Below are 57671 nucleotides of genomic sequence, written 5' to 3'. Positions count from 1 at the left end.
AGCGGTCGCACCGAGACCATCGGTCAGGCCGCCGTTGCCCTGCGCCTGCCACGCACGGCGCTGGCGGGACTGGCGGGCGCGGCGCTGGGCGTGGCGGGTGCGGTGATGCAGGGTGTGACGCGCAATCCGCTGGCGGACCCTGGCCTGTTGGGCGTGAACGGTGGCGCGGCCCTCGCCGTGGTGATCGGCATCGCCTGGTTCGGGATCGATACGGTGGACGCCTATATCTGGACCGGCATTCTGGGGGCCGGGGCCGCGTCCTGCTTTGTCTTCGTCGTGGGGTCGCTGGGCCGGGGCGGGCCTACGCCGGTGAAGCTGACACTGGCCGGGGCTGCGACCTCTATCACATCAGGATCGCTCGTACTGGCGCTGGTGCTGGGGCGCAACGATATCGCGGGATCGGTGCAGGCGTGGCAGGTCGGCGGCGTCGGAGGGGCGACCGTGGCGGGGATTGCGCCGATGTTGCCCTTTGTGGTGGTAGGTCTGGGCGTCGGCCTGCTGTCCGCGCGGGCGTTGAACATGCTGGCGCTGGGGGATGACACCGCCGCCGCCTTTGGCGTCCGCGTGCCTGTCGCGCGCGCTGCGGCGCTGGTCTGCGCTGTCATGCTGTGCGGTGTGACGACGGCGATCTGCGGCCCCATCGGATTTGTCGGGCTGGTCGTGCCGCACCTGTGCCGTCTGCTGGTCGGTGTCGATCACCGCTGGCTGTTGCCGTTCTGCGCCCTGACCGGCGCAACCTTGTTGATCGGGGCGGACGTCGTGGGCCGTGTCATCGCCCGCCCGGCCGAGGTCGATGTCAGCATCATCACCGCCTTCATCGGCGCGCCGGTCTTCATCGGGATCGTCCGGCGGCGCAAGGTGCGTGACCTGTGACGGTGGTGTCCGCAACTTTGCCCCTTCTGGCGCAATTGCGACGCGCGCACCGTCAGCGAGGGCGGCGGGTCGTGGCGATTCTGCCGCTGTTGCTGATCGCAGGCGCGCTGCTGAGCCTGATGGTCGGCCAGTCGGTCACGCCTTTGCCCGATGTCCTGCGCGTTCTGGCCGGGCAGGATGTGCCGGGGGCAAGCTTTACCGTCGGCACCCTGCGCCTGCCGCGCATGGTCATGGCCGTGCTGGCGGGGCTGAGCTTTGGTCTGGGCGGCGCTGCCTGCCAGTCGCTGTTGCGCAACCCGCTGGCCAGTCCCGACATCATCGGCATCACCGCCGGCAGCGGTGCCGCCGCAGTCTTTGCCATCGTCGTCTTGCAGTGGACGGGCGTGGCGGTGTCGGTCCTGTCCATCGCGGGCGGCCTTGGCACGGCGCTGTTGATCTACACCCTGGCCTGGCGCGACGGGCTGGCCGGTGCCCGGCTGATCCTGATCGGCATTGGCATTTCGGCCATGCTGAGCAGCGTGACCGCCTGTGTCCTGTTGCAGGCCCCGGCGTTTCGCCTGCAAGAGGCGCTGCGCTGGCTGACCGGCAGTGTGAACGGCGTGCAGCTGGGACAGGCCGTGCCGCTGATCCTGTCGCTGCTGGTGTTTGGCGGGCTGCTGCTGGGCCAGTCGCGCGATCTTGGGGCGATTGCGCTGGGCGACGACAAGGCCGCAGCCCTTGGCGTGCGGCTGGGCAGGGTGCGGCTTTGCGTGATCCTTGGGATCGTCGGGCTGATTTCGGTCGCCACGGCGGCGGTCGGTCCTGTCGCCTTCGTGTCCTTTCTGGCCGGTCCGATCGCCGCGCGTCTGGTGGGGCCGGGACGCCCGGTGCTGATCCTTGCCGCACTGGTCGGCGCCGTGCTGGTGCTGGGCGGGGATTACGTCGGGCAGTTCCTGCTGCCCTACCGCTATCCCGCAGGCGTCGTGACCGGCGCGCTTGGCGGGCCATATCTGCTTTACATGATCGTCCGGATGAACCGGACAGGACGCGTCTCATGACCCAACCTTCACTCGTGGCCAGAAACCTCGACGCAGGTTACGGCGACCGCACCGTGTTGCGGGGCCTTGAGCTGAGCGTGCCGAAGGGTCGGATCACGGCCATCGTCGGGGCCAACGCCTGCGGCAAGTCGACCCTGCTGCGTGCGATGTCGCGGCTGCTGATGCCGTCCGGCGGAGAGGTGCTGCTGGACGGCAGGTCGATTCACCGCATGGCGCCGCGCGCGCTGGCGCAGCGTTTGGGTCTGCTGCCGCAACAGCCCACGGCCCCCGACGGGATCACCGTGGCCGACCTTGTCAGCCGGGGTCGCCATCCGCATCACGGGATGCTGTCGCGCTGGACGGCGGCCGATGACGCCGCCGTCGCCCGCGCGTTGGAGGCGACGGGTACCGCCGATCTGGCCGCGCGCGAGATTGACGCGCTGTCCGGCGGGCAGCGGCAGCGGGTCTGGATCGCGATGGCACTGGCCCAGCAGACAGAGGTGCTGCTGCTGGACGAGCCGACGACGTTCCTTGATATCGCGCACCAGATCGAGGTGCTGGACCTGCTGGTCGACCTTAACCGCGCCGACGGCACGACGATCGTCATGGTGCTGCACGACCTGAATCTGGCGGCGCGCTATGCCGATTGGATCGTGGCACTGGCGCAGGGACAGCTGCACGCGGCAGGGCCGCCAGCAGATGTCCTGACCGCCGGGATGGTGCAAAGCGTCTTCGGCCTCGACTGCCGGATTATGATCGATCCAGCCTCTGGCCGGCCGATGATGCTGCCCCACAGTCGCCACGACCCGGCGCAAAAGCGGCACGCCTCATGAGGTGCCGAAGCGCCTTGCCCCCTTGCGGCGCAATAAACTGCGATACACACCGAACCGACAGGCCGGGCCACGGCCCGTCCGACAACACAAAGGCAAGACTGACATGACCACGTTCGACCTGATGCTGGGCAAGCTGCAAGACCTGATGGCGCTTGGCGGGATCGCCATCGTCGTGATTGCGGCGCTGTCCGTCGTGACCCTCGCCATCATTCTGTGGAAGGTCTACCGCCTTGTGCGGCTGGGGGCCTGGTCGGGCACCGGGACGCGTCGCGCCGTGGATCTGTGGCAGGCGGGGCAAGGCGACCGAGAGGCCATCGCGCTGCTGCAGGCGTCGGACACCCTGCGGGCCAGAGTGGCCCTGGCCGCCATGCGGGGGCGGGCAGACCCGGACATCGACGATCCGGCCGCGCGGGAGGAAACTGCCCGCGTGGCCTGCGGCGCATTGGAAGAGGCCCGCAGCGGATTGCGCGGGCTGGAACTGATCGCGACCATCGCGCCGCTGCTGGGTCTGCTGGGCACGGTGCTGGGCATGATCGGTGCGTTTCAGGCGCTGCAGCAGACCGGGGTGCGCGCCGATCCCGCAGCGCTGGCGGGCGGCATCTGGGAGGCGCTTTTGACCACCGCAGCGGGCATGGCCGTCGCCATTCCGGCGTCCGTCGCGTTGACCTGGTTTGAAAGCGTCGTCGACCGCCTGCGGTTCGACATGGAGGATACGGCGACACGGATATTCCTGCGCAAGCGCGTCACGACCGCAGGTCCGGGGGCGTGAATGTTCACCTTTGATGTCCCCCGCACGCGGCGCAAGCCGAGCCTGACGCCGATGATCGACGTCGTCTTTTTGCTGCTGGTGTTCTTCATGCTGGCCGCCCGGTTCGGGCTGGAGACGTCCCTGCCGCTGATCGCCGCCGGGTCCGGTGCGGCCTACGCCGGTCCACCGCGGCTGGTGGACGTGGCACCGGACGGGCTGTCGCTGAACGGGGTCGCAGTCACGCCCGCGGCAATGGTCGCGCGCCTGCAGCGCATGACGGACGCCCCGACCGACATGATCATCCTGCGTCCTACTGCGGCGACAGACCTACAGCGGGTGGTCGACGTGATGCTGGCGCTGAACGCCGCAGGGTTCCGCCGCGTGGTGATGGTGGAAGCGCCATGAATTTCGACGCGCCCGCCCGGCGCAAACCGCCCGAAAGCATCGTGCCGATGATCAACGTCGTGTTCCTGCTGCTGATCTTCTTTTTGATGACCGCGCAGATCTCGCCCTCCGACCCGCTGGAGGTCACGCCGCCGACAGCCGCACTTGAGGATCCCAGCGACGGCGAAGTGACGCTCTATATCGGGGCCAATGGCACCCTTGCCCATGACGCGGCGCGGGGCGATGTGGCCCTGCGGGCGCTGTTCGCGGCAGCCGCGACGGCGCCTGCGTTGGTCATCAAGGCCGATGCGGCGGTGCCTGCGACGACGGTTGCGGCACTTTTGCCGCGGCTGGCCGGTGCGGGCTTCACGGACATCACGCTTGTGACGGGGGCGCCATGAAAGGCTGGGCCGAACCGATCGGTTTCGGTGCTTTGGCGCTGGGCCTGCATGTCGTGGCGCTGGTGGCGTTCCAGTCGGATCCGCAGGCGGGTGCTGTCGCCAGCGGTGACGGTGGCACGGCGATGGTGTCGCTGGAGGCCGCCGATGGCACCGTCACCGACATGGTTGCCGACTGGGATCGCCCGCCGGAGGTGACTGCGGTGGTGCCACCGCAGATGCCGGACGCGACGCCGCCCGTGTCCGCCCCGTTGCCCGTGACAGAGCAGGCCCCGCCGAAGGTCCGTCTGCCGGCGCTGACGGCGCCCAGTCCCGACAGCCCGGCGCTGCCGATGGCCCCAGAAGCCCCGGAGCCTGTGCCGGAGGTTGTCGCGGCTGTGCCGACCTACGCACCGCAGACGACGTCTCGCCCGGTCGAACGGCCCGCGCGTCGGTCGCCGCCGCCTGAACCAAAGCCGCGGCGCGAGACGGCCCCTGACCCGGTTCAGCAGGCCGCGCCTTCTACCTCCGCGCCGACGCAACGGGCGGCGGGGCAAGGGGGCGGTGCCAATGGGGGCGCGTCCGGCAACAGCCGGGCGGCGACCGCCAGTGCGGCACAGCGGCAGAGCCTGATGGCCGACTGGGGCGGGCTGATCCGGTCGCGGATCGAACGGCGCAAGGCCTATCCCCGGGCCGCAGGCGGAGCGGTGGGCACCGTGCAGGTCGCGATCCGCGTCGGGTCCGACGGGCGGTTGCAGGCCCTGGGAGTCGCCGCGTCATCGGGCAACGCCGCGCTGGATCAGGCCGCCCTGTCGGCCGTGCAGCGGGCGGGACGCTTTCCGGCAGCCCCCGCAACCCTTGGTGCGGGACCGCACAGCTTTACCCTGCCGATGGCCTTCAGCCGCTGAGGACGCGGATCACCGCGTCCAGTAGTAGGACAGATAGCTTTGGTCGCGGGCCAGTCCCAGCGTCCTGAAATGCGCCTTGACCTGCCGGATCGTCGCCTGTTCGGCGGCAACCCAGACGAAGGTGTCTGGCGGCAGGTGGTGGACGGTCAGCAGATGTGTGCAGAGGTCCTGATCCCTGCCGCGCAGAATCCAGTCCAGCGTCATCAGCGGCGGGACGGTGATGGGGACGATATCGGCGGGATTGCCGACCTCGATCAGCGCACGTCCGGCCCTTGTGGGCGGTGCGTGTTCCAGAATGCGGCGGATCGCGGGCAGGGCGGTTTCGTCACCGGCGATCAGCAGATTATCAGTGACGGGGAAATCGCCGCTGCCGGGGCCCATGATGCCGACGATGTCGCCGCCGGTGATGTGCCGCACCCAGTCGGTCGTCCGGCCGCCGGTGTGGGCGAAGATGTCGAAGGCGAAGCGGCCTTGCGCGGGGTCGAGGCTGGTGAAGGTATAGGCCGCGCGGTGCAGCCTATCCGCATCCGCGGGCCAGACCGTGCGCATCCGGTCGTTCAGGACCGGCCAGACCGGGGCGCGCCCTGCCGGTGGCAGCAGCAGGGAAAAGTGCATGCCACCTACGCAGAGGGCCGCGACGTCGTCGCAGGCCATGTGGACCCGCAGAAAGTTGGCGCTGACCTGTTCCACGCCGCAGACCGTTCCCACATGAAAGTTCGGTGGCCGGTTGCGCGCGGTGGCGGTGCCTGTCCATGCCAGGCGCGCCCCGATCTGTGGCATGACTTGGTCCAGCAGATAGATGACGCTGTCCCGCGCCTGATGCAGCTGGACCTCTGTCGGGGCCTCGATCCTGACGCTGAAGGTGTCGCCCGCGACCCTGATCGCCACGCTGGCTGCGCCGTGCACCACGTCGATGCCGTTTGAGACGCGCGTGACCGACAGGCCGTTTTCAACGGTATGCGTGTGGATGTGATCCAGCACCCGGGCCGGCAGCGGGCCGTTGTGACGAGTCTCGCTGAGGCAAGGCTGTGGTGCGAACGTCTTATGGCGCAGGGTGTTCATGGCATGTCACCGGGTCTGGGGGGAAATGGGGGCGATCAGGCCGCACTCAGCCGCGCGTAATGGCCGCGGGCCTGCATCAGTGCGTCGTGGGTCCCGATCTCGACGATGCGGCCTTCGGCCATGACCGCGATCCGGGAGGCCTTGCGGATCGTGCCCAGACGGTGCGCGATCACCAGCGTCGTGCGGCCCCGCGACAGCGCCTCCAGCGCCTGCTGGATCTGGCGCTCTGTCTCGGTGTCGAGGGCAGAGGTCGCCTCGTCCAGAATCAGGATCGGCGGGTTTTTCAGAAAGGCGCGGGCGATCGCCACGCGCTGCTTCTGGCCGCCGGACAGGGTGACACCGCGTTCACCGACGATCGTGTCCAACCCGTCTGGCAGCGCCGCGATCATGCTGGTCAGCTGCGCCTGCGCGGCCGCTGCGACGATCTCTGCCTCGGTCGCGTCCAGTTTGCCGTAGGCGATGTTTTCGCGCAGGGTGCCGCCGAACAGGAACACATCCTGACTGACGATCCCGACCTGACGGCGCAGGCTTTGCAGGGTCATGTCGCGGATGTCGATGCCGTCGATGCGGATCTGCCCGGCTTGCGGATCGTAGAACCGCGGCACCAAGGCCAGCAGGGACGTCTTGCCGGCGCCCGATGGGCCGACCAGCGCCAGAGTCTCTCCGGGCCGGACGGTCAGGGTGATGTCTTGCAGGATCGGCCGGTCGGCCTCGTAGCCGAAGCTGATGCCGTCAAAGGCGATGTCCCCCGTCAGGGGCGGGGCGGAACGGGCGCCGGGGCGGTTCGCGATATCGGGTGCGGTGGCCAGCAGGTCCAGATAGCGGCGGAACCCGGCGATCCCGCGGGGGTAGAGTTCGATCACGGCGGCGATCTTGTCGATGGGGCGAAAAAACACGCCGACCAGCAGCAGGAACGCAACGAAGCCGCCGGTGGTCAGGTCGCCGCGCAGCACGAAGAGCGCCCCCGCAACCATGACGACGATCTGGATCATCCGCATGCCCATGTAGTTCAGCGAGGCAGAGGCGGCCATCGTGCGGTAGGCCAGCAGCTTGGTGTCGCGGTAGCGCGCGTTGTCCTGTGCAAAGAGCCGCGTTTCATGGTCCTCGTTGGCGAAGGCCTGCACGACGCGCATGCCGCCGACGTTCTCCTCCAGCCGGACGTTGAAATCGGCGACGCGGGCGTAGATCGCCTGCCACGCGCTGGTCATCCGGCCCCCGAAAACGGTGACGATGGCCACGCTGGCGGGCACGATGGCGGCCGTGATCAGCGCCAGATCGGTGTTGATCGTCATCATCAGCAGAAAGGCCCCGATGAAGGTCATGACGGCGATGAACAGGTCTTCGGGGCCGTGGTGCGCGACCTCTCCGATCTCTTCCAGATCGCGGGTCACGCGGGCCACCAGCTTGCCGGTGCGGACCTTGTCGAAATAGGAGAATGACAGCCGCTGCAGGTGTGCGAAGGCACGGCGACGCATCTCTGTTTCGATGTTGATACCCAGCTTGTGACCCCAGTAGATGACGATCGCCATCAGGCCGGTATTCAGCAGGTAGATGCCCAGCAGCGCGATCGAGACCAGAACCGTCAACCACAGGTCACCGCGCGGCAGCAGCACGTCGATGAAACCCTTGATCGCGAGCGGAAAGGCAAGCTCCAGCAGTCCGGACAGGACGGCACAGCCGAAATCCAGCCAGAAGAGACCGGCCCAAGGGCGATAATAGGCGTAAAACTGGCGCAACATCGGTGGTCTCTCGGTTACTTATCGACCTGATTGACGTGGCGGCGGAGATTGGGATGGCCCCATGTCATCCGCCGTCGAGCCGGGGTCAATTCAATGTCGGTAATGGCATGGTATTTTAGTCAGGAATAGGGGGGTGGGCAGCATTTTAGGCAAGGCCGGCGAAGTCTGTGCGGATATGAATTGGAAAATTTTAACTGCGATTTGTAAAGATGATCCGTTCCTTGGGAGCACAGGCCGCCGCGACAGCCGCGCGGCCCCCTGACCCGGGTTGGCGGTTGCGCGTCCTGACGGTGGTCAACGAGGGGACCCTGAACCCTGAGATGACGTCCTGCGGGGGCATGTCGCAGGTCTCTGCAACGTCGCGGAAGATGACGGCGACTTTCGGCTGGGAGGTATGTGGTCGCGCGCGACGAGCGCAGTGATGAAGCGCTCTCTCCGTTTGCAGATCTTTCTTGCACCCTCTCCTCGTGGACCCTGCACAGGGTTCGGCAAGAAGACGATGATTTTGGCACGCGAGGGGATGTCGCGATCCGGGCAGCTTAGGTCAGATCACCGCAGCCCGCGCTGCGCGACACGTCTGCGCGATGTGCTGATTGCGAAAGAGGTGGGCGGCAAAGCTGATGTTCATCCCGCAGTGCGAAGGTCCGGTCTGCGGGAAAGTGTGATTTCTCTGCAGCTGCGCTAAAGGCCGCATTTCACCTTTCTATGTGTGCATTTAGCGATTCACTCGCATGAAAAAGTCGAGGATTTAATGGTTTTTTGGGGCCTTGCTGATGGCTTTTGCCACCGCATTCAGCAAGTCGGTTCGGCTCACGGGCTTCATGAGCCGAATATCAGACGGTCTTAGCCCATTGCCATGCACCGTCGCCTCGGATGCATAGCCTGACAAGAAGATGCACGGTAGATCTGGATCGATTTGACGCGCGGCCTTCGCAAGCGCGGGTCCCAAGAGTTCGCCAGGCATGACAACGTCTGTAAGCAGCAGATCGAATGATCCGGAGGTCTTGAACACGTTGAGCGCCTCGTCCCCTGACGTTGCAGTTGTCACGACATATCCGGCACCGCGCAATGTGCGCGATAGAATTCGCATGACTTCCTCTTCGTCTTCGGCAATCAGAATAGATGCTTTTCCGACGGGGGCATAAGATGGATCCACAACAACTGCTTCAGGTTTCGAAGAACCGTATAGGGCCGCTTTAAAGTAAAGCTTGAATGTGGTCCCGACACCAACTTCAGAGTAGACGCGGATCGCACCACCTGATTGTTTGACAAAGCCTTGAACCATTGAAAGTCCTAAACCTGACCCCAAACCAACAGGCTTGTCCGTGAAGAACGGCTCGAAGATTTTTTCAAGCTTGTCTTTCGGTATGCCGTGGCCAGTATCGCTGATTGCCAGCATGACATAGCGCCCCGGCTCTATATCTTCGTCACGCTCAGCAACATACTCGTCGCCAACTCTCACGTTCGACGTCTCAATTGTCAATTTTCCGCCATCTGGCATCGCATCCCGCCCATTGAGAAGGATATTGAGAATTGCGTTCTCAGCGGACGTCGGATCAATTTCAACATCCCAGAGGCCAGCCATCAATGAATTTTCGACATGAATTGTCGCAGGCAAGACACGCGTGCCCCAATTCATGGTTCTCTGCACAATTTTGTTGAGGTTCTGACGTGATGGTTCAAGATGGGCACGTCGCGAGAAGCTTAGAAGGTTCTTTGTCAAGTCAGCGCCGCGTCGTGTTGCGTTGATGGCAGATTGAATGAGTTCGGTGCGTTCGGCGTCTCTCGGAACTTCGAGGCTAAGCTCTAGGTTCCCAAGAATAATCGCAAGCAAGTTATTGAAATCATGGGCAACGCCACCAGTTAAGGTTCCTATGGCCTCGATGCGTTGCGACTGACGCACCCTCGCCTCGGCAGAGCGAAGCTCGGTGAGATCAATACTTGTTCCTATTGTCTCCAGCATTTTTCCACTTTTATCAAAGATCGGCTCTTCAATTTGATGGATAAACCTGACCTCGCGATCTTTCCGCAAGGCACGAAACTCGAAGTTCTGAGTTTTCCCCAGATCTAACTGATGAAGCGCTTCGAGGAAATGCGCATGATCATCCGGATGTATGAGTGAAAGTTGCTTCTCTTTATCAGATGAAATTTCCTGATATTCTTCTGGCGTCAACCCAAAATGCATTGCATGCTGAACAGAGCAATACTTGCAATATCCATTGCCGTCACCATAAGATTCAACGCCGGGTTCAAACGAAAAGTGACCAATTCCCGCGAGACGAACAGCCGTTTCCAGTCGCGCTTCACTTGCGGCGGATTTGTTCGTTTGGCTTTCCGATATTTCCGTTTCTTGTTTCAAAGCTATTCTTAGCTTTGTCTCCGTGGCGCGAAGGGATTGGATGCTTTTGTCTCTCTGGTCCTTCAAGCGGCCAAGCGAAATGCCGATGAACAGGAATAGTACCGATCCAAGTGTCGCTTGTGGCCATCCGCCGGTTAACGTTTGCGGACCAAATTGTGTAAAGTAGGATTGGACGACGAATAGAGAAGCAAGGCATCCCGAAATAAGGCCGGTGCGCTCACCTCCCAATGAGCCAGCCAGCATCACCGACACAATTATCATGAAAAAAGGGACCGGCAGAATGAACCCGGTAAAAGCAGTCGTGTAGACGAGCGTTATGGAAATCAGAGTTGGAAGGACCCACGCTAGTCTCGTCACGGTGTGTGCCCCAAAATCGAAATCCTGCCTTAAATCAATGTGAGTCTGTTGTAAAATTCAAAAACCACCAAGGCAAAACTTTTTCCGCTGCAAAAATATTTGGCAGTGTCACTTAAGTTGTCGACGTCAAAATTGTTTTTGCCCGAAGCGTGGCCGCGGCGTGTTAGGGTGATGCATGAGAAAATGTTGGTGGCGATCTGGTCTGTTGCGCGACCGGACGTGAAGGCATGCGGATAAAGAATCTGGCTGGACAGGGGCTGCGCACACTTTACCTGCGCCTTTCGCATGCAATTCCTGTTTCACACCATGTTTTATAAGGATGATTGGTGACCCCGACAGGATTTGAACCTGTAACCTATCCCTTAGGAGGGGATTGCTCTATCCAATTGAGCCACGGGGCCTGCCGCTTCTCATTGCAACGAAAATCCGTGCAGGTCAACGCAGCGACCTTGGACAAGCCTTGCGCGCTTGGGTAGAGTCAGAGAAATAGCCTGAACTGGACCGTTCCGTTGACAAAGCCCCCACGCCGCCCGATGACCCTGCGCGATGTCTCCGAGGCATCGGGCGTCAGCGAAATGACCGTCAGCCGCGTGCTGCGCGACAAGGGAGATGTCAGTGCCGCGACCCGCGCCAAGGTCAAGGATGCGGCCAAGCGGCTGGGTTATGTGCCCAACCGGATCGCAGGATCGCTGGCGTCTAGCCACGTGAACCTGATCGCCGTCATCATCCCGTCGCTGAAGAACATGGTCTTTCCCGAGGTTCTGTCTGGTATTTCCGAAGGGCTGGACGACACCGACCTGCAGCCGGTCTTCGGCGTGACGGAATACCGTCCGGAGCGCGAGGAGAAGGTGCTGTTCGAAATGCTGTCCTGGCGCCCCGCCGGGATCATCATCGCCGGTCTGGAACATTCCGATCCGTCGCGGGCGATGCTGGCGCAGGCCGGAATCCCCGTGGTCGAGATCATGGATACCGACGGCGATCCCATCGACGCCTGCGTCGGCATCTCGCACCGCCGCGCGGGGCGGGAAATGGGCGAGGCGATCGTCGCGGCGGGGTATCGCAAGATCGGCTTCATGGGGACGCAGATGCCGCTGGACCACCGCGCCCGCAAGCGGTTCGAAGGGTTCACGCGCACGCTGGCGAAATCGGGGATCGAGATTACCGACCGCGATTTCTATGCCGGTGGATCGGCCCTGACCAAGGGCAGAGAGATGACGCAGGCGATGCTGGAGCGTCATCCAGAGCTTGATTTTCTGTATTATTCCAATGATATGATCGGTGCGGGTGGTCTGATGTACCTGCTGGGTCAGGGCGTGGATATCCCGGGACAGATCGGTCTGGCTGGGTTCAACGGTGTCGAACTGCTGGACGGGCTGCCGCGCAAGCTGGCGACGATGGACGCCTGCCGCTACGAGATCGGCAACCGGGCGGCCAAGATCATCGCCGCGCGCGTGCTGGGTCAGGATCCGGGGGAAGAGCGTGTGCAGCTGACGCCGCGGATCGACCTTGGGGATACGCTGATCAGGGGCTGATGCGTGGCGGCGAAGGTCGCGATAAAGCTGTCGATGTCGCGCAGCGGGATCGCCTTGCCGTAAAGCCAGCCCTGCGCCAGATCGCACCCCATCTGTAGCAGCCAGTCCTGTTCGGCCTGGGTTTCCACACCTTCCGCCAGAACGCCGATGTCGAGGCTGTGGGCCAGTCCGATGATCGCGCCGGTCAACTTCTTCAGATCGTCGTCGCTGTCGATGTGCCGCACGAAGCTGCGGTCGATCTTGATCTGGGCCACCTGAAATTTTCGCAGGGCCGCGATCGCCGCGTGGCCGGTGCCGAAGTCGTCCAGTTCCACGACAAAGCCGGCCGCGACCATGGTCTGCACGTTTGTCAGGAAATGACTGGTGCGTTCGTCCAGCAGGGTCGATTCCAGCAATTCGATGCGCAGCAGGTGACGTGGCACGTCGTATTTGCGCAGGGCGCATTCCAGGCGCCCCAGAAGATGCGGATCGCTAAGTTGCGCCGTCGACATGTTGATGCTGACGCTCAGGTTGTCGTGGCCAAGGTCCGCCAGCCAGCGCAGAGCGTGACAGGCCGCGTCCATCATCAGCGTGTCCAGCGCATCGGTCAGACCGGCGCGCTGGGCGACGTCCAGAAACTGACCGGCGGCCAGCGTTCCGCGGCGCGGATGGTTCCAGCGCAGCAGCGCCTCGAACCCGATGCAGCGGGCCTGACGCACGTCGATCTGCGGCTGAAAGTAAGCTTCAAAGGCGTTCCGCTCCAGCCCGATCTGCAATTCGCGTGCCAGCGCATTGGCCGACAGCACCTGATCGCGCATCTGCGCCTCGAAGAACAGGGCAGTGCCGCCCAGCTTTTTCGCCTCGTACAGCGCGAGGTCGGCGGCGGTCAGAACGGTGCCGCGCACCCCCATGCCGCTGTTCTGTTCAAAGGGGGCCATGCCGATGGAGGCCCCGATGTGCATGTATTGCCCCGCATAGCCGATGGGTTCCATCATGCGCCGGATGATCTGGTCGGCAAAGGCGTGAATCTGCATCCTGTCGTCCGACATGCGCCGGATTACGATGAATTCGTCGCCGCCGACGCGGGCGGCAACGTCGGGGGCGGTGACGGCGCCTTCCAGAATGGCGGCGCAGTGTTTCAGGACGTGGTCCCCGGCCTCGTGGCCATAGACGTCGTTCACAGCCTTGAAGCGGTCGAGGTCGATGTGAAACACGACGACAGCCTGACCGGCGGTCAGGCCATCCGCCATCTGGCCGATGTCTTCCAGCAGGTTGCGCCGGTTGCGCAACCCGGTCAGCTCGTCCGTGCTGGCCTGTCGGCGCAGGGCCTGCTGCTGTTCCTTCAGCGTCGTCACGTCGACCCGCAGGCCGACGCGACCGCCATCCTGCGTCGGACGTTCGACGATGCGCAGCCAGCGTCCGTTCGCGAGCTTCTGTTCGATGGGGCCCGGCGTGCTGCGGTGCCGGTCCATCCGTTCGCGCAGCCAGGCGTCTTCGCGGCCGATCGCATCGGAATATTGTCCTCTGGCCAGACCGTAAAGGAGGATGTCCCTGAACTTGGCCCCCGGCTGCATGGCTGGCGCGCTTTCGGGATAGAACATGCGGTAGGTGTCGTTGCAGATCACCAGCCGGTCATCGGCATCGTAGAGCGCGAAGCCGTCTGACAGGGCGTTGATGGCGGTGATCAGCCGCGCCTCTGCCTCGTCTGCCAGGCGCAGGGCGGCGAGGGTCTGGGTGACGTCCTGGGCCTGCACGACCAGCGTGCCGGTTTCGTCCGGCATGCGCAGCAGGTCGATGTCGTAGACGGTGGGCTGCGTCGTTCCGACCGTGACCCGCAGGCGCAGACTGGGGCGTCGCAACGCCAGAAAACGTCGCAGGATCCGCGTCACGCGGTGGGCAGGCAGGTCCGGGATCGCGTCTGCCATCGTCATGCGTTGCAGGTCCCGCATGGTCCGGCCCAAGGCGGCGCAGGCCTTCTTGTTGGCAGAAATGACATGGAGGTCGACGGTTTCCAGCATGACGGTCGCCTGCGCCGCGTTTTCAAACAGGGGCAGCAGGATGTTGCGACCGATCACCTGCTGGACCGCCGTCAGTTCTGCGTTCTGGAACGGATCAACCTGCATCAAACTCTCACTTCACCGCACCCCCTGATAGCGATCAGACGTGAATCAAGGTTTAAGTCCGGCCGGTCTATCGGCCTTTGCCGCAGGGCGGGTGGTTCGGCAAAGCCTCACAGGCCACTGCCGCGGCGGCGGCACGGCTACAGAAGGGTGTCGGGCGGACTGTCCAGATGCTGCATCGGTGCGGCGGTGGGTTGCCTGACGCCGGCCATGGCGGCGCGGGCCAGAAAATCGCCCGCCGCGGCGACATCCTCTGACACGGCGAGGATCCGGGGATGGATCCGGCGCAGGAACGTGATCGCCTCTTTCGAGAAAATGTCGAGGTCCTGTCCCAGCACCCGGCCGCCGGCCTCGGCGGCGGCGATGACCGCCAGCGCCGCGTTGGTGGACCCCGCGATGACGCCATCGGTGGGCCCCGCGCCCGACAGCAGGGCGGTCAGACTCGCCTCGATCAGATCGAGGGGCGAATCGCTGTTCACGTCGTCCAGCACGACCAGATCGACATTCAGGCTCTGCGCTGTCGCCATGGCGCCGCCGATCATGGCGATGGCATAGGATTGGTCGCGCGGTGGCGCGATCAGCACCAGCCGCCGCCGCCCGCGCGCCGCCAGCGACCGGACCCCCAGCGCCCCGAATGCCCTGTTGTCGAAATCGAACCATGCGTGACGGTCCGACCAGTTGCTGCGACCGTGGGTGGCGAAGGGAAAGCCGCGGTCCATCAGGTAGCGGATGCGCGGATCGGCGGGCATGATCTGGTTGAAGATGACCGCATCCGCAGACCCTGTTTCGACCAGATACCGGATCGGCTTCATCGGATCCTCGTCCTTGAAATAGGGCGTGATGTTCAGATGAAAGGGCGTGTTGCGCAGCCCGCCCGCCACAGAAGAAATCAGCTTGGCCGTGTGGTTCATCACATCGTGTTCCGTCGACATGACGAGCGAGATCACATTCGTCCGGCCCGTCCGCAGACGCACCCCCGCGCGGTTCGGGACATAGCCGATCTGGTCCGCGACCGCCCGCACACGGGCGCGGGTCTGGAGGCTGATATCCTCTGCCCCCGACAGCGCGCGCGACACGGTCGGCACCGCAAGACCGGTCAGTCCTGCAATGGTCTTGAGCGTCGGTTTCCGCGGGGCGCTGCCGTCGACGTTATCCACCGTGATCCTTTCAGACATGCGTTTCCGTCACGCAAAAACGCTGCATTTGCAAGCGTCCGGATGCCACCAGCCTAATTTTCAACCCTAAAAAGAAACAGTCTTGTTTGCGCAAACAACTTCAGGTTAGCTTTCCTACAACGATTTAGATCAGGGAGGTTAGAATCGTGAAACTCAGCACTCAACTGCTTGCGGCGACGGCGATCTGTGCCGCGTCCAGCGCGGGCGCCGTCGATCTGGAGGTGATGCACTGGTGGACATCCGGGGGGGAGGCCGCCGCCGTGACGAAGCTGGCAGAGGCATGGGATGCCACGGGCAACAAGTGGGTCGACGGTGCCATCGCCGGCGGCGGTGACACGGCGCGCCCGATCATGGTCAGCCGCATCATCGGTGGCGATCCGCCCGCGGCCTTTCAGTTCAACCACGGACGTCAGGCCGAGGAGCTGATCGACGCCGGCCTGCTGCTGGACATCACCGACGTGGCCGAGGCGCAGGGCTGGAAGGACATCGTCAATCCGCCCTCGCTTCTCGACTCCTGCACCGTTGACGGCAAGATCTACTGCGCGCCGATCAACATCCATTCCTGGAACTGGATGTGGCTGTCGGGCCCGGCCTACGAAAAGGCCGGACTTGAGATGCCGACCGACTGGAACGGTTTCGTCGAAAGCGCCGAGGCGCTGCGTGCGGCGGGCGTCACCCCGCTGGCCATGGGCGGCCAGGCCTGGCAGCAGGCCGGAGCGTTCAACAACGTGATGACGATCGCCATCGCCGGCAAGGATGCGTGGCTGTCGGTCATGCAGGACAAGAACGCCGAAACCGTGATGGGTCCGGAATACACCGCTGCTTTTGAAGCCTATGCCGCCGCGCGCGAGCTTGCGACGGGCATCAACGTGCAGGACTGGAACCAGGCAACGAACGCGCTGATCACCGGCGAGGGCGGTGCGCAGATCATGGGTGACTGGGCGCAGGGCGAATTCGCCGTCGCAGGCCTGACCGCGGGCAAGGATTACGGCTGTCTGCCGGGCCTTGGGCTGGGGGCCTATCTGCAGACCGGTGGCGACGCGTTCTACTTTCCGGTCAATGACGACCCCGAGATCACTGCGGCACAGAAAGAGCTGGCAGCCCTGCTGCTGTCTCCCGAAGTGCAGGTGTCCTTCAATTCGGTGAAGGGGTCCCTGCCGGTCCGTGGCGACGTCGATCTGACGACGGTCAACGAATGCACGCAGAAAGGTCTCGACCTTCTGGCCAACGGCCAGACGCTGCCTGCGTCAGAGCAGCTGATCTCGCCTGACACGATCACGCAGCTGAACGACCTGATGACCGAGTTCTGGAACACGCCGTCCATGACCGCGCCAGAGGTGCAGCAGCAATACGCCGACATCATCGCCAGCGCCGAATAGGCAGGCGGACGTGATGTCGGGGCGGGCCGCAGGCGGCCCGCCCCACCGGGCACGCACCATGCCGAAAATGCGTCGACCAAGGGGGGGAGCCCATGACGACCACCGACATTCGCCCTGACACGGGGCCGGAAAAGGCCGTGCGCCGACCATCGCGCCTGTTGCGCAACCTGTCGTCCAAGGTGGCGATGGTGCCGCTGATCTTTACTGCCCTCGTGATTTTTCTGGGCGGCACGATCTGGACGGTGGTCTATTCCTTTACCAAATCCGGCCTGCTGCCGCGGTTGAGCTGGGCCGGGCTGGACCAGTACGAACGCCTCTGGTCGTCGCGCAAGTGGATCGTCTCGATCGAGAATCTGGCGATCTACGGGGTCTTTTCCCTGATCGGCACGCTGGTCATCGGCTTCATCCTCGCCGCCCTGCTGGACCGCAAGATCCGGGGCGAGGCGGTGTTCCGGTCGATCTTCCTTTACCCCTTTGCGCTGTCGTTCATCGTGACCGGTTTGGTCTGGCAGTGGATCCTGAACCCCGAACTGGGCCTGCAAAGCGTCGTGCGTGACCTTGGCTGGCAGTCGTTTACCTTCGACCCGCTGAACAATCCCAATATCGTCATGTTTGGCCTGCTGATCGCGGGTCTGTGGCAGGGCACCGGGCTGATCATGTGCATCATGCTGGCCGGTCTGCGTGGCATCGACGAGGATATCTGGAAGGCCGCCCGCGTCGACGGGATCGGCACGGTCAAGACCTACATCCGCATCGTCATTCCGATGATGCGCCCGGTCTTCGTCACATCCCTCGTGCTGATCGCGGCGGGCATCGTGAAGCTTTACGATCTGGTCGTGGCGCAAACCTCTGGCGGGCCGGGCATCAGTTCAGAGGTGCCGGCGAAATACGTCATGACCGCGATGTTCGGCGGACAGAACCTGGGCCAGGGCTTTGCCGCGTCGTCGATGATGCTGCTGATGGTCGTCATCATCCTGATCCCCTGGGCCTATCTGGAATTCGGAGGCAAGAAGCATGGCTAATGTCGGAATGCTGAACGCCGTCGCCGCGGTGGACATGCCGCTTGGCAAGCAACTGGCCGAGGGGCCACGCGGGAAGAAGCCCAAGAAGCGGTTCAGCCGCGGCAACATCATCGTCTACGGCACGCTCTTTGTCGTGGCGCTGTATTACGCGCTGCCGCTTTACGTGATGATCGTGACCTCGCTGAAGGGAATGCCGGAAATCCGGATGGGCAACATCTTTGCCCCGCCGCTGGAAATCACCTTCGAGCCGTGGGTCAAGGCGTGGAAAGAGGCCTGCACCGGGATCAACTGCGACGGTCTCAGCCGCGGCTTCTGGAACTCTGTCCGTATCCTGATCCCGTCGGTGATCCTGTCGGTCGCCATCGCGTCGGTGAACGGCTATGCCCTGTCGATGTGGAAATTCCGCGGGTCGGAGGTGTTTTTCACCATTCTGATGATCGGCGCCTTCATCCCCTATCAGGTCATGCTCTATCCCATCGTGATCCTGCTGCGCGAAGCCGGACTTTACGGATCGCTTACCGGGCTGGTGCTGGTCCATGTGGCCTTTGGCATGCCGATCAACACGCTGCTGTTCCGCAATTATTTCGCGTCCATCCCGGAGGAGCTGTTCAAGGCCGCCCGTGTCGATGGGGCCGGGTTCTGGGCGATCTTCTTCAAGATCATCCTGCCGATGTCGCTGCCGATCTGCGTCGTGGCCTTCATCATTCAGGTCACGGGCATCTGGAACGATTTCCTGTTCGGCGTGACCTACATCTCGTCCCCCGACCGGTACCCCATGACGGTGCAGCTGAACAACATCGTCAACTCGGTGCAGGGGGTGAAGGAATACAACGTCAACATGGCCGCGACGCTGCTGACCGGCCTCGTCCCCCTCGTCATCTACTTTGCCTCCGGCAAGCTTTTCGTCCGTGGCATCGCTGCCGGCGCGGTAAAAGGATAAGACTGTGACCATTCAGAACCCCTCCGTCTCGATCAAGCACCTCGATCTGGCGTTCGGCGCCGTGAAGGTGCTGCAGGATTTGAACCTCGATATCGGGGATGGCGAGTTCCTTGTGCTGCTGGGATCGTCAGGCTGCGGCAAGTCCACGCTGCTGAACGTCATCGCGGGCCTGCTGGAACCCACCGACGGGCAAATCTGGATCAAGGGCAAGAACGTGACATGGGCCGAACCGAGCGAGCGCGGCATCGGCATGGTGTTCCAAAGCTACGCGCTTTATCCGCAGATGACGGTCGAGGGGAACCTGACCTTTGGCCTGAAGAACGCACGCGTGCCCAAGGCCGAGATCGCCAAGCGTGTCGCCCGTGCCGCCGACGTGCTGCAAATCGAACCGCTATTGAAGCGCAAGCCGGGCGCGCTGTCCGGCGGCCAGCGCCAGCGCGTCGCCATCGGGCGCGCATTGGTGCGCGACGTCGAGGTGTTCTTGTTCGACGAACCCCTGTCGAACCTTGACGCAAAGCTGCGCGCCGATCTGCGGGTCGAGTTGAAGCGGCTGCACAATAACCTCAAGAACACGATGATCTATGTGACTCACGATCAGGTCGAGGCGATGACGCTGGCCGACCGCATCGCGATCATGAAGGGCGGCAAGATCATGCAGCTGGGCACGCCGGCCGAGATCTATGGCAAGCCGCAGAACCTCTATGTCGCGGATTTCATCGGCTCGCCCTCGATGACCTTTTTCGAAGGCACGCTGAAAGGCGATACCATCGCCATTCCGGGTCATGACCTGCCGCTGGGCAGCTACACGTTCAAGGAGCGTCCCGCCGAGGGCAAGGCCGCGATCATCGGGATCCGGCCGGAACACGTGATGACCGGCGACAACCTGCGGTCCGCGCCCTACACGACCGACATCACCGTCGATCTGGTCGAACCGATGGGGTCCGACACGCTGGTTTATTGCGAATTCGGCGGCCAGATCTTCCGCATCCGGATGGATGGTCAGGCGCAGGTCAAGCCCGGCGACCGGCTGACCATCGGCATCGACCCAGCAGCGGCGTCCCTGTTCGACAAGGACACCGAGGTGCGTCTGTGACCACGCAGGATCTGGCCGGTGGCTGGATGCTGCGGTCTGCCGACGGCACCCTGACGACCCCGATGACCCTGCCGGGGGATATCGTCACCGCGCTGCAGGATGCCGCCCTGATCCCCGATCCCTACGCCGGTCAGAATGAATACGACCTGCGCTGGATCTGCGCGGCGGACTGGACCCTGACCCGGGATTTCGATCTGGCCGATCCCGCGGTCGATCTGGTGATCTCGGAACTCGACACGGTGGCGACGGTCCGCGTGAACGATGTGGTGGTGCTGGAGGCCGCGAATGCCTTTTGTACCTACCGCGCCGGATTGGGTGAGGCTGCGCGCGCAGGCCGCAACACCATCGCCATCACGTTCCATTCGCCCGTCGCGGCGGGCAAGGCGCTGTCGGACGCGCATCCCTTCCCGGTGCCGTGGTCCAAGAACTGCCCGATCCCCTATGGCAATTTCCTGCGCAAGCCTGCCTGTGATTTCGGCTGGGACTGGAACATCGCGCTGGCGACCTCGGGCGTCTATGGCACGCTGCGGCTGGAGCCGTCGCAGGCCGCGCGGATCGACCGGCTGGCGATCGCGCAGGACCACGGCGACGGTGTGACCGTCACGGTCGGCGTGCATACGAAGCATCACGAGGGGCCGGTCACCGTGTCACTCGCCGGCCAGATGGTGACGGCCGACAGCCGGAACGGGTTTTGTCAGGTGACAATCGCTGTGCCCGAACCTGTCCTGTGGTGGCCAGCCGGGCTTGGTGCGCAGCATCTGTACGACCTGACCGTCACCGCCGGGGCCGCGACCGCGACCCGCCATCTGGGCCTGCGCCGGATGGAGCTGGTGGCTGAACCCGATGCCGCGGGACTTGGCTTCAAGGTCCGCGTGAACGGCCACGACACGTTTTGCAAAGGCGCAAACTGGATCCCTGCAGACGCCTTGCCGGGACGCATTACCGACGCGAAAACCCGCGCCCTGCTGCAATCCGCCGTGGATGCCAATATGAACATGGTCCGCGTCTGGGGCGGCGGGCGGTATGAGCCGGACAGCTTCTATGACACCTGCGACGAACTGGGCCTGCTGGTCTGGCAGGACTTCATGTTCGCCTGCAACCTCTATCCTTCCAACCCCGCCTATCTGGCGAATGTGCGGGCCGAGGTGCACGACAACGTCGCCCGCATGCATCACCACGCCTGCATCGCGCTGTGGTGCGGCGACAACGAGTTGGTCGGCGCGTTGACGTGGTATGACGTCAGTCGCAATGACCGCGACCGCTATCTGGTGAACTACGACCGCCTGAACCGCTGTATCGCGGATGCGCTGCGAGAGACCGACCCGCACGCCAACTGGTGGCCCTCCAGCCCCTCGACCGGGCCGCTGTCCTTTGGCGATGCGTGGCACGACGACAGCAGCGGCGACATGCACTTTTGGTCGGTCTGGCACGAAGGGCGCGATTTCGACCACTACCGCGACGTCGCGCCCCGCTTTTGTTCCGAGTTCGGATTCCAAAGCTACCCGTCGATGGACGTCATCCGCCAGTTCGCCGACCCGAAAGACTTCAACATCGCCGCCCCGGTGATGGAGGCGCATCAGAAAAATGACGGCGGCAACGCCCGCATCGCGGAAACCATGTTCCGCACTTTCCGCTTTCCGGTGGATTTCGAGAACTTCGTCTACGTCAGCCAGGTCCAGCAGGCGCTGGCGATCAAGACTGCTGTCACGCAATGGCGCGGCCTGAAACCGCACTGCATGGGCACGCTGATCTGGCAGTTGAACGATACATGGCCGGTGTGTTCATGGGCGTCTCTCGACTATGGCGGCGGGTGGAAGGTGCTGCATCACCTGAGCCGCGATTTCTACGCCCCCGTCACCGTGGTCGTCATGCCAGACGGCGACGGTCTGGTGCTGCGTGCGGTAAACGACCGACGCGACGCGGTCACGGTGAGCGTGACCGCCTGCGCTTGCGCGATGGACGGCAGCACGCGCGATCTGGGGCAGGGCGGGGCAGAGGTCACGGACAGTGCCACGGACGTGCTGCGCGTGCCGAAAGTCGCGCTGGAGCGCCAAGAGATGCTGTCCTTTGGCTGGACCGCCAGTGACGGCAGCACCGGCGGCGACGTCTTTGCGCCCAAACCCTACAAGGCCTACGACCTTTTGCCTGCGCATCTGACCTGCGATACGATCCGCGAAGGAGAGGTCCACGTGCTGAGCGTTACCGCGCAGGCCATGGCCTTCTACGTGACGGCAGAGGCCTCCGTGCCCGGCCGGTTCGACCGCAACGCCATCCACCTTGCCCCCGGGCAGTCCGCGACCCTGCGGTTCACGCCCGCCGACCCGGCGGCCAGTCCCACCTTCACGCTGCGCGACCTGCACAGTGCCACTTACACCACCTGAGGACAGACCCATGACTGACTTTTCCTACCAGCTTTACAGCTCGCGCAACTTCGGCCCACTGTCCGACACGCTCGGCATGTTGGCCGCACTTGGCTATGCCCACGTCGAAGGCTACGGCCCGGTCTACGCAGATCTGGACGCCACGAAGACCGCGATGGACGAGACCGGGTTGACCATGCCGTCGGGGCATTTCGCGATGGACCTGGTGGCCGAAGATGCGGCGCAGACAATGAAGATCGCCCGCGCGCTGGGCATCGAGAAGATCATCGTCCCCTTCATCCTGCCCGACCAGCGCCCCACGGACGCCGAAGGCTGGACCAGTTTCGCCAAGCGCCTGTCGGCGGCGGGCAAGCCGCTGCAGGACGCAGGATTCGATTTCGGATGGCACAACCATGATTTCGAATTCAAGGCGCTGCCGTCGGGAGAGTTGCCGATCGACATCATTCTGGCGCAGGACAACGTCGGGTTTGAATTCGACGTCGCCTGGGCGGCCGTCGCGGGCAAGGACCCGGCAGACGTGATTGCCCGATACGGCGACCGCATCATCGCAGCGCACGTCAAGGACCGCGCACCTGCGGGCGAGAACGCGGACGAGGACGGCTGGGCAGACGCAGGCCACGGCACGCTGGACTGGCCTGCACATTTCCGCGCATTGAAGGCGGCCGGTTGCGATCTGTTCGTGATGGAACACGACAAGCCCGCCGACGACAACCGCTTTGCCAGCCGCGCGCTGGCCACCATGCAATCCCTGTAAAAGAGACGTCCCATGACTGTTATGAATGTCGGCCTGATCGGCTGCGGCAACATCTCGACCGCCTACCTGACGCTGGCGCCGACCTACAAGAACATACGTTTCGTCGCCGTGTCCGACATGAACGAGGAGGCGGCCTTGGCCAAGGCCAAGGCATTCGGTCTGAAGGCGCGCATCGTCAGCGATCTGCTGGCGTCCGACGACATCGACATCATCGTGAACCTGACGATCCCCGACGCCCATTACGACGTGACCAGGCGCATCCTTGATGCAGGCAAGCACGCCTATACGGAAAAGCCACTGGTCCTGACGCTGAAACAGGCCAAATCGCTGGCCGACCTCGCGGCCTCCAAGGGCTTGCGCATAGGGTCCGCTCCGGACACGTTTCTGGGCGGGGCGCATCAGCAAGCGCGACAGATCATCGACGCGGGCGGTATCGGCAAAGTGACCTCCGGCACGGCCCACTTCATGGGCCCGGGGATGGAGATGTGGCACCCCGATCCGGACTTCTTCTTCAAGCCCGGCGGCGGTCCGGTGCTGGACATGGGGCCGTATTACATCACCAATCTCGTGCAGCTGATCGGGCCGGTGAAGCGGGTTGCCGCCTTGGCGACCTCGGCCCAGACGGAACGCACGATCACGTCGCAGCCGCGCGCGGGCGAAACGATCCCGGTGCAGACGCCCACCACGATTCACGCCCTGCTGTCGTTCGAGAATGGTGCGACTGTCACCCTGAACGTCAGCTGGGACGTCAAGAAGCACCGCCATGCCAATATGGAGCTTTACGGCACCGAAGGTGCGCTCTTCGTGCCCGATCCCAACCACTTTGGCGGCGCGCTGGAACAGGCCGACGCCGACGGCACCGTGACCGAGGTGCCGGTCTGGGACCATCCGTTTGGCAAGCTGAACTGGGAGTTGGACGGCAAGACCCCCCGCGCGAACTATCGCACGGCGGGCTTAGCCGATATGGCCGCCGGGATCACTGAGGACCGCCCCCATCGCTGCGGGCTGGAACTGGCGGTGCATGTGACCGATGTCATGACCAGTATCTTGAAATCTGGCGAGCTGGGCCAGTTTATCGACATGACGACAACCTGCGACCGGCCTGCGGCCCTTGGCCCCGACGCCGCCCGCGCCCTATTGAAAGACGACGCATGACCTATACCCCCGCCGAAGACCGCTATGAAAAGATGACCTACCGCCGCTGCGGCGCATCGGGGGTGAAACTGCCCGCCGTGTCGCTCGGCCTGTGGCACAACTTCGGCGGGGACAGCAATCACAGCAACAAACGCGCGATGTGCCAGACGGCGTTCGATCTTGGCATCACGCACTTTGACCTCGCCAACAACTACGGCCCGCCGCCGGGCAGCGCCGAGGAAGCCTTTGGCGAGATCCTGAAGACCGATTTTGCGGGCTACCGGGACGAGCTGATCATCAGCTCCAAGGCCGGTTATCGCATGTGGGATGGCCCCTATGGCGAATGGGGCAGCCGCAAGTATCTGATGGCGTCCTGCGATGCATCGCTGCGGCGGATGGGGCTCGACTACGTCGATATCTTCTATTCCCACCGCTTCGATCCCGACACACCGCTGGAGGAAACGATGGGCGCGCTGGCCGACATCGTGAATTCGGGCAAGGCGCTTTACGCGGGGATTTCCAGCTACAACACGGAAAAGACGCGCGAAGCGGTCGCCATTCTGGACGACATGGGCGTGCCGATGCTGATCCATCAGCCCAGCTACAACATGTTCAACCGGTGGGTCGAAACCGACGGGCTGAAAGACACGCTGGCCGATCTGGGGATCGGGTCGATTGCGTTCACGCCGCTGGCGCAGGGGATGCTGAGCACGAAATACCTGAACGGGATTCCCGACGACAGTCGTGCCGCGCAGGACAAGTCGCTGGACAAGTCGCTGATCACGGAACAGGCGCTGGAAAGCATTCGCGCCCTGAACGACATCGCGCAATCACGCGGCCAGACGCTGGCGCAGATGGCGATTGCATGGGTGCTGCGCGACGGCGGCATCACGACGGCGCTGATCGGGGCCAGCAAGCCCAGCCAGATCGTGGATTGCGCAGGGGCGTGCGGCAACCTCGACTTCACCGCCGATGAACTGGCGCAGATCGACAAGCACGCAGGCGATCAGGCGATCAACCTGTGGGCCCAATCCAGCCTGTCCGACAACGCACCGGAGTAATCCATGATCCGCAATCCGATCCTGCCCGGCTTCAATCCCGATCCGTCCATCTGCCGGGTGGGGGACGATTACTACATCGCGACCTCGACTTTTGAATGGTATCCGGGCGTCCAGATCCACCACAGCACGGACTTGGCGAACTGGACGCTGGTGGCGCGACCCCTGAACCGTGCAGCACTTCTGGACATGCGCGGCAATCCCGACAGCGGCGGCATCTGGGCGCCCTGCCTGTCCTATGCGGACGGGAAATTCTGGCTGGTCTATACGGACGTCAAACGGCTGGAGGGCGACTGGAAGGACGCCCACAACTACATCACGACCTGCGAGGCCATCGACGGCGACTGGACCGATCCGTGGTATGTCAATTCCAGCGGCTTCGATCCGTCGCTGTTCCACGATGACGACGGGCGCAAATGGTTCGTCAACATGCAGTGGAACCACCGGCAGAAAGGGTCCGGCGTGAACCCCGTCAACGACCGGTTCGACGGGATCGTCCTGCAGGAATGGTCGCCGGACCGGGGCCTGTTCGGGCCGGTCACCAATATCTACGCCGGCACCGACCGGGGCCTGACAGAGGCGCCGCACCTGTTCCGCCGCAACGGCTGGTATTACCTGACCACCGCCGAGGGCGGCACGGGATATGACCACGCCGTCACGCTCGCCCGGTCCCGGCAGATCGCGGGGCCCTACGCGGATCACCCGGACAAGCACGTCATCTCGACCAAGGGTGTGCCGGATCATCCCGTCCAGCGCACCGGCCATGGGCAATATGTCGAGGCGCCGGATGGCACCCCTTGGCATACCTATCTGATGGGCCGCCCGCTGATGCACGATGGCAAGCCGTTCTGCGCCACGGGGCGCGAGACGGGCATCGCCCGCTGCGTCTGGCGCGACGACTGGCTTTATCTGGAAGGCGGTGGCCTGCTGCCGCCCGAGACGGTGGCGCTGGAGGCCGAGACCGCACCGCGTGGCGCCGTCGCACACGACCGCTTCGACAGCCTGCCGCCCGAATTCCAGTGGCTGCGCACGCCGCAGCCGGAGCGGCTGTTCCGGATCGACGATGGTGCGCTGGTCCTGACGGGGCGAGAGAGCATCGGCAGCTGGTTCGAACAATCGCTGGTCGCCCGCAGGCAGGAAGATGCGGCCTATGATGCCAGCACGATCCTTCATTTCGCGCCGCAGGTCTATCAGCAGGCCGCGGGTCTGGTGACCTATTACAACCGTCACAAGTTCCACGGGGCCTTCGTGACATCGGAAGGCGGGCAGCGGTGTCTGACGCTGATCTCTTGCAATGGCGACTGGCCTGCGGGGCGGCTGGACCATCCGATTGCGCCGGTGCCGATCCCGGACGGACCGATCACGCTGTCGGTTCAGGTGCGCGGTGCCGTGCAGCAGTTCTTTTGGGGCGCCGGTGACGGTGTGCAGCCGCTGGGGTCCGCTAGGGACGCCTTTCATGTCTCGGACGAGGGCGCGCAGGGTGAACATGCGTCGTTCACCGGCGCCTTTGTCGGCATGATGGCCTTTGATATCACCGGGCAAGGGGCAGAGGCGCGGTTTTCCGCCTTTGCCTACACCCCGCGTCGTCTGGATGCGGCAGAAAATGATTGACGTTCCTCATTCCTGATTGCTAGGTCTGCGGGCGGGAGGATGCCATGGACAGACCGACGATTCACGATGTCGCGCGCGAAGCGCAGGTCAGTCTGGCGACGGTCGACCGCGTGTTGAACAACCGCGGTGGCGTTGCGGCGAAATCCGTCGAAAAAGTCCATTTTGCAGTCGAAAAGACAGGATATGTGCGCGACCAGTTCGCGGCGAACTTGTCGCGTGGTCGTGGCTATCGGTTCACGTTCCTGCTGCCGGCCGGGCAGTCCTCTTTCGTGCGTCACCTGATCGCCGCCATCGACACCGAGTCGGCCCGATATCGCAAGGATCGCGTCTTGGTTGACGTGCGATCCTCAAAAACATTCGATCCGGCAGCACAGGTCGCGGCGCTGCGGCGGATCGACCCCGCGCAGACCGACTGCGCCGCCGTCATGGTGACCGATGTGCCCGCGGTCAGGGCAGAGCTGGCCCGCCTGCGCGCTGCGGGTGTCCGCATCCTTGCGCTGGTGTCGGACGTCGGCGGCGACAGTCGCGATATCTATGTCGGGCCGGACAACGAAACCGCCGGCCGGATGGCGGGCAGTTTCATGGGCCGTTTCATGCGCAAGCCCAGTGGGCCGGTGCTGGTGATCGCAGGTTCGCTGGCCGCGCGCGACCACGCGCAGCGGTTGCTGGGATTCCGGCAGGTTCTGCAGGCCGAGTTTCCGGCGCTGACCGTGCTGCCCGTCGCCGAAGGTTTCGACGATGCGGGCCGTATTGCCGCCATCGCGGGGCAGGCCATGGCCGACGCGCCGCTGATGGGGATCTATGCCATCGGCGCCGGCAATGCGGGTCTTGTGACAGCGCTGTCGCAGGCCAATTCCGTGTTCCGCCCCGTGACGATCCTGCACGAACTGACCGAAACCACCCGGGCCGGACTGCGCGCGGACCTGTTCGATCTGGTGATCGATCAGGACCCCGCCCGCGCCATCACCCGCGCCATGTCCATCATGCGCGATCTGGCCGACGGGCAACCCGTCGGTCCCGATCGTGGCGATATCCCCCTTAACATCTTCATCAAAGAGAATGTCCAATGACCGAATTCTTCCAAGGCATCGCACCGGCCACCTACGAGGGGCCTGACAGCACCAACCCGCTGGCCTTCCGCCACTATAACCCGGACGAGGTCGTCATGGGCAAGCGGATGGAAGACCACCTGCGCTTTGCCGTGGCCTACTGGCACAGCTTCGTCTGGGAAGGCGGCGACCCCTTCGGTGGTCAGACCTTCCAGCGGCCTTGGTTCCCGGCCGACACGATGGACCTTGCCAAGCAGCGCGCCGATGCCGCGTTCGAGATGTTCCGCATCCTTGGCACGCCCTACTTCTGTTTCCACGACCACGACGTCCGCCCCGAAGGCGCGACCCTGACTGAGAGCCGCGACCGCCTGAACCAGATCGCCGATTATTTCGAGGCGAAGATGGCGGACGGGGGGCCGAAACTGCTGTGGGGCACGGCGAACATGTTCTCGAACCGCCGCTACATGTCCGGTGCGTCGACGAACCCCGATCCCGATGTCTTTGCCTATTGTGCCGCAACCGTGAAGGCCTGCATGGACGTCACCCACCGGCTGAACGGCGAGAACTATGTGTTGTGGGGCGGTCGCGAGGGTTACGAGACGCTGCTGAACACGGACCTTGACCGCGAATTGCAGCAGATGGGCCGCTTCCTGCAGATGGTCGTGGAATACAAGCACAAGATCGGCTTCAAGGGCGCGATCCTGATCGAGCCGAAGCCGCAGGAACCGACCAAGCACCAGTACGACTACGACGTCGCCACGGTTTACGGTTTCCTCAAACGGTTCGGGCTGGAGGATGAGGTGAAGGTCAACGTCGAGCAGGGCCACGCGATCCTCGCCGGGCATTCGTTCGAGCATGAGCTGGCGATGGCCCGCACGCTGGGCCTGTTCGGTAGCATCGACATGAACCGCAACGATTATCAGTCCGGCTGGGACACCGACCAGTTCCCCAACAACACGCCAGAGGCGGCACTTGCCTATTACGAGGTGCTGAAGGCGGGTGGTTTCACGACAGGCGGTACGAACTTCGACAGCAAGCTGCGTCGCCAGTCGCTGGATGCCGAGGATCTGATCGCGGCCCACATCGGCGGCATGGATATCTGCGCCCGCGGCCTGAAGGCGGCGGCGAAGATGCTGGAGGATGACGCACTGGAAGCCCCGCGCCGTGCCCGCTACGCTGGATGGGACAAGGTCGATTATCTGGACGACGGCCAGACGCTGGACGGCATCGCCGCCCGCGCCGAAGGTCTGGACCCGCAGCCCGTGTCCGGGCGGCAGGAAAAGCTGGAAAACATCGTCAACCGTTACGTCTGACGCGAACGTCTGGGAGGACACCCATGAAGACCATCAAGGGACCGGCGCTGTTTCTGGCGCAATTCGCGGGGGACAACGCCCCCTTTGATACATGGGACGGCATCACGAAATGGGCCAAATCCGCAGGCTATGACGGGGTGCAGGTGCCCAGTTGGGACGCGCGGCTGATCGACCTCGATAAGGCCGCGACGTCCCAGACCTATTGCGACGACTGGAGGGGGCAGGCGGCCGATAACGGGATCACCGTGACAGAGCTGTCGACACACCTGCAGGGGCAGCTTGTCGCGGTGCATCCGGCCTATGATCTTGCCTTCGACGGGTTCGCGGACCCGTCGGTGCACGGCGACCCTGCGGCACGGCAAGTCTGGGCGGTGGAACAGGTGAAGAAGGCGCTGGATGCCTCTGCGCGCCTTGGCCTGACCGCGCAGGCGACGTTTTCCGGCGCGCTGGCGTGGCCTTACGTCTATCCGTGGCCGCAGCGGCCCGCGGGGCTGGTCGAGGCGGCGTTCGATGAGTTGGCGAAACGCTGGCGGCCCATTCTGGACCACGCCGACAGCCGCGGCATCGACCTGTGCTATGAAATCCACCCCGGCGAGGATCTGCACGACGGCGTCACCTTCGAGATGTTTCTGGAACGGACGGGCAACCATGCCCGCGCCAAGATGCTGTACGATCCGTCGCACTACGTGCTTCAGTGTCTGGATTATCTCGACAACATCGACATCTACAAGGACGTGATCGGCATGTTCCACGTCAAGGACGCGGAGTTCAATCCGACCGGACGGCAGGGCGTCTATGGCGGCTATCAGTCATGGGTCGACCGCGCCGGGCGATTCCGCAGCTTGGGCGATGGTCAGGTCGATTTCGGCGCGGTGTTTTCCAAGATGGCGGCGAATGACTTCGACGGCTGGGCCGTAGTGGAATGGGAATGTGCGCTGAAGCATCCCGAGGACGGCGCCCGCGAAGGCGCGCAGTTCGTGCGCGACCACATCATCCGTGTCACGCCGCATGCCTTCGACGATTTCGCGGCGGGTGGGACGGACGACGCGATGAATCGCAGGATGCTGGGGTTGAGCTGACACGGACGGTCGGACCGGGGCCAGCCCCGGACCCCGAAGTATTTTTGACCAGAAGAAGACGGACAGGAGAGTGGCGCGATGGCTCGGATCAGATTGGGCATGGTGGGCGGCGGCAAGGGGGCCTTTATCGGCGCTGTGCATCGCTATGCGGCGCGGCTGGATGACCGCTATGAACTGGTCGCAGGGGCGCTGTCGTCGACACCGGAAAAGTCACGCGAGTCGGGGCTGGAGCTGGGACTGGCCGAGGACCGCATCTATGCAGACTTCGACGCGATGGCTGAGGCGGAGGCGGCGCGCGCCGATGGGATCGAGGCGGTCGCCATCGTGACGCCGAACCACATGCACGCGGGTCCCGCGAAGGCGTTCCTGTCGCGCGGCATCCACGTCATCTGCGACAAGCCGCTGACCGCGACGCTGGAAGAGGCGAAGGAACTTGTTGCGGTGGCAGAGGCGTCCGGTGCGCTCTTCGTGCTGACCCACAATTATACCGGCTATCCGTTGATGCGGCATGCGCGGCAGATGGTGGTGAACGGCGACCTTGGCGCGATCCGCGTCGTGCAGGTGGAATATGCGCAGGACTGGCTGACAGAGGCACCCGATGCCGACAACAAGCAGGCCGACTGGCGCACCGACCCCGCACGATCGGGTGCGGGTGGATCGACCGGCGACATCGGCACCCATGCCTATAACCTCGCCTGTTTCGTTACGGGCCTGAAATTGGACAGTCTGGCCGCCGATCTGCAGTCCTTTGTCCCCGGACGGCGGGTGGATGACAACGGTCATGTGCTGTTGCGTTTTAACGGCGGGGCGCGGGGCATGCTGTGGTGTTCGCAGGTCGCGCCGGGGAATGAAAACCGGCTGACGCTGCGGGTCTACGGCGACAAGGGCGGGCTGTCCTGGGGGCAGGAGAATCCGAACGTCATGGAATACACGCCCTTTGGTCAGCCGACGCAGATCCTGACCCGCAACGGTGCGTCCGGTGCCACCGATGGCGTGCGTATTCCGGGGGGGCACCCTGAGGGATATCTGGAAGGGTTTGCCAATATCTACAGCGCTGCCGCCGATGCGATCGAGGCCGCTGGCCGCGGAGAGTCGTCTGATGCCGTCTATCCAACGGTGCGGGACGGTCTGGCGGGTGTCGTGTTCGTCGATGCCTGTGTCCGGTCGTCGGCCGCCGATGCGGCCTGGATCAAGGTCTGACGCAGCCTAGCCGCACTTTGCACGCTCTGCCGCGAAAGCGGCCGAGATATCGGACAGAAGAAACGGCTTCTCGATCAGCTGGAAGGCCTCGATCTCTGCAATCTCGTTGCGATTGTAGCCGGAGGCGAAGACGACGTGCGTGCCTTTCCGCGCCAGTCGCAGACCCAGTGCCAGACTGTTTTCGCCGTTCCCCAGATTCATGTCGAGCAGCGCATAGTCGAACGACATGCTGTCGCATTTTTCCATTGCGGTGGTCAGATTGTGCGCCATCTCGACCTCGAACCCGAGCTCATGTTCGAGGCCGTCGGAAACATCCAGTGCCACGATCACCTCATCTTCAACGTAGAGCAGGCTAGATCTGGAGGGTACTGGAGTTGAAGAGTGATTCATTCGGGATCTCGATAAGCGCAGACACAGGTATCGTCAGAACGCACGACAATCCATCTGGTTCCCAGTCAAATGTCACCGCACCGTTCAGGCTGCCGGTGATCGTGGACCGGATCAGTTGGGTGCCGAAACCGTCGTCGCCGGCGGTCGTGGGTTCCGGTCCGCCCTGTTCCTTCCAGCGAAAGATGTACATGTCGGATTCGCCGTCATCCTGCCGGACCCAGGACAGGCGCACCGCACCGTCCGGCACCGAGAAGGCGCCGTATTTGGCCGCATTGGTGGCCAGTTCGTGGATCGCCATGCCCAGCGACAGCGCAGCGCGGGCGTTGACCACGATTTCCGGTCCCTTCATCTGGATCCGGTCGGCGCCGTAGATCGCGGTCAGCTCGGGTTCCAGCACCTGACGCAGGTTGGCAGAGGACCAGTTCGACTGGGTCAGCAGCTTGTGGGTCTGGGCCAGCGCCTGAATCCGTTTGGACAGGGCGGAAAAGACCTCTCGGTCGCTGGTCGCGTCACGGCGTGCGCGGGACACCAGCGCCAGCACGTTGGCCAGCATGTTCTTGACCCGGTGTTGCAGCTCTTGCATCACGCGGCGCAGTTCGTACTGCATCTGGATCTGGTCGGTGATGTCGCGGACGTTCACGCCGACACCGGCCACGACACCGTTGTGATAGACCGGATACCAGTCGGTTTCCCAGACCCTGTCCTTGTCCGGCATGCTGCGCATCTTGCCACGAAACTGCCTGTTCTCGATGCGCGTCTGGTTCTCCAGCACGTCCCGCGCCATCGGCTCGATCTCTTCGCGCAGGCCCATGGCGAGGGTGCCGAGGGGACGGCCGATCAGATCGGCGACGGAGGTGCCGCACAGATCGGCCAGCCGGGGGTTGGCGCGGACATAGCGCAGATTTTCGTCCAGCATGCCCATCGCCTGCGGACTGACGGCATACAGATCCTCGATCTCGGTCAGGCGCTGTTCGGACAGGTTGCGCTGCTCTTCGGCCTCGCGCGCGAAGCGGCGCAATTCCGTCACGTCAAAGATCGACAGGACCACGCCGCCGCCCACGGACGGGTCGCCGTCGAAGGGCACGATGCGGGCACGGTAGGTCAGGCCGTCGCGGCTTTCGTATTCCGCTTCCATCATCTTGTCGGTCTGCATGACCGCGCGGCAGTCATCGAGGATCTGTGCCACGTCCAGATCGGATCCGATATCGTCCAGCGGGCGACCGATGTCAGAGGTGACGAACCGGAACTGATTGCGCGCCTCCGGCGTGAACCGGCGCAGACGCAATTGTTCGTCAAGAAAGACCGTGCTGATCTTGTTGCTTTTGATGAAATTGCTCATGTCCGCGTTGGAATCGCGGATTTCGGTGATCTTGGAATTCAACTCGTCGTTGGTGGTCGTCAGCTCTTCGTTTGCGGACTGCAATTCCTCGTTCATCGACATCATTTCCTCGTTGGAGCTTTTCAGCTCTTCGTTGGATGTCTCGAGTTCTTCCATGGTAATCCGCAACCGGTCGCGCGTCGCGTCGAGTTCGGCTTCCAACTCGCGGGTATAGCGTCGTGTTTCGGCCCCTTCGGCGGCGGGGTCTGCGATCGTCGCATCGTTCGTCACGATCTGGTCCTCGAACACCACGAGGATGTTCTGGTCGGCGATCTGACGTCCGCTGATGCGCAACCGCCTGCGATCGCCGTCAAGATCGCCTTCGAACAGGATACTCTGGGTCTGGTCCGTCTTCTGGTCGAACCGCAGCAACCGTCCAAGGGCGGGTTCCAGTTCGGGCCTGACCATCTTGAGGACAGACGATTGTGGCCGCCCGCCCGTCACCTGCAGGAATGCGGTGGCGCTGGTGGACGCATAGACCAGATCGGACTGCGGCGTCAGCACCATGTAGGGCGGCGAGAAATGGGTCATTACGTCGGCGGCATAGGGCTGCGGCGGCAGGGCATGGTCATCCTGCGGCTGGGCGCTGGGCGGGCGGTAATAGGGGCGGTCCGCCGGGCGCAGGTCAAGGCGCGCCGCAGGCCCTGGCCTGCGTGTGAAGATCCGCAGATGCCGCGAGATTTCATCGAACAGCGCGTCACCCTTGTTGATGGCCTCGCTGTTGCCGAGAACCAGCGTGCCGCCTTCGCGCAGACCGTAATGAAACGAGTTGATGACCGATGTCTGAAGCGGCTTTTCGAAATAAATCAGGACGTTGCGGCAGCAGATCAGGTCAAGTTGCGAAAACGGCGGATCCTTGATCAGGCTCTGGTTGGAAAACCGGACCATGTTGCGGATGGCGTCGGTCACGACAAATCCGGTCGCGCGCGCCCTGAAATACCGCTGCAGCGTTGCGGACGGCATCCGGCCCGCGATCTCGTCACCGTATTCGCCACGCCGCGCGGTGCGCAGGGCGTCTTCGTCGATATCCGTGGCAAAGATCGAGACGCGCGGCCAGATGTTCTGCCGCTCCATCGCCTCGGACAGGATGATCGCGAGGCTGTAGGCCTCCTCTCCGGTCGAGCAGCCGGCGACCCAGACGCGCAGGTCGCCACCCGCACCGACACTGCTGACCAGATCGGGAATGATACTTTCGCGCAGCGCATCAAACACGTCATCGTCGCGGAAAAAGCTGGTGACGTTGATCAGGATGCTGCTGAACAGCTTTTCGGCTTCCTGCGGATCGTTGATCAGGTGATGCAGATAATCCGCGGACTTGGCCAACCCGAGGATCGACATGCGCACTGCGATGCGGCGCAGCAGGGTGCCGGGTTTGTATTCGGAAAAATCGTGCCCTGTCCGGTTGCGCAGGTGGCGGGCCACGCGGGAAATCAACTCTCCATCCGTGATGTTGCTGGATGTCAGATCGCCGACGCGATGAAAGAAATCCTCGAGCGCGGGGACGATTTCGGCGACGGGGACGATCAGGTCGCAGGCGCCGCTGGCGATCGCGGCGCGGGGCATGCCGTTATATTTCGCCTCTTCCGGGCGCTGCACCAGCACGAGGCCGCCGTTGTTCTTGATATCGCGCACACCGTGGCTGCCGTCGCTGCCGGTGCCGGACAGGATGACGCCGACGGCGTTCAGGCCGGAATGGTTGGCCAGCGAGGTCAGAAAGACGTCGATGGGGCGCCGGATGCCGCGGGGCTGGGCGAATTTTTCCGTCCGCAGCGTGTTGTCTTCGATGGTCAGCAGTTCGCCCGGTGCGATCAGATAGATGTGGCCGGGTTCGACCTTGCACCCGTCATAGGCGGTCACGACCGGCGATTTCGTGCGCCGGTTCAGCAACTCTTCCATCAGGCTGTCGTGGTCGGGGTCCAGATGCTGCACGATGACGAACACCAGATCGTGCTGATCGGGCAGCCGGTCCAGAAAGCTCTGTATCGCCTCCAGCCCTCCGGCAGACGCACCGATACCGACAATGATCTGTTCATCGCTGGCAGTGGCGTTGGTCTCGGTCGTCGTCATCGGTGGCTCCGCAAATAGTCTTACGTTGGCGAAATAATCCGCGTAGGCAGTTGGTCGAGTGCTACCAGAGGATGTCATGCCGAAACTGAACATGAAAGAAGTCGCGCAGCGGCTGGATCAGTCGAATATCTCTTTGTCGATTGCCGACGGGACGCAGGACGACTTTCCGCTGGTGTATGTCAATCCGGCGTTCTGCACGGTGACGGGCTACGATACCGATCAGATGATCGGACGGAATTGCCGGTTCCTGCAGTCCGACCTTGAAAACGACGCGCCGCGGGCCGTGATCCGCGATGCGCTGAAAAACGGGACTGCAGCGCAGGCGGTGTTCCAGAACCGGCGTCTGGACGGCACGACCTTCAACAACCTGCTGATCATCGAACCGCTGCAGGACCGCGAGGGCAATCTGGCCTACGTCGTGGGCGCGCAGTTTCTGGTCAATGCCGAGACGCGCGCGGCCGCAGCCGAAGCGCATGGCAATCAGATCGTGCGGGAAATCGACAAGCTGCTGGACCTGAACGAACGCCTGCGTGCGACGTCGCGTCAGGCGCTGGCCCGGTCCATGGCCGCCGCCGTCCGCCTGTGGATGGAAACCTAAAGCTTGTAGGTCGGCAGCGACACGAAGGCTTCGCGCAGCGCGTTGCCCCACCCGCTGGAAATCTGGTGATAGACCGGATCGTCCGCCTCGACCCGCGCCCGCTTGTGGATCTCGAAGGTATCCTTTTCATAGCAGACGATGTCGAAGGGCAGGCCGACCGACAGGTTCGATTTCACGGTCGAATCGAAGGACACCAGCAGCAGCTTGACCGTATCTTCGAAGGTCATCTCGGCGTCGTAGGCGCGCACGAGGATGGGCTTGCCGTATTTCGTCTCGCCGATCTGGAAGAACGGGGTTTCCTCGGTCACCTCGACAAAGTTGCCTTCGGGATAGACCATGAACACGGTCGGCACGCCGCCCGCAATCTGGCCACCGACGATGACCGTCGCGCGGAAATGCTGGCCGGACGTGTCGCCCAAGGGCGAGGAATAGGCGATGACCTCTTGCAGGGTCGCGCCGACAAGGCGCGCGACCTGGAACATCGTGGGTTCGCGCATGATGCTGGGGTCGCGGTCGGCGGCAGATTTGCTCCGCTCTTCCAGCAGGGAAATCAGCGATTGCGTGGTGGCAAGGTTGCCTGCGGTCATGATCGTGATCATGCGGTCGCCGGGGGCCTGCCAAGTGAACATCTTGCGCGTCATCGAAAAGTTGTCGACGCCTGCGTTGGTGCGGGTGTCGGACATGAAGACAAGGCCGCGGTTCAGACGCAGGCCGACGCAATAGGTCATGGGGTATTCTCTGATTTAGGTCAGGTCGCTTCTACTGCTGGACCTGCAGCGTGACAATCAGCGATTCGTCCCCCGGTCCCATGCGCACCCCCTGAATCGGGGCCGCATCGCGCGCATCGCGCCCGATGGCGATGCGGACATAGCGCATGTCGGGGCTGATCCCGTTGCTGACGTCAAACCCGACCCAGCCCAGCGTGGGCAGATGCACCTCGGCCCAGGCGTGGCTGGCGTCCTGATCGATCCGGTCGTCCAGCAGCAAGTAGCCCGAGACATAGCGCGCCGGCATCCCCGCCACCCGCGCGGCCGAGATCATGATATGCGCGTGGTCCTGACAGACACCGGCCCCACCGGCGAGCGCCTCTTCCGCCGTTGTTTCGGTATAGGTCTGGCCGGTGGCATAGGGCACCGCGTTCAGAATGGCGGCAGAGACGGCGTGCAGGTCGCGCAGCGGGTTGTCCGTCGTCTTCAGCGGCTTGGCGAGCGCGCGGATCGCCTTGCTGGGTTCGGTCAGGTGGGTCTGCTGGGTGAAATGCCACAAGGGCGCCGCGCCATAGACCTTGCCCATGACGCCCGCCTTGTCCTGCGTGCGCACGGTGCCGCTGGCCGTCACCTTCAGTTCCGTGGCGCCGCGGGTGGTGTTCACCAGATCCATGATGTTGCCGTGATGATCGTCGCAGGTCAGCTCGACCACGCCGCCCTCGACCTCCAGCGACCAGTCCAGCACGGTCTGCATCACGTTCGACTGGGGCCGCAGATGCAGCCGCTGCAACGCATAGCTGACCGGCTGATCATAGGAATAGGTCGTGGTATGGGTGATGCGCAGATCCAAGGCTCTATCCTAATTGTAAAACTTGTAATCGCGCTCGATCAGCATACCCAGCGCGTTGTTGTCGTGGATGAACCCGGTGATGAACTCGTGCAGGCCCTCGTCAAAGATCGACTTGATGTCGCGTTCCCGCAGGCCTTTCAGCATCTGGTCCGCATGATCGTGGCAGGCGTGCCGCTCGCCGTAATCCTCGGCCAGATAATTCAGGTTTTCCACCGTCGTCTTCATCGAAAAGACCAGCGACCGGGGCAGGCGGGGATCAAGGATCAGGAACCGTGCGACGCTGGACGCGGTCATGTCCTCCTCGTCCAGCCAGCGGAATGCCCGGTGTGCGGACACCGACCGCAGGATCGTTTCCCACTGCACGTTGTCCAGCGAAGACCCGACAAAGCTGGTCGAGGGCAGCAGCGTATAATACTTCACGTCGATGATGCGCGCGACGTTGTCGGCGCGTTCGATGAAGGTGCCGATGCGGGCAAAGTCATAGATGTCGTTGCGCAGCATCGTGCCATGCAGCGCGCCGCGCACGAGGGCCGATTGCGACCGGATTACGTCCAGCACGCGGGGCAGGTCGGTTTCCTTGATCGGACGCTTCAGCAGTTCCTGCATCGTCATCCAGTTGTCGTTCACGGCCGTCCAGACCTCGACCGTCAGCGCGGTGCGGACCAGACGGGCGTTGTCGCGCGCCGACTTGATGACCGAATATACCGACGACGCGTTGTCCTTGTCGCGCAACAGAAAGTCGATCGCGCTGGCTGCGGTGAAGTCGCTGTGCTTTTTCAGATAATCGTCACAGACCCCGGCGGTCGTGACCACGGATTCCCATTCTCTGGACGAATCCTGACTACGGGTCAGGGCGATACGGAATCCGGCCTCGACCAGACGCGCGGTGTTTTCGGCGCGTTCCAGAAATCGAAACATCCAGAACAGGCCGCCAGCGGTTTTTCCCAGCATAGTCTCAGTCCTCCAGCACCCAGGTATCCTTGGTGCCGCCTCCTTGGCTGGAATTCACGACAAGCGACCCTTCGGTCAGCGCCACGCGGGTCAGGCCGCCCGGCGTGATGTTGATCCCCTCGGGGCTGACCAGCACATAGGGGCGCAGGTCGACGTGGCGCGGGGCAAGCCCCTTTTTCACGAAGATCGGCACGGTCGACAGCGACAGCGTCGGCTGGGCGATATAATTGCCGGGCCGCGCGCGCAGCTTGTCGGCGAAATCGGCCAGTTCCTTCTTGCTGGCGGCGGGGCCGACCAGCATGCCGTAGCCGCCAGAGCCATGCACCTCTTTCACGACAAGGTCGGCGAGGTTGTCGAGGACGTATTTCAGGCTCTCGGGCTCGCCGCAGCGGAAAGTTTCGACGTTCTTCAGGATCGCCTTCTCACCGGTGTAGAATTCAACGATATCGGGCATGTAGCTGTAGATCGCCTTGTCGTCGGCGACGCCGGTGCCCGGCGCGTTGGCGATGGTGATATTGCCCGCACGGTAGACGTCCATGATGCCGGGCACACCCAGCATGGATTTCGGATTGAACGTCAGCGGATCAAGGTATTCGTCGTCGATCCGGCGGTAGATCACGTCGATCTGCTTGTAGCCCCGGGTCGTGCGCATCGCGATATGGCCATCCACCACGCGCAGATCGTGCCCTTCGACCAGTTCTGCGCCCATCTGGTCGGCAAGGAACGAATGTTCGTAATAGGCAGAGTTGTAGATGCCCGGCGTCAGCACCGCGATCACCGGCTTGCCGCCGCAGGATTTCGGCGCAGAGGCCGCCAGCGACCGGCGCAGGTTCTTGGGATAGTCGCTGACCGGCTGCACCTTGATGCGGCTGAACAGCTCGGGGAACATCTGCAGCATCGTCTCGCGGTTTTCCAGCATGTAGCTGACACCAGACGGCGTGCGCGCGTTGTCTTCGAGGACGAAGAAATCGTCCTCTCCGGTCCTGACGATATCGGTGCCGACAATATGGGTATAGACATTGCCCGGCGGCGAAAAGCCCATCATCTGCGGCAGGAACGCCTCGTTCCGGGCGATCAGGTCGATGGGAATTCGACCGGCGCGCAGGATTTCTTGACGGTTATAGATGTCGTGCAGGAACGCATTGATCGCGCGCACCCGCTGTTCGATCCCGCGCGACAGCTTGGTCCATTCGCGGCTGGAGATGATGCGCGGCACCAGATCGAAGGGGATCAGGCGTTCCTGTGCGGCCACCTGCCCATACACGTTGAACGTGATACCCGTCCGCCGAAAGAAGGCCTCTGCCTCTTTCGATTTGCGCGAGAACCGGCCCGGCGGCTGTTCGTCAAACCAGCTTTTGTAGCCTTCGTATGGGTTGCGCACCGAGTCGTCGCCGACCCGCATCTCGTCAAAGTGTTCTGGTTTTGTATTCATAAAGTGGAGGTTAATGCTTTCTGGCTGATCTGCAAATAATTCAGGCAAGAATCTGCGACATGTTAGCGCGCCGTGACAGAAACCGACTGTTCGTTCAGCGTTGCCGTCCCGAAAGCGGTTAAAAAAGCGACGTCAGCCGCATCGCGTCCCACGCCGACCACGATCATGCGGTCCGGCGTCGTCATGCCGGTCGGGTCGATCAGGTGCCAGCCGCCGTTCAGGTAAACCTCGGCCACGGCATGGAAATCCGGCGGTGTCACGTCGGGGCTGTAGACGCTGGCGATACGGGCCGGAATGGCGCTGGACCGGCAGAAGGCGATCAGCAGATGCGCATAGTCGCGACAGACGCCGCGTTTCGCGGCAAAGGTGTCTTCGGCGGTGGTGTCGCCGTCGCTGCTGTCGTTGTCATAGGTCAGGTTGTCCGTGATCCACTGGGACATCGCCAGCACCTTGGCCCCGCCCGTCAGGTGGCCAAAGGTGTCGGCCAGAAAATCCGCAAAGGCGTCGGCGGTGCAATAGCGCGAGGCCATCAGATATTTGATCGTCGGCGCGTTCAACTGATACAGCGGCGTTTCCCGCAGCGTATCCAGGCGCGCCACGAAGCGGTTGACGCTGATCTGCGCCGAATAGGTCAGGATCAGGTCGCCGTTGGTTTCCAGCCAGATGCGGTTGCCGATGCCTTCTTCGGCGGGCATGTCGCGGAACGATTTATATGCCGCGATTTCCGTGTTTTCCCACGTCACGGTCTGGCTGGCGTCGGTCATGGCGCGGATCTGCAGCAGCAGGGCGCAGGGCTGCGGTACGCCATAGTTCAAACGCACAGTGATCTGGCTGTCCAAGTCATTCTTCCTGTCTGGAGGTGTCGCTGACGACCCCGGCAAGGGGCGCTGTCCTGCGTCCTATGTCATACCAGTTCCAACCCGCCAAGACCCGCGATGCGCGCAACGATGGGGTCCAGCCCCTGATCGTGACGTAAGGCCGTGAAACACACGGTCCCGTCGCCGCGCATCCGCGCCGCATCGCGCGCCATGACCTCCAGCGACGCGCCGACATGCGGTGCAAGGTCTGTCTTGTTGATGACCAGAATGTCCGACCGGGTGATCGCCGGGCCGCCCTTGCGGGGAATTTCCTCTCCTGCCGCAACGTCGATGACGTAGATCGTCAGGTCGGCCAATTCGGGGCTGAAGGTGGCGGACAGGTTGTCGCCGCCGCTTTCGATCAGGATCAGGTCAAGGTCCGGGTGGCGCCGGCGCATTTCGGCCACGGCGGCGAGGTTGATGCTCGCATCCTCGCGAATCGCCGTGTGCGGGCAGCCGCCGGTTTCGACCCCGATGATGCGGTCCTGCGGCAGGATCTGCATCCGCATCAGCGCCTCGGCATCTTCCTGCGTGTAGATGTCATTGGTGATGACGCCCAGCGACACCTGATCGCGCAGCCGCTGCGCCAGCTTGGCGGTCAGTGTCGTCTTGCCTGCGCCGACGGGTCCGCCGATGCCGATGCGCAGGGGGCCGTGGGGGGATGTCATGACCGGAATATCCTTGGTTGCAGGGTTTCGTGCCGCATCGCCGCGATCTCTGCCATGAAGGCGCTGCTGCCGAGGTCATCCAGAGTTTGCGTCAGCGCGGTCGCCGCCATCGACTGGCACAGCGGCGTGATCTCGGCCAGCACCCGCTGGGCCTGCGTCTGGCCCAGCGGCATGGCCCGCTGCGCGGCAGAGACCAGTCCGGCAGCGAAAGCATGCAGATAGGCTTGCAGCGCAGGCTCCAGCGGGATGTCCTGCCCGCGCGCCGCAGCCCCGACCGCGACGGGCAATGACAGTGGCGGCAGGTCGGTGCCCCAGACGGCGTTGACCGTGCTGCAAAAGGACTCGCCCTGCGCCGTGGTTTCCAGCAGCCGCTCGCGCGACGGCGCCAGCGCGCGGGCCAGCGTATCGATCTGGGTGGGGTCGTCACTGCGATAGCCTTCGGCCAGCAGAATCGCGTCGTTGCGACCGGTGCCGTCGGTCAGAACCGCCCGCAGCCAGTCGCGCAGATCGTCCGCCGAGGTGATGCCCCCGTCCGCCACCGCCTGTTCCAGCCCGTGGGAATAGCCGAAGGTGCCCAGCGGAAAGCCGGGCGAGAGCCATTGCATCAGGGTCAGCAGCCCGTCAGTGCGCATGGGGCAGCGTGCGGCCGTGACCGTAAGCCCCGCCTTCGGGCACGAAGGGGGCGTCAACCTCGGTCACCTCGGCCCCCAAGTGATCCTTCAGCATGTGGCCGATCACCGGATCGCGCAGGATCAGCAGATGATCGCCCGCGAACTGGCAGGGCATGTGGCGGTTGCCGATATGCCAGGCAAGCCGGGCCATGTCGCCGCTGACGCGAAAGAGTGGCTCCTTCGCCGCCGTCACGCGCACAAAACGCCCGTCGTCCAGCACCAGCAGGTCGCCATCGTTCAGCGAGGTCGTATGTTCCAGATCGACAAGAAAAGAGGTGCCGCCATCGCTGGTCAGCACCTTGCGCCGCATCAGCCGCGCGTCATAAGTCAGCGCGCAAGTGTCGGACACCTGCGCGCTGTGGTCGTGGGTGACGTGATGTGCGACGGGCTGCGTCATGCGCAGACCCCGTCACTTACACGTAGAACAGGTCGCGAAAGACGTGGTGCACGATCCGGTCGCGCCGGATGCCCATCTTGGCCAGTTCCGCGTCGGTCTTTGCTTCGAGGGCCTGAATCTGCCCCATCCGCGACCGACGTTCCATGTAGGCATTCATGCCCTGACCGATGGATGCGAAGAAGGCATCGACCTTTTCGCGGATTGCGGCGTTGCGCGGTGCGCTGAGTGTTTGCGTAGCCATTGGAAACCTTATCTGCGGCCAGTGCCGCTGTGGTGAAAATCAGGTCTCCTCCCTTGCCATCCAATATAAGGTCAGCACTGCTGACTACAAATGCGTATCGTGCAACCCTGCTACCCATCGTCAGAACAGGAAATAGCGCTGGGCCATCGGCAGAACCTCTGCCGGTTGGCAGGTCAGCAACTCGCCGTCGGCACGGACTTCGTATGTTTCCGGGTCCACGTCGATCTGCGGCAGGGCGTCGTTCAGGATCAGGTCGCGCTTGCCGATGTTGCGCGTGTTCTTCACCGCGACCGTCTGCTTGGACAGGCCAAGGCTGTCGCGGATGCCCGCATCCTGCGCCGCCGCACTGACGAAACTGACGCTGCCGTGCCGCAACGACCCGCCATAGGCGCCGAACATCGGCCGAGAGTAGACCGGCTGCGGCGTGGGAATACTGGCATTCGGATCGCCCATCTGCGCCACGACGATGGTGCCGCCCAACAGCACCATTTCCGGCTTCACGCCAAAGAACGCCGGATTCCACAACACCAGATCGGCGCGCTTTCCCTCGGCCACGGACCCCAGCTCGTGGCTGATGCCATGGGCGATCGCCGGGTTGATCGTGTATTTCGCGATATAGCGGCGGACGCGAAAGTTGTCGTTGTCGCCCGTCTCTTCGGCCAGACGCCCGCGCTGCTTCTTCATCTTGTCGGCGGTCTGCCAAGTGCGGATCAGCACCTCGCCTACGCGCCCCATCGCCTGAGAGTCGCTGGCGATGATCGAAAACGCGCCCATGTCGTGCAGGATATCCTCTGCCGCGATGGTCTCGCGCCGGATACGGGATTCGGCAAAGGCCACGTCCTCGGGGATCGACTTGTCGAGGTGGTGACAGACCATCAGCATGTCGAGGTGTTCCTCGATCGTGTTGACGGTAAAGGGCCGCGTCGGGTTGGTCGATGACGGCAGGACGAATTCCTCGCCGCAGATCTTGATGATGTCGGGGGCATGACCGCCACCCGCGCCCTCGGTGTGAAAGGCGTGGATCGTGCGGCCCTTCATGGCCTTCACAGTATGTTCGACAAAGCCGGATTCGTTCAGCGTGTCCGTGTGGATCATCACCTGCACGTCCATGTCGTCGGCCACCGACAGGCAGCAGTCGATGGCCGCAGGCGTCGTGCCCCAATCCTCGTGCAGCTTCAGCGAACAGGCCCCGGCCTTCACCATCTCGACCAGCGCATCGGGCTGGCTGGCATTGCCCTTGCCCGCAAGGCCGATGTTCATCGGAATCCCGTCGAAGGCCTGCAGCATCCGTCCAATATGCCAGGCCCCCGGCGTGCAGGTGGTGGCCAAGGTCCCATGCGCAGGCCCGGTGCCGCCGCCAAAGCAGGTGGTGACGCCGGAATGCAGCGAATCCTCCATCTGCTGCGGCGCGATGAAGTGGATGTGGCTATCGAATCCGCCGGCGGTCAGGATGCGCCCTTCGCCCGCGATAATCTCGGTCCCGGGCCCGATGATGATGTCCACGCCGGACTGCGTGTCCGGATTGCCCGCCTTGCCGATCTTGTGGATGCGCCCGTCCTTCAGCGCCACGTCCGCCTTCCAGATGCCCGCATGATCCACGATCAGCGCATTGGTGATGACCGTGTCCACCGCCCCGCCCGCCCGCGTGACCTGAGACTGCCCCATCCCGTCGCGGATCACCTTGCCGCCGCCGAACTTCACCTCTTCGCCATAGGTGGTCAGGTCGCGTTCGACCTCGATGATCAGGTCGGTGTCGGCCAGACGCACCCGGTCGCCGGTCGTCGGGCCAAAGGTGGCGGCATAGTTCGCGCGGGATATCAGGGCTGGCATGGGCTCACTTCATCTTTGTGGGGCCGCGCTTGCCCAGTCGTTTGACATTGGCGCGGGTTTTCTGGCGCAGCGGCTTTACGGCAGCGTTGACGATCTCGTCGGCACGCTTGCCCGTCATCGCCGCCAGCGTGGCATTCTGCATGGACTTGGTGATCGCTTCGGTCTTTTCGGACATCATGCGGTCGTTTTCGGTGTTGGTGACGGACCACAGCCCACCCCACCCCATCACGCGCATGGCGATGACGCTTTGCGCCTCGGCCAGCATCATGCCCAGTTCCATATTGGTCTTGAAAAGTTCGAGCGGGGTCGCATTCCGGGCCATGTCACAATTCTCCCATGACGGCTGCATTGAACCCATAGATATGCCGCCGCCCGCCGATTGCGATCAGGTTGACCTCGCGCCGCTGCCCGGGTTCGAACCGCACAGCAGAGCCGGGGGCCACGTCCAGCCGCATGCCCCGTGCCGCATCGCGGTCGAAATCCAGCGCGGGGTTCGTCTCGGCAAAGTGATAATGGCTGCCCACCTGCACAGGCCTGTCGCCGGTATTGGCGACCATCAAAGTCACGACCGCAGACCCTGCGTTCAGTTCGATTTCGCCGTCTGCCGTGAACACTTCGCCGGGGATCATTGCACGACATCCTTCATTCATCTGACCAAATAAACTCAAAACTCAACGGATCGGCTGGTGGACCGTCACCAGCTTGGTGCCATCCGGAAAGGTCGCCTCCACCTGCACATCCGGCAGCATTTCGGCGATGCCTTCCATGCATTGATCGCGCGTGATGACGTGCGCGCCCGCCTCCATCATGTCGGCCACGCTGCGGCCATCGCGCGCGCCTTCGACGACAAAATCGGTGATCAAGGCGATCGCCTCGGGATAGTTCAGTTTCACGCCGCGCGACAGGCGCTTGCGGGCGACTTCTGCGGCCATGGCGATCAGCAGCTTGTCTTTTTCACGGGGGGTCAATTGCATCTTACAGGGTCCAGGTCGGGGGCAGGGGGCCGCGCAGGGTGGTCAGGATCGGGATCAGCACCCGGCGCATGTCGAAACTGTCGGGCATCGCGAGGCGCGCAAACAGCACGCCGTCGCGGATCAGGCTGACGCCGCCAGTCGCGGGCATCAGGGCGCGCAGCGCGGCAAGGTGGCTTTCGGCCTCCGGCGCCACACAGGTCACGCTGGCGATGCACCCGGCGTCGCCGCCGCACCACGCCGCGGCCATCCGGTCCGACACGGCGCCGTCCAGCGCCACCGCGTCGGCAAAGACCAGATCGCCACCGCGCGTGATGCGCACATCGTCCTTCAGATGCCCCGCGGCGATCCGCTCACCCATCAGCGCGCGGCCCAGCACGAGCGTCTCGACCCCCAGGAACCGGGCCTCTGCCGCCATGTCGACATGCAGCCTGCGGTGCAGGCGGCAGCGGTCGAAAAGGATCGTTTCCTGCGGCAACCAGTCTAGGCGCCCGCCCGGCGCAATCGTCACATCCGTCGTCATGCGGGCGGTCTGGCCCGGCTGCGCCTTGTAGATCCGCTCTGCCGTCTGGGTCGTCAGGGTCAGGTGACTGTCCGCCGCGACCTCTGCCGTCAGGGTGAAGCGGTCGCCGCCGGTGACGCCGCCGGCGGTGTTCAGGGTCACCGCCAGCAGATCGCGTCCGGCGTGGCGCGGGAACAACGCCTTTGATGCCCCCGACTGCCGCAGCGCATCCAGCCGGTTGCCGTCCCGCACACCGATCCGCAACCCGCCCTGCGCGCGCGGTGTCAGGCGGTGCGGATCGTCGACGGGATGGTGCAATGAGAGGTTCATCCCCGGACCTTGCACAAACTTGGCGGACCGAGGCAACAGCGTCCCGGCGCGTGGTCCCATATTCCCGCGATTCCGCCTAAAAAAAGGGCGTCTGTCGCGGCGCGCCCGCTACTGCGCGATCAGCGCGTCGGGGATCTCGATCCCGATTTCGCGATAGTAGCGCGCGGCGCCGGGGTGCAGCGGCAGCGGCAGTCCGGCCAGGGCCTTGTCCACCGCCAGCGCCTGCGTCGCGGGGTGGATCGCCTGCAGAAACGGCAGGTTTTCAAAGATCGCGCGGGTGATGCGATAGACGTTGTCCTCTGACACATCGGCATTCACCGCCAGAAAATTGGGCTGTGCGATGGTGCTCAGTTCCTTACCCTGACCGGCATAGGTGTCGGCGGGGATCGTATAGGCGGACCACAGCCCGCGCCCCGCGTCCGCAGTCTTCGCCTCGTCTGCGGTAAAGCTCAGCAGCCTATAGGCCTCGCGTTCCGAGGCGAAAAGTTCGGCCAGCGCGCCAACGGGGTCGCCGCCGGGCAGGCTGATCGCCTTCACCTCGCCCGCTTCCAATGCGGCAACGGCGGCGCCGTAGTCGGCGTCGCTCAGGCCGGCGTCAGTCTTCACCCCCAGCCCGTCCAGCAATGCCTGGGTCGACCCGCGTGTGCCGGACTCGGGTGCGCCAAGGGCCATCGGCTGACCGGCCAGCGCCAGCAGGTCGGCCATCGTGCCAGTCTTTGCATCCGCGGTCGCCACGACGAAATGTTCGACGTTGGGCCACAGGATCGCCACGGACCGCAACGCGGTTTGCGGACCCGCCTCTTGCATCGTGCCGCTCCCTGTCGCTGCATCCTGACCGTACAGCGCCTGCAGGATGGCGAACTGCGCCTGACCGTCGTGCAGCAGGCGGATATTCTCGCCTGACCCGGCGGTGGTCAGCGCCGACATGCCGATGCCGTCGTCGGGCTGCAGCTTGACCTTGATCAGCGTCGCAAGCGCCACGCCGACCGGATAATACGTGCCGCCCGTGGACCCGGTGGCCAGGACATACTCTGCCGGCTCTGCACTGACGGGGGTCAGGAGTCCCTGCGCCAGCCATAGGGCGGCGACCATCGTTGTCTTGAAAAACCTCATCCTGTCCTCTCGTCCGGCAACCTAAACCTGTGTATCGCCGCAAACTATGGCAGAGGCCTTTCGCCCCGCCTATGGCAAATTTCCGCGACCCCGGGCGCCGTGCGGCCTTTTGCCCCTTTCGCTGCGGCCCGTGTATCCATAGGTCGGCCCGACTGATTGCATTGCTTACCGGAGAACCCCATGTCGTCCCTGACCCGCCTGATGATCGCCCTGTCCGTCGGCCTGCTGCCCGGCTTTGCCATGGGCCACGACTACAAGGTGGGCGACCTGCATATCGAACATCCCTTTGCCCGTGCGACGGCGGCGTCGGCCATGGCCGGGGCCGGCTATGTCTCGATCATGAACTCTGGCACCGAAGACGATGCCCTGATCGGGATCGAGGCCGATTATCCCCGCGTGATGATGCATGACAGCGTGATGACCGACGGCGTCGCCAGCATGACGGCGATGGACCGCGTGGTCGTGCCCGCCGGGGGGACCGCCACGTTTGCGCCCGGTGGTCTGCACATCATGTTCATGGGTCTGAACGGCGATCCGCTGGAGGCCGGTGAAAAAGTGCCCGCCACCCTGATCTTCGAGCGGGCGGGACGCGTCGACGTGGTCTTCGACGTCGAGGCCGCCGATGACGCGATGGATCACGGCACCATGACCCACACGATGCCCGCCACCAACTGACCCGTCAGTCGTTGGTGTCGCGGTCGATCAGTCCGAACTTGCGCAGCTTGACGTAAAGCGACTGGCGCGACAGGCCCAGCATCTCGGCGGCGGCAACGCGGTTGTTCATCGTCAGCGCGATCGCCGTCTCGATGCACATCTTCTCGACGACGTTCGTCGTCTCGGACACGATGTCCTTCAGCGTCGAGCTGCCGACCAGTTCCTTGACCGATCCCAGACCATCGTCGCGCGGCTCGCCGCGCGGGCCATCGACGGCCCCGACTTCGCGGATGACGAAGGCAAAGACCGGCGCCTGACCGGCCTGAAACCGTGTCACCGCGATTTCGATGTCGCGGGGGCTACCGTAATCGCCGGCAATCTTGGTGGCGTAAGCCCGCAGGCGTCCGGTCTGGGATGCGTTCTCTGTCATCACCTTGAAATCGACGGACCCACGCTGCAGCATGTCCGGCAGCGGCTGCCCCCGCACACTGACGTCATGGGCCGCACCGATCAGGTTCAGGAAGCTGTCGTTCGCCGACAGGATATCGCCGTCAGCGCCCGCAAAGACGATGCTGTCCGGCCCCTGACCGTACATGCCGCGCAGGTTCTGATCCAGACTGTCGCCCGACAGTTCCGCGGTTTCGCTGGTCTCGATATGGCACAGCATGATCCGCTCGCCAGCCGCGCGAAAGATCGTGGGGCGCAGCAGGATCGTCCGCTCTCGCCCCTTCAGGGCCACGGCAACCGGCGTCGGCGTGCCGGACAGGGCCTGCGTCGTCAGCCGGTCGATCAGGTTCGCCCCTTGGCGCGTGTCGAACAGGTTCAGCATCGGCTGGCCCAGAATCGTGTCGCGTGGCCGGGCAAACAGATCGGCCGCGGCGGGGTTCGCCTCGGTGATCAGGCCGGTCTGCATGGTCATCATCAGGACGCCGCCGGGCGCATTGTCCAGCAAGACCCGGAACCGCATTTCGTAATCGCGATGGGCCTCGTAGTCGCGTTCCAGCGCCATCTGCGCCGAAACCAGCTGCTGCTGCATCTCGGCGACGGGCCGCAGGTCGCGGCCCAGCAGCAGGATTGCGCCCGCCGTTCCGATCCGGTGAAAGCTGTAGCGAACCGGCAGCTCTTGTCGCCCGGCGGTGCCCGTATGGTTCACCTCGACCGGCCTGACGTCACCTTCACCGGTGACAAAGGCCGCAAGGCGTTTCTTGAACTTGCCGCGACTTTCAGAGTTGAGGGAATCAGCGATATCCGTGTCATCCAGCGCCTCGAACCGGCCACGGTCGCTGAAGGCGGGATTGACAAGCACCGACAGGATCTGACCCTCTTCCGAGATGACAAGGCCCACGTCGGCCACGGCGGTCAGGATATGCCCCAGAATATCGGGGCCGATCAGCGGGATATCGCCGCTTTTCCAGTATTTCGTACCGCGCGGCGTCATCGCGGATCGTCCCGAAGACGCATGGCGGGTAACATTCACATCATCATTTCTGCGGTCGTCGCCTGTGACGCCGTTTTGGTCAGTCCGCATAGGATTAGCGCCTCTTCGAGATCCGATGTCGCGTGATCGGCGCCGGTTATCCTGCATACTGCGGAACACTCGGAAATACCTGGTCCGCCGACAACAATGCGGACACCGGGTTGCGTCTTGCGTGCTTCTGTCACGATCGGACGCAGATTGACAAGCTTTTCGGTATGGTCGCAGGACACGAAGACCGCATCCGCCGGCGCACGCCGCAAATATGTGCGCACCGCGCCGGGTCCTGCATCCAGCAGCAGCCCGACGGAATAGCCGCGCCGGCGCAACTGCGCCACGACAAGGCTGGGACCAAGGGTGTGCTGTGCCTGCGCCGCCGACACGACCAGAAGGGTGGCGGCATTGCCATGACCTGCGGCATCGGCCCGCAAGCTGCGCCCCAGGGTGCGCAACAGACCCTGCAGACGTGCCGTGGCGATCGAGACATCGACAAACCCAAGGACGTCGTCGCACCAGTTCTCTCCAAGGCGGCGCGCCGCCTGCACGATGCAGATGTCCGTCAGATCGGCATCGGCGAACCCGGCTGCCTGGGCCCGTGCGATGACGGCGGTGCATGCGGTGGAATCAGGCGACAGCGCAGCGGATCGCAGCGCAATGGCGACGTCATCGCAGGTGCGCAGCGTCGGGATTGCATCCTCCGGCACGTAATAGGTCAGGTCGTGCGCCATCAACTGACTCATGTGCCGATGTCCTTCTTCCGAAAAAAGACGCTGCGTGGAAATTTGGCCTTACACACATAGTCGAAAATGGCGCCGTAAATGTCAAAGAAAATTGACACTTGATGTGGGGTCTCGGCGGATATTTCATTCAACCCCCTGAATTTGATCGTATTATCTTAATTTTAGATACGGCCATGTCTGTGCGCTTCTCTGGCTAAATGTGTAACGTCTAGTTGACACATGGGCAGAATCGCTTCTAATCTGACGTTACGAAGTGTCAGGGGGCGAACCATGTCAGCAACGATGCAGCAGACCGCAGGGGCCCCGCAGGCCGTGCGTCCGCTCTATACGCCGCAGGAACGCGCCCGCCGCGACGCCACCCGCTGGACGCTGGTGCAAGGGATCCTCGCACCCGTCCAGTTCCTGGTGTTCCTCGTGTCTCTGGCCCTCGTGCTGCGCTACCTCGCCACCGGCGACGGCTACGCGGCGGCGAACGCCTCGGTCATCGTCAAGACGGTCTGCCTCGCCCTGATCATGGTCACCGGCGCCATCTGGGAAAAGGTGGTCTTCGGCCAATATCTCTTTGCGCCCTCCTTCTTCTGGGAGGATGTGTTCAGCTTTGCGGTCATCGCCCTGCACACCGCCTATGTCTGGGGCCTTGTCACCGGATCCATGGGACCCGAAACACTGATGCTGACGGCGCTCGCCGCCTACGTCACCTACGTCATCAACGCGGGCCAGTTCGTGCTGAAGCTGCGCCGCGCCCGTCTGGATGCAGGGGTGACGGCATGAACGATCTCGCCCCGATCAATGGCGGCTGCCGTACCGCACCGGTCCTCAAGCAGCGCGGCCAGCGCGAAGTCTTCTGCGGCCTCACCGGCATCATCTGGCTGCACCGCAAGATGCAGGACGCCTTCTTCCTCGTCGTGGGTAGCCGCACCTGCGCCCACCTGCTGCAATCCGCCGCCGGCGTGATGATCTTCGCCGAACCCCGCTTCGGCACCGCGATCCTGGAAGAGCAGGATCTGGCCGGCATGAAGGACGCGCACACCGAACTCGACCGCGAGGTCGCCCGCCTGCTGGCCCGCCGTCCGGATATCCGGCAATTGTTCCTCGTCGGGTCCTGCCCGTCAGAGGTCATCAAGATCGACCTCGCCCGCGCCGCCGAACGGCTCAGCCAGGTCCACGCGCCGCACGTCCGGGTGCTGAACTACTCCGGCTCGGGGATCGAGACGACATTCACCGAAGGCGAAGACGCCTGCCTCGCGTCCATGGTCCCGGTCCTGAAGGACACGACCGCCCGCGAGCTGCTGCTGGTCGGCGCACTGCCCGATGTGGTCGAGGATCAGATGCTGTCCCTGCTGGGCCAGATGGGGATCGACAACATCCGCCTGCTGCCCGCCCGCCGCATCGACGACACGACCGCCGTCGGCCCGAACACGGTGTTCGCCCTGACGCAGCCCTTCCTTGGCGAAACCCACGCCGCATTGGAACGCCGCGGCGCGCGCCACATCGCGGCCCCGTTCCCCTTTGGCGAAGAAGGCACGACCCTCTGGCTGCAGGCCGTCGCCACCGAATTTGGTGTCAGCGCTGAAACCTTCGCCGCCGTCACCGACGCCCCCCGCGCCCGCGCCCGCAAGGCGATCGCGCAGGCCTCCGAGCATCTGAACGGCAAATCGGTCTTCTTCTTCCCGGACAGCCAGCTTGAAATTCCGCTGGCCCGCTTCCTGACCCGCGAATGCGGCATGACCGCGATCGAGGTGGGCAGCCCCTACATCCACGACGCCCTGCACGGCCCCGACCTCGACCTGCTGCCCGCCGGGCCGCAGATCAGCGAAGGCCAGGACGTCGACCTGCAACTCGACCGCGTCCGCGCCGCCCGCCCCGACCTCACGGTCTGCGGCCTCGGCCTCGCCAACCCGCTGGAGGCCGAGGGCCTGACCACGAAATGGGCCATCGAGCTCGTCTTCACCCCGGTTCATTTCTACGAACAGGCCGGCGACCTTGCTGGTCTCTTCAGCCGCCCCGTCCGCCGGAAATCCCTGCTGCGACTGGAGGCGGCCGAATGACGTCCCTCCTCGCTTTTTCCGAAATACTCCGGGGTTTGGGGCAGCGCCCCAAGGTGTTCGCATGAAACTGACTGTCTGGACATACGAAGGCCCGCCCCACGTCGGTGCCATGCGCGTCGCCACCGCGATGAAAGGCCTGCACTACGTGCTGCACGCGCCGCAGGGCGACACCTACGCCGACCTGCTGTTCACGATGATCGAACGGCGCAACCATCGCCCGCCCGTCACCTACACCACCTTTCAGGCCCGCGACCTTGGCGCTGACACGGCGACCCTCTTTAAGACCGCCTGCCAGGACGCCGTGGACCGCTTCGATCCGCAGGCGATCATCGTCGGCGCCTCCTGCACCGCCGAACTGATCCAGGACGATCCCGCCGGTCTGGCGGAAACGATGGGCCTGTTGATCCCCGTCATCGCGCTGGAACTGCCCAGCTATTCCCGCAAGGAAAACTTCGGCGCGGACGAGACGTTCTACCAGATCGTGGGTGCGCTGGCGCAGCCGCAGGACCGCACCGCGCGGATCACCTGCAACATCCTCGGACCGACGGCGCTCGGCTTTCGCAACCGCGACGACGTGGAAGAAATCACCGGCCTGCTGTCCGACCTCGGCATCGACGTGAACGTCGTGGCGCCGCTGAACGCGACGCCCGCCGACATCGCACTGCTGCCCGCCGCCCATTTCAACGTGCTGCTTTACCCCGAAACCGGGGAGGCCGCCGCCCGCTGGCTGGAAAAGACCCACGGCCAGCCGTTCACCAAGGTCGTGCCGATCGGCGTCCGCGCCACCCGCGAATTCATCGCAGAGGTCGCCAGGATCACCGACCTGCCCTGCAAGGCCGACGAATCCCGCCTGCGCCTGCCGTGGTGGACGTCATCCGTCGACAGCACCTACCTGACCGGCAAACGCGTCTTCCTCTTCGGCGACGGCACCCACGTCTGCGCGATGGCCCGCATGGCCCGCGACGAGATGGGGTTCGAGGTCGTGGGCCTTGGCTGCTACAACCGCGAGCAGGCCCGTCCCGTGCGTGCGATGGCCAAGGAACTGGGGCTGGAGGCGCTGATCACCGACGATTACCTCGACGTGGAGGCCGCCATCGCGGCCGCTTCGCCCGAGATGATCATGGGCACCCAGATGGAGCGGCACATCGGCAAGCGGCTGGGCATCCCCTGCGCCGTGATCTCGGCCCCCGTCCACGTGCAGGATTACCCCGCCCGCTATTCGCCGGTCATGGGGTTCGAAGGTGCCAACGTGATCTTCGACACGCTGATCCATCCGCTGGTCATGGGGCTGGAAGAGCACCTGCTGACCATGTTCCGCGAGGATTTCGAGTTCAACGATGCGGCGGGGCCGAGCCATCATGGCGGGGCCGCGCCGGTTGTAATCGCGGGAGCCTCCGGCGGGAGTATTTCTGAAAAAGCGAGGACGGAGGCCGCACCCGAGCAGGCAACCGATGGCAACGTCATCTGGCTGTCGGATGCAGAGCGCGAATTGAAGAAGATCCCGTTCTTCGTGCGGGGCAAGGCGCGGCGGAATACCGAAGCCTTTGCCGTCCAGAAGGGCATCAACCAGATCAGCCTTGATACGCTGTATGAGGCAAAGGCACATTATGCGCGATAGCAGCACCCATGACGCTTTCCGGTTCGTGATCGTCACGCTGGACAGCCATACGGCAGGCCCGGCGGCGCGGGTGCGCGACCGATTGGTCGCCGATTTTCCGGGGCTGGAAATCAGCATCCATGCCGCCGCCGAATGGGGCGAGAACCCGGCGGCACTGGCCGATGCGCAGGCTGCCGTCGCGCAGGGCGACATCATCGTCACCAACCTGCTGTTCCTTGAAGAACACACCGCCGCGATCCTGCCGTCGCTGATCGCGCGCCGCGCCGATTGCGCCGCGATGATCAACGTCATCGCCGACAGCGAGATCGTCAAGCTGACCAAGATGGGCGATCTGGACATGCAGCGCCCCGCCACCGGCATGATGGCGCTGATGAAGAAGCTGAAGCCGCAGGCGAAGGCCAGCACATCCGGCCAGTCCCAGATGAAGACGCTGCGCCGCCTGCCCAAGATCCTGCGGCTGATCCCCGGCAAGGCGCAGGATCTGCGCAACTGGTTCCTGTCCATGCAATACTGGCTGGGCGGGTCTGACGAGAACATCGAGCAGATGATCCGGATGCTGGTCGGCCGCTATAGCCGGGGGCGTGGCTGGGAGGCCGTGAAGGCCCTGCCGCCGATCGATTATCCCGACTGTGGCGTCTATCACCCAGACCTGCCCGGCACCCACATCAGTGAGGATGCGGCCGATCTGCCGCGTCCCGCCGCACCCGTGGCCACCATCGGCATCCTGATGCTGCGGTCCTACATCCTGTCCTCGGACACCGCCCATTACGACGCCGTCGTGCGGGCCTTCGAGGCGCGCGGCATGGCGGTCGTGCCCGCCTTTGCCGGCGGTCTGGATGCGACGCCCGCGATCCAGCGTTATTTTCAGGGCCGTGTCGATGCGATGGTGTCGCTGACCGGCTTCAGCCTCGTCGGCGGTCCGGCCTATAACGACAGCCCCGCCGCGATTGCACTGCTGGGCGCACTCGACGTGCCCTACATCGCCGCACAGCCGCTGGAATTCCAGACACTGGCGCAATGGGGCGCCAGTGCGCAGGGTCTGGGTCCGGTGGAGACCACGATGCTGGTCGCCCTGCCTGAAATCGACGGCGCGACGGCACCCACCGTCTTTGCGGGTCGTCACGGGGCCGAGACCTGCACCGGCTGTCCGCTGGCCTGCACCGGTGCGCCCGGCGACAAGTCCATGGCGCCTTGCCCGGAACGGATCGACGCGCTGGCGGACAAGACCCTGCGGCTGGCCACCCTGCGAGGCAAGCGCAACGCGGACAAGACCGTGGGCATCGTGCTCTTCGGTTTTCCGCCCAACGCCGGCGCCGTCGGCACCGCCGCCTACCTCAGCGTGTTCGAGAGCCTGTTCAACACCCTGACCCGCATGAAGGCCGACGGTTACGACGTGGACATGCCGGCCAATGTCGACGACCTGCGCAAGATGGTCCTGAAGGGCAATGCCGCGCAGTTCGGGCAGGAGGCGAATGTCGCCGCCCACTTGAGCGCCGACGACATCGTCCGGAGCACGCCCTGGTTGCGCGAGATCGAATCCGTCTGGGGGCCGGCCCCCGGCAAGGTTCAGTCCGACGGGCGCGGGGTCTTCATCTTGGGTGTGCAGTTCGGCAAGGTCTTTGTCGGCGTGCAGCCGACCTTCGGCTACGAAGGCGACCCGATGCGCCTGCTGTTCGAGCGCGGCTTTGCGCCGACCCATGCCTTTGCCCAGTTCTATTTGTGGATGCGCAATACCCTGCGCGCCGATGTGGTGCTGCATTTCGGCATGCACGGTGCGCTGGAATTCATGCCGGGCAAGCAGGCGGGCCTTGGCGCGCAGGATTGGCCCGACCGGCTGATCGGGGGCATGCCGAACGTCTACCTTTATGCCGCGAACAACCCGTCCGAGGCGACATTGGCCAAGCGCCGCAGCAATGCGGTCACGATCACCCACCTGACGCCGCCGCTGGCGCAGGCCGGGCTTTACAAGGGTCTGCTGGACCTCAAGGACAGCCTGACGCGCTGGCGCGGCATGGGGTCGAACGATCCCCAGCGCCGCGATCTGGAAGCGATGATCGTGGAGCAGGCGGAAGGCCTGGACCTGAACGCCGCCGACCTGAACCGGCTGTGGCTGACCGTGCTGGAAACCGAAGGGTCGCTGATCCCGGACGGGCTGCACATCGTCGGCCGCGTGATGTCTGACGCAGCCCGGGAAGAGATGACGGCGTTGATGGGCGACACCGATGCGGCCCGCGAGGCGGCGCAACACCTGATGGTGGACCATGAGTTGCCAGCGCTGATGCGGGCGCTGTCCGCACGGTTCATCGCGCCGGTCCCCGGTGGCGACCTGATGCGCAATCCCGGCATCCTGCCGACGGGGCGCAACATCCATGCCTTCGACCCGTTCCGGATGCCGACCGCCTTTGCGATGGCCGATGGGGCAAAACAGGCCGAGGTGCTGCTGCGGACCCATCCCACGATGCCGCGCACCGTGGCGCTGGTGCTGTGGGGGTCCGACAACATCAAGTCCGACGGCGGCCCGATGGCACAGGCGCTGGCGCTGATGGGGGCCAAGCCGCGGTTCGACAACTATGGCCGTCTGGCCGGTGCCGACCTGATCCCACTGGATGTGCTGGGCCGCGCCCGCATCGACGTCGTGATGACGTTGTCTGGCATCTTTCGCGACCTGTTGCCCTTGCAGACGAAACTGCTGGCCGAAGCCGCGCTGAAATGCGCGATGGCCGACGAGCCGGCGCACATGAACTTCATCCGCGCCCATGCGATGGCCCACATGTCCGAGACGGGCTGCGACATCGAAGAAGCGGCGCTGCGGGTGTTCTCGAATGCTGAGGGCGCCTACGGGTCGAACGTGAACCAGTTGATCGACAGCTCTGCCTTCGGTGACGAGGACGAGCTGGCCGACGCCTACGAGAACCGCAAGAGCTTTGCCTACGGTGTGAACGGCAAGGCGACGCAGAACGCGGACCTGCTGCAGAAGACGCTGCGCCACGTCGATCTGGCCTACCAGAACCTCGAATCGGTCGAGCTGGGTGTCACCACGGTCGACCACTACTTTGACACGCTGGGCGGGATCGCGCGGGCGGTAAAACGGGCCAAGGGCGGCGTCGATACGCCGGTCTACATCGGCGACCAGACGCGCGGCGGCAACAAGGTCCGCACGCTGAAGGATCAGGTGGCGCTTGAGACGCGGTCGCGCAGCCTGAACCCCAAGTTCTACGAGGGGTTGCTGAAGCATGGCCACGAAGGCGTGCGCCAGATCGAGGCGCATATCACCAACACCATGGGCTGGTCCGCCACCACCGGCGCCGTCGAGCCTTGGGTCTATCAGCGCCTGTCCGAGACCTTCGTGCTGGATGCCACGATGCGCGAACGGTTGGCGGCGCTGAACCCGCAAGCCTCGATGCGGATGGCGAACCGGCTGCTGGAGGCCTCCGACCGGGCCTACTGGACGCCGGATGCCGCGACCTTGGCCGCGCTGCAGGATGCAGCGGACGCGATCGAGGACCGGATGGAAGGGATTGCGGCGGAATGACGATGTCTTGCGCCAATCGCCATCTCGGACCGGGGCTCTGCCCCGGACCCCGAAGTATTTTTGACCAGAAGAAGCTGGGGACCTGTGCCCCGACAGAAAGGAGGCTCTGATGAGCCCCAGAGACGAGATACCGAACCTGCGCGGCATGGATGGCGAAGGCTCTGTCCAGGTGCATCA

The 57671-nt window shown here is 64.0% G+C and carries 53 protein-coding genes, 1 tRNA gene and 1 pseudogene (2 of these 55 only partly in view); 29 read left to right on the top strand and 26 right to left on the bottom strand.

Going from position 1 to position 57671, the window contains the following annotated elements:
- The 7 genes and pseudogenes from GLR48_RS03880 to GLR48_RS03850 form a co-directional block, all read left to right on the top strand.
- Positions 1-873, top strand: the 3' portion of a protein-coding gene (locus GLR48_RS03880; protein ID WP_442915746.1) for a FecCD family ABC transporter permease. Its footprint begins 147 nt before the window's first position; 873 of the gene's 1020 nt are visible here — the last part of the coding sequence; the start codon falls outside the window, past its left edge; the stop codon is at positions 871-873.
- A gap of 5 nt (positions 874-878) precedes the next feature.
- The gene (locus tag GLR48_RS03875; RefSeq protein WP_442915828.1) at positions 879-1910 is read left to right on the top strand and encodes a FecCD family ABC transporter permease; all 1032 of its coding nucleotides are present in this window, start codon (positions 879-881) and stop codon (positions 1908-1910) included.
- Positions 1907-2722, top strand: coding sequence for an ABC transporter ATP-binding protein (locus GLR48_RS03870; protein WP_237058833.1), 816 nt, complete (start codon positions 1907-1909; stop codon positions 2720-2722). Before GLR48_RS03875 ends, GLR48_RS03870 begins: the two co-directional genes overlap by 4 nt.
- A 154-nt stretch (positions 2723-2876) precedes the next feature.
- Positions 2877-3491: pseudogene (locus tag GLR48_RS03865) on the top strand (MotA/TolQ/ExbB proton channel family protein); the annotation flags it as partial.
- On the top strand, positions 3492-3875 hold the full coding sequence (locus GLR48_RS03860; RefSeq protein ID WP_237058829.1) for an ExbD/TolR family protein: 384 nt from the start codon (positions 3492-3494) through the stop codon (positions 3873-3875).
- Positions 3872-4255 carry an ExbD/TolR family protein gene (locus GLR48_RS03855; protein ID WP_237058827.1) on the top strand — a complete coding sequence of 128 codons (384 nt, stop codon included), beginning with the start codon at positions 3872-3874 and terminating at the stop codon, positions 4253-4255. Before GLR48_RS03860 ends, GLR48_RS03855 begins: the two co-directional genes overlap by 4 nt.
- Positions 4252-5139, top strand: coding sequence for an energy transducer TonB family protein (locus GLR48_RS03850; protein ID WP_237058825.1), 888 nt, complete (start codon positions 4252-4254; stop codon positions 5137-5139). The genes GLR48_RS03855 and GLR48_RS03850 overlap by 4 nt, the downstream gene beginning before the upstream one ends.
- Before the next feature lie 9 nt (positions 5140-5148).
- Here GLR48_RS03850 and GLR48_RS03845 read toward each other — a convergent pair whose 3' ends face one another.
- On the bottom strand, positions 5149-6201 hold the full coding sequence (locus GLR48_RS03845; protein ID WP_237058823.1) for a siderophore-interacting protein: 1053 nt from the start codon (positions 6199-6201) through the stop codon (positions 5149-5151).
- A 35-nt stretch (positions 6202-6236) separates the two neighbouring features.
- Entirely contained in the window at positions 6237-7940 is a 1704-nt protein-coding gene (locus GLR48_RS03840; RefSeq protein WP_237058821.1) for an ABC transporter ATP-binding protein, read from the bottom strand.
- 394 nt (positions 7941-8334) lie between these two features.
- Here GLR48_RS03840 and GLR48_RS25625 point away from each other — a divergent pair, with 394 nt between their 5' ends.
- A complete protein-coding gene (locus GLR48_RS25625; protein WP_336886613.1) occupies positions 8335-8625 on the top strand; it encodes a DUF4113 domain-containing protein in 291 nt (96 codons plus the stop codon).
- Between the two features lie 63 nt (positions 8626-8688).
- On the opposite strand, the gene GLR48_RS03835 is transcribed toward GLR48_RS25625, so the two are convergent.
- The 3 genes from GLR48_RS03835 to GLR48_RS03825 form a co-directional block, all read right to left on the bottom strand.
- Positions 8689-10542 (bottom strand): PAS domain-containing hybrid sensor histidine kinase/response regulator, encoded by a 1854-nt coding sequence (locus GLR48_RS03835; protein WP_237064333.1) that lies wholly within the window; start codon positions 10540-10542, stop codon positions 8689-8691.
- A 143-nt stretch (positions 10543-10685) separates the two neighbouring features.
- Entirely contained in the window at positions 10686-10943 is a 258-nt protein-coding gene (locus tag GLR48_RS03830; RefSeq protein WP_237058819.1) for a hypothetical protein, read from the bottom strand.
- Positions 10944-10980: 37 nt separating this feature from the next.
- Positions 10981-11057, bottom strand: a tRNA-Arg gene (locus GLR48_RS03825).
- A 132-nt stretch (positions 11058-11189) separates the two neighbouring features.
- On the opposite strand from GLR48_RS03825, the gene GLR48_RS03820 reads away from it, so the two are divergent.
- Positions 11190-12188: a LacI family DNA-binding transcriptional regulator gene (locus GLR48_RS03820; RefSeq protein ID WP_237064332.1), complete on the top strand. Its 999-nt coding sequence runs from the start codon at positions 11190-11192 to the stop codon at positions 12186-12188.
- On the opposite strand, the gene GLR48_RS03815 is transcribed toward GLR48_RS03820, so the two are convergent.
- Together GLR48_RS03815 and GLR48_RS03810 are read right to left on the bottom strand one after the other, a co-directional pair.
- Positions 12116-14290: a putative bifunctional diguanylate cyclase/phosphodiesterase gene (locus GLR48_RS03815; RefSeq protein ID WP_237058817.1), complete on the bottom strand. Its 2175-nt coding sequence runs from the start codon at positions 14288-14290 to the stop codon at positions 12116-12118. The two genes, GLR48_RS03820 and GLR48_RS03815, sit on opposite strands and share 73 nt — an antisense overlap.
- A gap of 137 nt (positions 14291-14427) precedes the next feature.
- The gene (locus tag GLR48_RS03810) at positions 14428-15462 is read right to left on the bottom strand and encodes a LacI family transcriptional regulator (RefSeq protein WP_237058816.1); all 1035 of its coding nucleotides are present in this window, start codon (positions 15460-15462) and stop codon (positions 14428-14430) included.
- 146 nt (positions 15463-15608) lie between these two features.
- Here GLR48_RS03810 and GLR48_RS03805 point away from each other — a divergent pair, with 146 nt between their 5' ends.
- From GLR48_RS03805 to GLR48_RS03745, 13 genes are all read left to right on the top strand, one after another.
- Positions 15609-16841, top strand: coding sequence for an ABC transporter substrate-binding protein (locus GLR48_RS03805; RefSeq protein ID WP_237058815.1), 1233 nt, complete (start codon positions 15609-15611; stop codon positions 16839-16841).
- 92 nt (positions 16842-16933) lie between these two features.
- The gene (locus GLR48_RS03800; protein WP_237058814.1) at positions 16934-17863 is read left to right on the top strand and encodes a carbohydrate ABC transporter permease; all 930 of its coding nucleotides are present in this window, start codon (positions 16934-16936) and stop codon (positions 17861-17863) included.
- 34 nt (positions 17864-17897) lie between these two features.
- A complete protein-coding gene (locus GLR48_RS03795; protein ID WP_442915827.1) occupies positions 17898-18803 on the top strand; it encodes a carbohydrate ABC transporter permease in 906 nt (301 codons plus the stop codon).
- A 4-nt stretch (positions 18804-18807) separates the two neighbouring features.
- Complete coding sequence (locus GLR48_RS03790; protein ID WP_336886612.1) at positions 18808-19896, top strand: ABC transporter ATP-binding protein; 1089 nt, start codon at positions 18808-18810, stop codon at positions 19894-19896.
- Entirely contained in the window at positions 19893-22277 is a 2385-nt protein-coding gene (locus tag GLR48_RS03785; RefSeq protein WP_237058813.1) for a beta-mannosidase, read from the top strand. Before GLR48_RS03790 ends, GLR48_RS03785 begins: the two co-directional genes overlap by 4 nt.
- 10 nt (positions 22278-22287) lie before the next feature.
- Positions 22288-23031 carry a sugar phosphate isomerase/epimerase family protein gene (locus GLR48_RS03780; RefSeq protein WP_237058812.1) on the top strand — a complete coding sequence of 248 codons (744 nt, stop codon included), beginning with the start codon at positions 22288-22290 and terminating at the stop codon, positions 23029-23031.
- A 12-nt stretch (positions 23032-23043) separates the two neighbouring features.
- Positions 23044-24186 carry a Gfo/Idh/MocA family protein gene (locus tag GLR48_RS03775; RefSeq protein WP_237058811.1) on the top strand — a complete coding sequence of 381 codons (1143 nt, stop codon included), beginning with the start codon at positions 23044-23046 and terminating at the stop codon, positions 24184-24186.
- Positions 24183-25226, top strand: a complete 1044-nt coding sequence (mgrA, locus tag GLR48_RS03770) for an L-glyceraldehyde 3-phosphate reductase (protein ID WP_237058809.1) — start codon at positions 24183-24185, stop codon at positions 25224-25226. Before GLR48_RS03775 ends, mgrA begins: the two co-directional genes overlap by 4 nt.
- A gap of 3 nt (positions 25227-25229) precedes the next feature.
- Positions 25230-26834: a glycoside hydrolase family 43 protein gene (locus GLR48_RS03765; protein WP_237058807.1), complete on the top strand. Its 1605-nt coding sequence runs from the start codon at positions 25230-25232 to the stop codon at positions 26832-26834.
- A 44-nt stretch (positions 26835-26878) separates the two neighbouring features.
- A complete protein-coding gene (locus tag GLR48_RS03760; protein WP_237058805.1) occupies positions 26879-27904 on the top strand; it encodes a LacI family DNA-binding transcriptional regulator in 1026 nt (341 codons plus the stop codon).
- Positions 27901-29196: a xylose isomerase gene (xylA, locus tag GLR48_RS03755; protein WP_237058803.1), complete on the top strand. Its 1296-nt coding sequence runs from the start codon at positions 27901-27903 to the stop codon at positions 29194-29196. Before GLR48_RS03760 ends, xylA begins: the two co-directional genes overlap by 4 nt.
- A 23-nt stretch (positions 29197-29219) precedes the next feature.
- Complete coding sequence (locus GLR48_RS03750; RefSeq protein ID WP_237058801.1) at positions 29220-30275, top strand: sugar phosphate isomerase/epimerase family protein; 1056 nt, start codon at positions 29220-29222, stop codon at positions 30273-30275.
- Positions 30276-30353: 78 nt separating this feature from the next.
- Positions 30354-31475: a Gfo/Idh/MocA family protein gene (locus GLR48_RS03745; RefSeq protein WP_237058799.1), complete on the top strand. Its 1122-nt coding sequence runs from the start codon at positions 30354-30356 to the stop codon at positions 31473-31475.
- A gap of 6 nt (positions 31476-31481) precedes the next feature.
- Here the strand turns inward: GLR48_RS03745 and GLR48_RS03740 are convergent, their stop codons facing one another.
- Together GLR48_RS03740 and GLR48_RS03735 are read right to left on the bottom strand one after the other, a co-directional pair.
- Complete coding sequence (locus GLR48_RS03740; protein ID WP_272911365.1) at positions 31482-31865, bottom strand: response regulator; 384 nt, start codon at positions 31863-31865, stop codon at positions 31482-31484.
- Complete coding sequence (locus tag GLR48_RS03735; protein ID WP_237058796.1) at positions 31828-35310, bottom strand: chemotaxis protein CheB; 3483 nt, start codon at positions 35308-35310, stop codon at positions 31828-31830. Before GLR48_RS03735 ends, GLR48_RS03740 begins: the two co-directional genes overlap by 38 nt.
- Positions 35311-35386: 76 nt before the next feature.
- Here GLR48_RS03735 and GLR48_RS03730 point away from each other — a divergent pair, with 76 nt between their 5' ends.
- A complete protein-coding gene (locus tag GLR48_RS03730; protein WP_237058794.1) occupies positions 35387-35908 on the top strand; it encodes a PAS domain-containing protein in 522 nt (173 codons plus the stop codon).
- On the opposite strand, the gene GLR48_RS03725 is transcribed toward GLR48_RS03730, so the two are convergent.
- From GLR48_RS03725 to GLR48_RS03655, 15 genes are all read right to left on the bottom strand, one after another.
- Complete coding sequence (locus tag GLR48_RS03725) at positions 35905-36636, bottom strand: peptidase (protein ID WP_237058792.1); 732 nt, start codon at positions 36634-36636, stop codon at positions 35905-35907. The genes GLR48_RS03730 and GLR48_RS03725 overlap by 4 nt on opposite strands.
- Positions 36637-36667: 31 nt before the next feature.
- Positions 36668-37465: a transglutaminase family protein gene (locus GLR48_RS03720; RefSeq protein ID WP_237058791.1), complete on the bottom strand. Its 798-nt coding sequence runs from the start codon at positions 37463-37465 to the stop codon at positions 36668-36670.
- Positions 37466-37474: 9 nt separating this feature from the next.
- Positions 37475-38416: an alpha-E domain-containing protein gene (locus GLR48_RS03715; protein WP_237058790.1), complete on the bottom strand. Its 942-nt coding sequence runs from the start codon at positions 38414-38416 to the stop codon at positions 37475-37477.
- A gap of 4 nt (positions 38417-38420) precedes the next feature.
- Entirely contained in the window at positions 38421-39848 is a 1428-nt protein-coding gene (locus GLR48_RS03710) for a circularly permuted type 2 ATP-grasp protein (RefSeq protein WP_237058789.1), read from the bottom strand.
- Positions 39849-39910: 62 nt separating this feature from the next.
- Positions 39911-40687 carry a transglutaminase-like domain-containing protein gene (locus GLR48_RS03705; protein ID WP_237058784.1) on the bottom strand — a complete coding sequence of 259 codons (777 nt, stop codon included), beginning with the start codon at positions 40685-40687 and terminating at the stop codon, positions 39911-39913.
- 65 nt (positions 40688-40752) lie between these two features.
- Entirely contained in the window at positions 40753-41373 is a 621-nt protein-coding gene (gene ureG, locus GLR48_RS03700) for an urease accessory protein UreG (RefSeq protein ID WP_237058782.1), read from the bottom strand.
- The gene (locus tag GLR48_RS03695; RefSeq protein ID WP_237058780.1) at positions 41370-42005 is read right to left on the bottom strand and encodes an urease accessory protein UreF; all 636 of its coding nucleotides are present in this window, start codon (positions 42003-42005) and stop codon (positions 41370-41372) included. Before GLR48_RS03695 ends, ureG begins: the two co-directional genes overlap by 4 nt.
- Positions 41995-42441, bottom strand: a complete 447-nt coding sequence (locus tag GLR48_RS03690) for an urease accessory protein UreE (protein ID WP_237058778.1) — start codon at positions 42439-42441, stop codon at positions 41995-41997. Before GLR48_RS03690 ends, GLR48_RS03695 begins: the two co-directional genes overlap by 11 nt.
- 16 nt (positions 42442-42457) lie before the next feature.
- Complete coding sequence (locus GLR48_RS03685) at positions 42458-42682, bottom strand: hypothetical protein (protein ID WP_237058777.1); 225 nt, start codon at positions 42680-42682, stop codon at positions 42458-42460.
- 120 nt (positions 42683-42802) lie between these two features.
- Positions 42803-44512 (bottom strand): urease subunit alpha, encoded by a 1710-nt coding sequence (gene ureC / locus GLR48_RS03680; RefSeq protein WP_237058776.1) that lies wholly within the window; start codon positions 44510-44512, stop codon positions 42803-42805.
- Positions 44513-44516: 4 nt separating this feature from the next.
- Positions 44517-44834 (bottom strand): antifreeze protein, encoded by a 318-nt coding sequence (locus GLR48_RS03675; RefSeq protein WP_237058775.1) that lies wholly within the window; start codon positions 44832-44834, stop codon positions 44517-44519.
- A gap of 1 nt (position 44835) precedes the next feature.
- The gene (locus GLR48_RS03670; protein WP_237058774.1) at positions 44836-45141 is read right to left on the bottom strand and encodes an urease subunit beta; all 306 of its coding nucleotides are present in this window, start codon (positions 45139-45141) and stop codon (positions 44836-44838) included.
- 42 nt (positions 45142-45183) lie between these two features.
- Positions 45184-45486, bottom strand: coding sequence for an urease subunit gamma (locus GLR48_RS03665; protein WP_237058768.1), 303 nt, complete (start codon positions 45484-45486; stop codon positions 45184-45186).
- Between the two features lies 1 nt (position 45487).
- Positions 45488-46315 carry an urease accessory protein UreD gene (locus GLR48_RS03660; protein ID WP_237058766.1) on the bottom strand — a complete coding sequence of 276 codons (828 nt, stop codon included), beginning with the start codon at positions 46313-46315 and terminating at the stop codon, positions 45488-45490.
- A gap of 108 nt (positions 46316-46423) precedes the next feature.
- Positions 46424-47428 (bottom strand): TAXI family TRAP transporter solute-binding subunit, encoded by a 1005-nt coding sequence (locus tag GLR48_RS03655; RefSeq protein WP_237058757.1) that lies wholly within the window; start codon positions 47426-47428, stop codon positions 46424-46426.
- Positions 47429-47608: 180 nt separating this feature from the next.
- On the opposite strand from GLR48_RS03655, the gene GLR48_RS03650 reads away from it, so the two are divergent.
- The gene (locus tag GLR48_RS03650) at positions 47609-48103 is read left to right on the top strand and encodes a copper chaperone PCu(A)C (RefSeq protein ID WP_237058755.1); all 495 of its coding nucleotides are present in this window, start codon (positions 47609-47611) and stop codon (positions 48101-48103) included.
- A 4-nt stretch (positions 48104-48107) separates the two neighbouring features.
- On the opposite strand, the gene ppsR is transcribed toward GLR48_RS03650, so the two are convergent.
- Together ppsR and GLR48_RS03640 are read right to left on the bottom strand one after the other, a co-directional pair.
- Entirely contained in the window at positions 48108-49520 is a 1413-nt protein-coding gene (gene ppsR, locus GLR48_RS03645) for a transcriptional regulator PpsR (protein ID WP_237058753.1), read from the bottom strand.
- A 35-nt stretch (positions 49521-49555) separates the two neighbouring features.
- A complete protein-coding gene (locus GLR48_RS03640) occupies positions 49556-50296 on the bottom strand; it encodes a cobalamin B12-binding domain-containing protein (protein WP_237058751.1) in 741 nt (246 codons plus the stop codon).
- Positions 50297-50566: 270 nt separating this feature from the next.
- On the opposite strand from GLR48_RS03640, the gene bchF reads away from it, so the two are divergent.
- From bchF to bchL, 5 genes are all read left to right on the top strand, one after another.
- A complete protein-coding gene (gene bchF / locus GLR48_RS03635; RefSeq protein WP_442915745.1) occupies positions 50567-51067 on the top strand; it encodes a 2-vinyl bacteriochlorophyllide hydratase in 501 nt (166 codons plus the stop codon).
- Positions 51064-52344 (top strand): ferredoxin:protochlorophyllide reductase (ATP-dependent) subunit N, encoded by a 1281-nt coding sequence (locus tag GLR48_RS03630; protein ID WP_237058749.1) that lies wholly within the window; start codon positions 51064-51066, stop codon positions 52342-52344. The genes bchF and GLR48_RS03630 overlap by 4 nt, the downstream gene beginning before the upstream one ends.
- Before the next feature lie 61 nt (positions 52345-52405).
- Positions 52406-53962 (top strand): ferredoxin:protochlorophyllide reductase (ATP-dependent) subunit B, encoded by a 1557-nt coding sequence (gene bchB / locus GLR48_RS03625; protein WP_237058747.1) that lies wholly within the window; start codon positions 52406-52408, stop codon positions 53960-53962.
- Positions 53952-57494 (top strand): magnesium chelatase subunit H, encoded by a 3543-nt coding sequence (locus tag GLR48_RS03620; protein ID WP_237058745.1) that lies wholly within the window; start codon positions 53952-53954, stop codon positions 57492-57494. Before bchB ends, GLR48_RS03620 begins: the two co-directional genes overlap by 11 nt.
- 109 nt (positions 57495-57603) lie before the next feature.
- Positions 57604-57671: the 5' end (the start) of a ferredoxin:protochlorophyllide reductase (ATP-dependent) iron-sulfur ATP-binding protein gene (gene bchL, locus GLR48_RS03615; protein WP_237058737.1), read on the top strand. The gene runs 829 nt beyond the window's last position; only the first 68 of its 897 coding nucleotides appear in the window; it begins with the start codon at positions 57604-57606; its stop codon lies off the right edge, out of view.

Source organism: Loktanella sp. M215 (genome assembly GCF_021735925.1).
Taxonomy (GTDB): Bacteria; Pseudomonadota; Alphaproteobacteria; order Rhodobacterales; family Rhodobacteraceae; genus Loktanella.
The sequence above is the reverse complement of the archived record's forward strand: the minus strand, read 5'-3'. Positions and strand labels throughout refer to the sequence as shown.

Coding starts and splice junctions, on each gene's coding strand:
- GLR48_RS03735 (WP_237058796.1), bottom strand. CDS start 35,310: ATGACGACGACCGAGACCAACGCCACTGCCAGCGATGAACAGATCATT.
- GLR48_RS03845 (WP_237058823.1), bottom strand. CDS start 6,201: ATGAACACCCTGCGCCATAAGACGTTCGCACCACAGCCTTGCCTCAGC.
- GLR48_RS03670 (WP_237058774.1), bottom strand. CDS start 45,141: ATGATCCCCGGCGAAGTGTTCACGGCAGACGGCGAAATCGAACTGAAC.
- GLR48_RS03620 (WP_237058745.1), top strand. CDS start 53,952: ATGCGCGATAGCAGCACCCATGACGCTTTCCGGTTCGTGATCGTCACG.
- GLR48_RS03815 (WP_237058817.1), bottom strand. CDS start 14,290: ATGCAGGTTGATCCGTTCCAGAACGCAGAACTGACGGCGGTCCAGCAG.
- GLR48_RS03745 (WP_237058799.1), top strand. CDS start 30,354: ATGGCTCGGATCAGATTGGGCATGGTGGGCGGCGGCAAGGGGGCCTTT.
- GLR48_RS03655 (WP_237058757.1), bottom strand. CDS start 47,428: ATGAGGTTTTTCAAGACAACGATGGTCGCCGCCCTATGGCTGGCGCAG.
- xylA (WP_237058803.1), top strand. CDS start 27,901: ATGACCGAATTCTTCCAAGGCATCGCACCGGCCACCTACGAGGGGCCT.
- GLR48_RS03810 (WP_237058816.1), bottom strand. CDS start 15,462: ATGTCTGAAAGGATCACGGTGGATAACGTCGACGGCAGCGCCCCGCGG.
- mgrA (WP_237058809.1), top strand. CDS start 24,183: ATGACCTATACCCCCGCCGAAGACCGCTATGAAAAGATGACCTACCGC.
- GLR48_RS03715 (WP_237058790.1), bottom strand. CDS start 38,416: ATGCTGGGAAAAACCGCTGGCGGCCTGTTCTGGATGTTTCGATTTCTG.
- GLR48_RS03775 (WP_237058811.1), top strand. CDS start 23,044: ATGACTGTTATGAATGTCGGCCTGATCGGCTGCGGCAACATCTCGACC.
- GLR48_RS03750 (WP_237058801.1), top strand. CDS start 29,220: ATGAAGACCATCAAGGGACCGGCGCTGTTTCTGGCGCAATTCGCGGGG.
- GLR48_RS03710 (WP_237058789.1), bottom strand. CDS start 39,848: ATGAATACAAAACCAGAACACTTTGACGAGATGCGGGTCGGCGACGAC.
- GLR48_RS03675 (WP_237058775.1), bottom strand. CDS start 44,834: ATGGCCCGGAATGCGACCCCGCTCGAACTTTTCAAGACCAATATGGAA.
- GLR48_RS03685 (WP_237058777.1), bottom strand. CDS start 42,682: ATGGCTACGCAAACACTCAGCGCACCGCGCAACGCCGCAATCCGCGAA.
- GLR48_RS03695 (WP_237058780.1), bottom strand. CDS start 42,005: ATGCGCACTGACGGGCTGCTGACCCTGATGCAATGGCTCTCGCCCGGC.
- GLR48_RS03740 (WP_272911365.1), bottom strand. CDS start 31,865: ATGAATCACTCTTCAACTCCAGTACCCTCCAGATCTAGCCTGCTCTAC.
- GLR48_RS03650 (WP_237058755.1), top strand. CDS start 47,609: ATGTCGTCCCTGACCCGCCTGATGATCGCCCTGTCCGTCGGCCTGCTG.
- bchB (WP_237058747.1), top strand. CDS start 52,406: ATGAAACTGACTGTCTGGACATACGAAGGCCCGCCCCACGTCGGTGCC.
- GLR48_RS03855 (WP_237058827.1), top strand. CDS start 3,872: ATGAATTTCGACGCGCCCGCCCGGCGCAAACCGCCCGAAAGCATCGTG.
- GLR48_RS03830 (WP_237058819.1), bottom strand. CDS start 10,943: ATGCGAAAGGCGCAGGTAAAGTGTGCGCAGCCCCTGTCCAGCCAGATT.
- ureG (WP_237058782.1), bottom strand. CDS start 41,373: ATGACATCCCCCCACGGCCCCCTGCGCATCGGCATCGGCGGACCCGTC.
- GLR48_RS03640 (WP_237058751.1), bottom strand. CDS start 50,296: ATGAGTCAGTTGATGGCGCACGACCTGACCTATTACGTGCCGGAGGAT.
- GLR48_RS03730 (WP_237058794.1), top strand. CDS start 35,387: ATGCCGAAACTGAACATGAAAGAAGTCGCGCAGCGGCTGGATCAGTCG.
- GLR48_RS03725 (WP_237058792.1), bottom strand. CDS start 36,636: ATGACCTATTGCGTCGGCCTGCGTCTGAACCGCGGCCTTGTCTTCATG.
- GLR48_RS03660 (WP_237058766.1), bottom strand. CDS start 46,315: ATGAACCTCTCATTGCACCATCCCGTCGACGATCCGCACCGCCTGACA.
- GLR48_RS03690 (WP_237058778.1), bottom strand. CDS start 42,441: ATGACGCAGCCCGTCGCACATCACGTCACCCACGACCACAGCGCGCAG.
- GLR48_RS03800 (WP_237058814.1), top strand. CDS start 16,934: ATGACGACCACCGACATTCGCCCTGACACGGGGCCGGAAAAGGCCGTG.
- GLR48_RS03835 (WP_237064333.1), bottom strand. CDS start 10,542: ATGCTGGCTGGCTCATTGGGAGGTGAGCGCACCGGCCTTATTTCGGGA.
- GLR48_RS25625 (WP_336886613.1), top strand. CDS start 8,335: ATGTGGTCGCGCGCGACGAGCGCAGTGATGAAGCGCTCTCTCCGTTTG.
- GLR48_RS03820 (WP_237064332.1), top strand. CDS start 11,190: ATGACCCTGCGCGATGTCTCCGAGGCATCGGGCGTCAGCGAAATGACC.
- GLR48_RS03630 (WP_237058749.1), top strand. CDS start 51,064: ATGAACGATCTCGCCCCGATCAATGGCGGCTGCCGTACCGCACCGGTC.
- GLR48_RS03840 (WP_237058821.1), bottom strand. CDS start 7,940: ATGTTGCGCCAGTTTTACGCCTATTATCGCCCTTGGGCCGGTCTCTTC.
- GLR48_RS03780 (WP_237058812.1), top strand. CDS start 22,288: ATGACTGACTTTTCCTACCAGCTTTACAGCTCGCGCAACTTCGGCCCA.
- GLR48_RS03765 (WP_237058807.1), top strand. CDS start 25,230: ATGATCCGCAATCCGATCCTGCCCGGCTTCAATCCCGATCCGTCCATC.
- GLR48_RS03860 (WP_237058829.1), top strand. CDS start 3,492: ATGTTCACCTTTGATGTCCCCCGCACGCGGCGCAAGCCGAGCCTGACG.
- GLR48_RS03760 (WP_237058805.1), top strand. CDS start 26,879: ATGGACAGACCGACGATTCACGATGTCGCGCGCGAAGCGCAGGTCAGT.
- ppsR (WP_237058753.1), bottom strand. CDS start 49,520: ATGACGCCGCGCGGTACGAAATACTGGAAAAGCGGCGATATCCCGCTG.
- ureC (WP_237058776.1), bottom strand. CDS start 44,512: ATGCCAGCCCTGATATCCCGCGCGAACTATGCCGCCACCTTTGGCCCG.
- GLR48_RS03665 (WP_237058768.1), bottom strand. CDS start 45,486: ATGCAATTGACCCCCCGTGAAAAAGACAAGCTGCTGATCGCCATGGCC.
- GLR48_RS03850 (WP_237058825.1), top strand. CDS start 4,252: ATGAAAGGCTGGGCCGAACCGATCGGTTTCGGTGCTTTGGCGCTGGGC.
- GLR48_RS03795 (WP_442915827.1), top strand. CDS start 17,898: ATGCCGCTTGGCAAGCAACTGGCCGAGGGGCCACGCGGGAAGAAGCCC.
- bchF (WP_442915745.1), top strand. CDS start 50,567: ATGTCAGCAACGATGCAGCAGACCGCAGGGGCCCCGCAGGCCGTGCGT.
- GLR48_RS03870 (WP_237058833.1), top strand. CDS start 1,907: ATGACCCAACCTTCACTCGTGGCCAGAAACCTCGACGCAGGTTACGGC.